This window comes from Paraburkholderia sp. J41, from assembly GCF_905220235.1.
In the GTDB taxonomy this organism is placed as follows: Bacteria; Pseudomonadota; Gammaproteobacteria; order Burkholderiales; family Burkholderiaceae; genus Paraburkholderia.
In genome coordinates this window covers 1-57,671 of record NZ_CAJMZE010000020.1, presented here as the reverse complement: position 1 = coordinate 57,671, position 57,671 = coordinate 1, and the positions used below count along the sequence as shown (strand labels likewise).

Genomic DNA, 57,671 nt, shown 5'->3' with positions numbered 1-57,671 from the left:
GACGGCCATCGACGACGTCATCTACGGCTGCGCGAACCAGGCTGGCGAGGACAACCGCAACGTGGCGCGCATGTCGTCGCTGCTCGCGGGGCTGCCGCAAGGCGTGCCCGGCTCGACCGTCAACCGCCTGTGCGGCTCGGGCATGGACGCCGTGGGCATTGCCGCGCGTGCGCTCAAGTCGGGCGAAACCGGGCTGATGATCGCGGGCGGCGTGGAGAGCATGAGCCGCGCGCCGTTCGTCATGGGCAAGTCGGCGAGCGCTTTCGCACGCGACGCCGCGATTTACGACACGACCATTGGCTGGCGCTTCGTCAATCCGCTGATGAAGCAGCAATATGGCGTGGATTCGATGCCGGAAACGGCGGAGAACGTGGCCGTCGATTACAACGTGAGCCGCGCCGATCAGGACGCGTTCGCGATGCGCAGCCAGCAGAAGGCGTCGCGCGCGCAAGCCGACGGCACACTCGCGCAGGAAATCGTCGCGGTGACGATCGCGCAGAAGAAGGGCGACCCGCTCGTGGTGTCGCGCGACGAACACCCGCGCGAAACCAGCCTCGAAGCGCTGGCGAAGCTCAAGGGCGTCGTGCGCGCCGACGGCTCGGTAACGGCGGGCAATGCCTCGGGCGTGAACGACGGCGCATGCGCGCTGCTGCTCGCGAACGAAGAGAGCGCGAAGCGCTTCGGCCTCACGCCGCGCGCGCGCATCATCGGCATGGCGACTGCGGGCGTTGCGCCGCGCGTGATGGGTATCGGCCCGGCACCCGCAACGCAAAAGCTGCTCGCGCGTCTGAACATGACGATCGATCAGTTCGACGTGATCGAGCTGAACGAGGCGTTTGCTTCGCAAGGTCTCGCAGTGCTGCGCATGCTGGGTATCGCCGACGACGACGCGCGTGTGAACCCGAATGGCGGCGCGATTGCGTTGGGGCATCCGTTGGGCATGAGCGGCGCGCGCCTGGTGACAACGGCCATGTACCAGTTGCATCGCACGAAGGGCCGCTTCGCGCTGTGTACGATGTGCATTGGCGTGGGGCAGGGAATTGCCATGGCGATCGAGCGGGTTTGATCGCCGGTTGGTAGTATGTCGATGGGAAAGCCGCGGACCTTCGGGTTCGCGGCTTTTTGCTTTTGCGGACCATCGTTGCATCGACCGAAAAAATCCGGCGGATCGTTGCAGATTCAGTTAGCACACCGTAAAAACATAAAAAATCGGCAACACCTAAAATCAAACGGCGCAGATAAAGAAGCGCCCTACGCCCAGGAGAACCGTAAATGAGAATAGCCCCCATTCTGGCAACCGCAATCACGCTGAGCGCACTTGTCACCTTTCCCGCGCTCGCGCAAACCGATCCATCCGCATCGGAACCGCAAGGCCAATCCGATCTTTCGAGCGCCGCCCAGGCGGTGATCGCGAACGTGCCGCCTATTCACGTTCAGGCGAAAATCGTCGGCATTGACCGCGCCTCGCGCATCGTCACCTTGCGCGGCCCGCGCAGCAACGATCTCGACATCGCGCTCAGCCGGCAAGTCGGCAATTTCGATCAACTCAACGTTGGAGACACCGTCGACGTGCTCTATAAGAATGCGCTGCTCGTCACCGCCGAAAAAGTCACCGGCAAGGACAAGGGCATTCGCAAGCGCGTCGATACCAACGTCTATGTTCCGGCGTCGTCGGGCTACGATGCCGCGCGTCAGGTCGAAGTGCAGGCCACCGTGCTGCGCATCAACGCGAAGAAGCGCGAAGTCACGTTGCGCGGCGCGTATCAAACCGTCACGGTCGACGCCACGCCCGACGTCGATCTCAAGACGCTCAAGGTCGGCGATACGATCCACGCCGTTTTCATTTCGGCTTACGCAACGCAAGTCACGCCGGTCGGCGCCGCGCAATAAGCAAAAAAAAACGCGCCGCGAACGCACGCGGCGCGTCAATCTCCCAGACCGAAAAGCGCTTTACAACCCCATGCAGAGATACTTGATCACGACATAATCGTCGATGCCGTAATGCGAGCCTTCGCGGCCGAGGCCCGACTGCTTCACGCCGCCGAATGGCGCGACTTCGTTCGAGATCAAGCCCGTATTGATGCCGACCATGCCGTATTCGAGCGCTTCCGCCACGCGCCATACGCGGCCGATGTCGCGGCTGTAGAAGTAGGCGGCAAGACCGAACTCGGTATCGTTAGCCATCCTGATGACTTCGTCATCCGAAGAAAAGCGGAACAGCGGCGCAAGCGGGCCGAAGGTCTCGTCGCGCGCGACCTTCATCGCGGGCGTCACGTTGGTGAGAATCGTCGGCTCGAAAAAGCCGTGGCCGAGCGCGTGGCGCTTGCCGCCGGTGATGACTTGCGCGCCCTTCGCGAGCGCGTCTTCGATATGCGATTCCACCTTGAGCACGGCCGCTTCGTTGATGAGCGGACCTTGCGTCACGCCTGCTTCGGTGCCAAAGCCGACCTTCAGCTTTTCGACGGCCTCGCGCAGTTTCGCGGCGAACGCGTCATACACGGCGTCGTGTACATAGAAGCGGTTCGTACACACGCACGTCTGGCCGCTATTGCGATACTTCGAGGCGATCGCGCCCGCCACGGCCGCGTCGAGGTCGGCGTCGTCGAACACGATGAACGGCGCATTGCCGCCCAGTTCCAGCGAGACTTTCTTGACCGTCGAGGCGCACTGGCTCATCAGCAAACGGCCCACCGGCGTCGATCCCGTGAACGAAAGCTTGCGCACGGTCGGGTTGGACGTCAGTTCGCCGCCGATCGCCTTCGGGTCGCCCGTCACCACGCTGAACACGCCGCGCGGCACGCCCGCGCGCTCGGCCAGCACGGCGAGCGCGAGCGCCGAAAACGGCGTGGCTTCGGCGGGCTTGAGCACGATCGGGCAGCCTGCTGCGAGCGCGGGGCCCACCTTGCGCGTGATCATCGCAGCGGGAAAATTCCACGGCGTGATGGCGGCGCACACGCCCACGGCTTCCTTCGTCACCACAATGCGCTTGTCGCCGGCGGGCGTCGGGATGGTGTCGCCGTACACGCGCTTGCCTTCTTCGGCGAACCATTCGAGGAACGACGCCGCGTAGCCGATCTCGCCCTTCGCCTCGGCGAGCGGCTTGCCCTGCTCGGTCGTGAGAATGAGCGCGAGATCGTCGGCGTTTTCCATCATCAGGTCGTGCCACTTGCGCAAAATGACGCTGCGCTCCTTGGCCGTTTTCGCGCGCCATGCGGGCCACGCGGCGTTCGCGGCGGCAATCGCGCGGCGCGTTTCGGCGGCGCCCATGCGCGGCACGGTGCCGATCAGCGCGCCGGTGGCGGGATTTTTCACGTCGAAGGTGGCGCCGTCTTCCGCGCCTTGCCATTCGCCGTCGATAAAGGCGCTGTTTTGCAGCAGCGATGCGTCCTTGAGATTCATGCTTGTGCTCCGACTGGCTTGAATAGTTTTCGAAATAAAAAACGGCACAGCGGCAAGCGCCGGTGTGCCGTTTCGCGGACGTTGCGCGCGCTTACGCGGGCACGCCCACGGCTTCCTTGACCGACTCTTCGAGAATCGCGAGCGCTTCGTCGAACACGTTGTCCTGGATCGTGAGCGGGAACAGGAAGCGCACGACGTTCGAGTACACGCCGCACACGAGCAGCAGCAGGCCGCGGTTGAGCGCGGCGGTTTGCACGCGCTTCGTGAAGTCGGCGTCGGCTTCGCTCGTGCCCGGCTTGCAGAATTCCACGGCGTTCATCGCGCCCGGCCCGCGAATATCGGCGATCTGCGGCACTTCGGCCTTGAGCGATTCGAGTCTGGCCTTGAGCTTGTCGCCGAGCTTGGTGGCGCGCTCGCAGAGCTTTTCTTCGTCGATGATGTCGAGCACCGCATGCGCCGATGCCACGGCGAGCGGGTTGCCCGCATACGTGCCGCCGAGGCCGCCGGGCGCCGCCGCGTCCATCGTTTCCGCGCGGCCCACGACGCCCGACAGCGGCATGCCGCCCGCGAGGCTCTTGGCGATCGTCATGAGATCGGGCGCGACGTCGTAGTGTTCCATCGCGAACAGCTTGCCGGTGCGCGCGAAGCCGGTTTGCACTTCGTCGGCGATCAGCAGAATGCCGTGCGTGTCGCAAATCTTGCGCAGCGCGCGCACGAAGTCCGCCGGCGCCTGATAGAAACCGCCTTCGCCCTGAACCGGTTCGAAGATGATCGCGGCCACGCGCTTCGGGTCGATGTCGGCCTTGAACAGCATTTCGATGTGCTTGAGCGAATCCGCGGTGCTGATGCCGTGTACCGGATTCGGATACGGCGCGTGGTAGACGTCGGCCGGGAACGGGCCGAACGCGAGCTTGTACGGCGCGACCTTGCCGGTGAGCGCCATGCCCATCATCGTGCGGCCGTGAAAGCCGCCCGCGAACGCGATCACGCCCGCGCGGCCGGTGGCGGCGCGCGCGATTTTCACGGCGTTTTCGACGGCTTCGGCGCCCGTCGTGAAGAACGCGGCTTTCTTCGCAAAGCTGCCCGGTGCGCGCTTGACGATTTTTTCGGCGAGCGAGACGTACGACTCGTACGGCACGATCTGGTAAGCGGTGTGCGTGAAGCGGTCGAGTTGCGCCTTGATCGCGGCCACGATCTTGGGGTGACGATGGCCCGTGTTGCAAACGGCGATACCGGCTGCAAAGTCGATGAAGCGGCGGCCTTCGACGTCCCACAACTCCGCGTTTTCGGCGCGCTCGGCGTAGAAGTCGCACATCACGCCCACGCCGCGCGGCGTGATGGCGTTCTTGCGGCTTTGCAGATCGGCGTTGTTCGACACGTTCATCTCCTTGAGGGTCATATGCGGATGGTCGGCGGACCGGCATGCGGTCCATGTCGCGACTATACTCACGTTTGGCTCTAAATTTCAGAGCCATTCGTTGCAATCTTTAGGAGCCAATTTCGATGCGTGCGAGCGTGCTTTCCGACTGGCTGGCCCAGCGGCTCGACCGTGGCAGCGGGCAACCGGTCTATCGGCAACTGCATCGGCTGCTGCAACAGGCGATTCTTTCCCGCGAATTGCCGGCGGGAACGCGCGTGCCGTCCTCGCGGTTGCTGGCGGCGGAATTGGGCATTGCGCGCAACACGGTCACGCAGGTGTACGAGCAACTCGTGCTGGAAGGCTATGTGACGTCGGCGACGGGGCGCGGCACCTATGTCGCCGATACCTCGCCGGACGAGATCGTGGGCGCGGCGGATTCGGCACCGGGGCATTCGGCACCCAACGGGGCGAAACCGCGTAAAGGATTAGAAGCGCAACTAACTGCCGATTCGGGCCGGCGCGCCGGAATCATGGGCGTGGAGGCAGGCGCCAGCCCGGTCGCAAGCGACGATGCGTCAGGCACCACCGTTACACCGCGCGCGCTGTCCGCTCGCGGCACGCGGCTGGTGTCGGGCGCGGGCGTGTCGAAGCGCCAGGGCGGCGCGTTCATGCCCGGCGTGCCCGACGTCTCGCGCTTTCCCGCGCGCGTCTGGACGCGTCTGCACAACAAATACTGGCGCAGCCTGCGCCCCGACTTGCTGACCTACGCGCCGGGCGGCGGGCTTTCGCTGCTGCGCCACGTTCTCGCCGACTATCTGCGCACGTCGCGCTCGGTGCGATGCGCGCCGGAGCAGATCATCATCACGACCGGCATTCACCAATCCGTCGATCTCGCGGTGCGCCTGCTCTCCGATTCCGGCGACACCATCTGGACCGAAGACCCGTGCTACTGGGGCGTGCGCAGCGTACTGCATGTTTCGGGGCTCAACACGCGGCCCATCGCCGTGGACAGCGAAGGCCTCAACCCTTGCGCCGCCGATTTCGCCGCGCCGCCGCCCAGACTCATGCTCGTGACGCCTTCGCATCAATATCCGCTCGGCATGGTGATGAGTCTCGCGCGCCGCCGCATGTTGCTCGAATACGCGCGCCAGCATCAGTGCTGGATCATCGAGGACGACTACGACAGCGAGTTCCGTTACGGCAGCCGGCCGCTCGCTTCGCTGCAAGGGCTCGATACGGCGGGGCAGGTGATTTACGTGGGCAGTTTCGGCAAGACGCTGTTTCCGGGCTTGCGCGTGGGTTATCTCGTTGCGCCGGAAGCGCTCGCGGAAAGCTTCGCGACCGCCAGCGCCGAGCTTTATCGCGAAGGGCAATTGCTGCAACAAGCCGTGCTTGCGGAATTCATCGCCGAAGGGCATTTCACTTCGCATATCCGCAAGATGCGCGCGTTGTACGGCCAGCGGCGTCAGGCGTTGTTCGACGCGGCCGCGCGCCGGTACGGCGACGCCTTGCCCGCTTTGGGCGGCGATGCCGGCCTGCATGTGGTGATGCAATTACCCGAGGGCGCCGACGACCGCGCCGTGGCCGAAGCGGCGCTTGCACGCAATATCGTGGTGCGGCCGCTTTCGGGTTATTACGCTTCGCGCGAGCGCGCGGCCTCGGGTTTGCTGATCGGCTATGCATGCGTGCCCGACGATGAAATCGCGCCGGCGTTCGACGCGCTCGCCGACGCCATCGACGCGACCGTGCCTGAACTTGCTTAGGTTAGCTAACGATATTAAAGGCGAATCAGCACCGCGCCGCATGTCACGAGCGCGCACGCGATCATGCGGCGCGCCGTGAGTTTTTCGTGCATGAACAGCCAGCCGATCAGCACCGCGAAGATCGAGGAGAGTTCGCGCAACGCGGAAACCATCGCGATCGGCAAATAGCGGAACGCCTCGATCACGAGGCAATAAGCGCTCAATGCGAGCAACCCGGCGACCATGCCGCGCGCCGCGTTGGCCTTCCGCGCGAACATCGTCGCCACGCCGCCGCGCAGTGTGCAAACCAGGACGAATTGCGGCACGTTCCAGAGCAGATACACCCACATGATGTAGCCGAGCGCGTTGCCCGCGAGGCGCGCACCAAGCCCGTCGATCACGGAATACACGGCGATGAGCAGACCCGTGAGCAGCGCATACGGCACGCTTTCGCCCGAAAAGCGCATGCCGCGCCGGAACGCCAGCGACATGATGCCGACTGAAACGAGCGCGACGCCCGTCGCCGCGAGCGCATGCAACGCCTCATGCGCGAACACGAGCGCGCCCGCGAACACGAGCAGCGGCGAAAGTCCGCGCGCGATGGGATAGATTTGCCCGAAATCGCCGCTGCGATAAGCGCGAATCAGCGTGAAGCAATACGCGAATTCGAGTGCCGCCGAAGCCGCGATATACGGCCAGCTCGCCTGCGCGGGCAAGGGCAGCACGCACACGCCGATCGCGCTCACGACGATATACGGAATCGAGAACATGCCGAGCAGCCAGAGGCGGTCGCCCGAAAGATGCAGAAAGGCGTTCCAGCTCGCGTGCATGAGCGCCGAAAGCAGGACCAGCGAAACGACGAAGCTTGCCATCGGGATTGCTGACGTTCGGGATGGAAAGCGTTCGATTATTCCAGCGAATGCGTGGCGAAGCGATGATTTTCGCGCGAGCCGGACGATTGTTTTTCGACCCGCCCGCGCGAAACGAAGGCAAGCTAGATGACGCGCGCGCGCAGCCGCGCGGAGATGAGGTCGATGGCCGTGACCACGGCGATCACCATGATCAGCACCGCACTGGTCTGCTGATAATCGAACGAGCGAATCTCTTCGTAGAGCACCACGCCAATGCCGCCCGCGCCCACCATGCCCACGACCATCGCGGAACGCACGTTCGACTCGAAGCGATAAAGCGCATACGAGATCCACAGCGGCATGACTTGCGGCAGCACGCCGTAAATGATTTCGTCGAGCGGCGAAGCGCCGGTCGCGCGCACGCCTTCCACGGGACGCGGATCGATCGCTTCCACGGCCTCCGCGAAGAGTTTCGCGAGCACGCCCGTCGTGTGGACCCAGAGCGCGAGCACGCCCGCGAACGGCCCGAGCCCCACGGCGACGATGAACAGCATCGCGAACACCATTTCGTTGATGGCGCGGCACGTATCCATCAAGCGCCGCACAGGATGCAGCACCCAGGCGGGCGCGAGATTGTGCGCCGACATCAAGCCGAACGGCACCGCGCAGACGATGGCGAGCGCCGTTCCCCAAAGCGCGACCGCGAGCGTCACCCACATTTCGTGCACGTAGGTGCGCCACTCGGTGAAGTCGGGCGGAAAGAAGCCGCGCGCGAAGGTGCCCATGTTCGCCGAATCGGAGAACAGATCGAGCGGCCGCATGTCCGCGCCTTGCCACGCAACGCCGAGCAGCACGAACACGATCGCCCACAGCGCGAGCGACGACCAGCTACGCTTGCTCGCAACGGACGCGGCCTTCGACGCCGCGGCGGGCGCGGCAGCCGCGACGGACGAAGGCGGCCCCGAGCCTTCGTGCGCCGCGACGCGCGTGCTGTCGAGATTCACCGCGTCCATTACGGCTTCGCTGCGGCGAGCGCGCCGATCTTGGCGTCGATGGCCGCGATCTGGCTCTTGCGGTCGTCGTCGGAGAGATGCGTGTCCGCGGCGATCTTTTCTTTTTGCTGGAACAGCGCGACCTGGCGAATCGGCAGCAACTGCGCGTCGCTGGAGGGCGCGAAGCCCGCATAGCCCGTGATATTCGCCATCACCGCCTTTTCCTTCGGATCGGTTTTGGCATAGTGCGTGAAGAAGTCGCGCAGCTTCTGCTTCGTCGCTTCGGGCAAGTCCTTGCGCCACACGAGCGGATCGGACGCAATGAGCGGCGACGTCCACAGCACGCGCACTTGCGCGAACTTGTCCGGATGTTTCTGTTGCAGCGTGGCAAGCTCGATGGTGTTGTTCGTGGCGATATCGACCTTGTTGTTGACCACGGCCAGCAGATTCGCTTCATGGCTCGAAGGCAGCACGGTCTTGAACGTCGACGCGTTCACCGTCACGCCGCGTTGCGCGAACAGGTAGTAGCCGGGAATCAGCGTGCCCGAGGTCGAGTTCGGGTCGCCCCAGCCCAGCGTCAGATCCTTAGGATTCTTGAATACGTCGTCGAGCGTTTTCACGCGGCTGTTGACGTTGGTGATGAGCACCGACTTGTAGCCGGAGTCGCCGTTTGCGTAGAGCACCTTCGCGAACACTTCGCCGTTCGAGCGGTCCACGGCTTCCATGGCCGAGGCATTGCCGAAGTAGCCGATCTGCACCTTGTTGAAGCGCATGGCTTCGATGATGCCGGCGTAGTCGGTCGCGAAGAACGCTTTCACGCTCAGGCCGGTTTGACGGTTCATGTCGTCGATGAACGGTTGCCAGCGTTGCTTGAGCACCGCGGAGGAGTCCGTCGAAATAATGCCGAAATTGATGTCTTCCGCGTGGGCGGCCGTCGTGCCGAGCGCAGCGAACGCGACGGTGCCGGCGGCGCACCAGGCGAGCATGGAACGAAGCAGTTTCATGTGAGGCGGTCCGTGGTGAGGGAAACGTTAGTAGTCCGGAATCAATCAGGCCGCGCGCGGCTGTGCGCCGAAGCGCTGTGCCGATGCGGCCCTGGCGTTCGGTTCGAGCAATTCGCGCGCGGCCGTGCCGTAAAGCTGTTGCAGCAGCGCGGGCGTGAGCGCGGAAGAAGCGCCGTCGTACACCACGCGCCCGTCGCGCAACGCGACCGTGCGCGGGCAATATTGCATGGCGATATCCACTTGATGCAGCGAAACGAGCACGGTGAGGCCGTGCTCGCGATTGAGCATTTGCAGCATGTCCATCACGCGGCGCGACGACTCGGGGTCGAGCGAAGCGATCGGTTCGTCGGCGAGGATCAGGCGCGCACGCTGCACGAGCGCGCGGGCAAGCGCCGCGCGTTGCTGCTGTCCGCCTGAAAGATTGGCCGCGCGCTGCGCCGCCTTGTGCGCGATACCCACCTCGCCCAGCGCCGCAAGGGCAAGTTCGCGTTCGGCGCGCGTGAAGCGGCCCGTCAAACGGCGCCACAACGGCATGCGCGAAAGCGCGCCGATCAGCACGTTGGTTTCCACCGTGAGCCGGTGTACCAGATTGAACTGCTGGAACACGAAGCCGATGTCGCGGCGAATGCGGCGCACTTCGCGCACCACGCGGCCGTCCTGCTGGATCGGGCGGCCGAGGATGTCGATGCGCGACGGTTGCGGGTCGGAAGCCGTGAAGCCCGCGATGTGGCGCAACAGCGTCGATTTTCCCGAGCCCGATGCGCCGATCAGCGCAACCATCTCGCCCGCGCCCACGCGCAGGTCGATTTCATCGAGCGCCTTGCGGCCCCCGTCGAAACTTTTCGAGAGCCGCTCGATGCGAATGGCGTCCATGGCAGCGTTCATAACAATCCGTCGCGTTGAAGTCGAAGCCATTCTAGGAAGCGACTGTGACGGTTGAGTGAAGGTGTCGCGACGTCTAGACGACTACACGTTTGAAATGGCTGTGAGGCACGGCCGGGCGGCCGCGATGTGACAGTCGCGTGACGCCAAAAACGTGTCACGCGCAAATCCGTGCGAAGCGGATATATTGATGAATTGCGCGTGCTGTCCCTGGTTCCGCTGACTTATTGCCGACACACGCGCCCGCGAAACGCCGACACTCGTCACAATGAGCCGCATGCGCCAGGCACTGAGCTTTCTGCCCGACAGCTTCGCCGAATACGAGGATCTCAAGTCGATCCTCGACGCCGGCGCGCGCTGGTTCGACATACGCAGCGCGGGCGAAGTGGAAGTGCGCGGGCGCGCGTTCTCGCTCTACACGGCGTCGATCGGCTCGCGCGATCCGGCTGCGCCCGCGATCGGGTTTTTCGGCGGCATACATGGCCTCGAACGCATCGGCTCGCAACTGGTGCTCGACTACATGCGCGCACTCGTGGGCCGCCTCGCGTGGGACGAGTTGTTAATGCAACAGCTCGAAAAAGTGCGTATCGTGCTCGCGCCCATTCTGAACCCCGGCGGCATGTGGCTTGCCACGCGCGCGAATCCGAACGGCGTCGACCTCATGCGCAACGCGCCGCAAGACGCCGACGCGCGCGTACCGTTTCTCGCGGGCGGTCAGCGCCTGGGGTCGTGGCTGCCGTGGTATCGCGGCCGGCGCGGCGGCCCGATGGAAGTGGAGGCGAACGCGCTCCTCAAGATCGTTGCCGAAGAACTGGCTCCGCGCCCGCTTTCGTTTGCGCTCGACTGTCATTCCGGTTACGGCTGGAGCGACAGCATCTGGTTTCCCTACGCGCGCACGCGCCGCCTGATGCGTCATCTGCCGGAAATGTTCGTACTCAAGACCATGTTCGAGCGTGCGCATCCGCATCATGGCTACACGTTCGAGCCGCAAAGCCATCAATATCTGCTGCACGGCGATCTCTGGGATTGCGCGTACGATCGGGCGCCCGCGAGTCATGTTTTTCTGCCGCTCACGCTCGAACTCGGTTCGTGGCTGTGGATCAAGAAAAACCCGCGGCAGCTTTTTTCGCGCCAGGGCATGTTCAATCCGGTCATGCAGCATCGCACCGCGCGCGTGTTGCGGCGTCACGCGAATCTGTTCGACTTTCTCACGCGCGCCGCGTATTCCGCGCCGCGCTGGTTGCCCGAGGGCGTGACGCGAGAGCAGGTGCTGCAAAGCGCGATCGGTCACTGGTATCAGAAGCCGGGCGCGTAATGGCCGGCATGAACACGCCGTGGATTTTGCTGCGCGGACTCACGCGCGAATCGCGCCACTGGGGCGAATTCCCCGCTTGGCTTGAGGAGCGCGGCGGTGCATCGGTGATCGACCTGCCCGGCAACGGTGCGTATGCACACATCGCATCGCCGCTGAACGTGGAGACTTATGTCGATGCCGTGAGAGCCGCGACGCAGCGGCAGGGCGCAAAGCCGCCGTATCGCGTGCTGGCGATGTCGCTCGGCGGCATGGTGGCCACCGCGTGGGCGTTGCGTTATCCGCATGAAATCGCGCAACTGGTGCTCGTGAATACGAGCATGCGACCCTATAGCCGCGCGCCCGAGCGTTTGCGTCCTTCGGCGTGGGGCACGCTGCTGCGCGTGGCGCGCCATTGGGGCGGCGCCGACCGAGACGACGCTGCGGAAACGCTGATCCACCGTTTGACGTGCGCGCGCAGCGACACGCTGTCCGCCGATCTTGCCGCCTGGCGCGCGATTCGCGGGAGCGCGCGCGTGAGCCGCGCGAACGCGCTGCGGCAGCTCGCGGCGGCGGCGCACTACGTGGTGCGGGGCGTTCCGGCATGCAGCGTGCTGATCGTTTCTTCCCGCGCCGATCGTCTTGTGAACCCCGTGTGTTCGCTGCGGCTTGCGCGCGCGTGGCACGCGCCGCACGTCGAGCATCCGGGGGCCGGCCACGATCTGCCGCACGACGACCCCGCCTGGCTCGCCGCCGCGCTCGACAGTACGCTCGACGTTGCGCTCGACAGTGCGCTCGACAGTGCGCCGCCCGCGCCGTTCGCGCCGCCCGGCACGCGTTGATCGCCGCGCGGGCGATTGCCCCATAATAGGCAGATTCATCTGGCACTTTCAGGACGATTTCCGACATGAACGACATTCCCGCCATCGGCGCCGCGGTGCCGCGCCTCACGAGCCTTTCGCACGGCGGCGGCTGCGGCTGCAAGATCGCGCCGGGCGTGCTTTCCGCACTGCTCGCGCGCGCCACGCCGCTCACCGCCACGTTCCCGAATCTGCTGGTCGGCACCGAAACCGCCGACGACGCCGCCGTCTACAAACTCAACGACGAGCAGGCCATCGTCGCGACCACCGACTTCTTCATGCCGATCGTCGACGACCCGTACGACTTCGGCCGCATCGCCGCGACCAACGCGCTTTCCGACGTCTATGCGATGGGCGGCAAGCCGATTCTCGCGCTCGCGCTCGTGGGCATGCCGATCAACGTATTGCCGCACGACGTGATCGCGCAAGTGCTGCGCGGCGGCGAGGACGTGTGCGCGGCGGCCGGCATTCCCGTTGCGGGCGGCCATTCGATCGACTCGGTGGAGCCGATCTACGGCCTGGCGGCGCTCGGCATCGTGCATCCCGAGCGTGTGAAGCGCAATGCGTCGGCGCGCGCGGGCGACGTGCTCGTGCTCGGCAAGCCGCTCGGCGTGGGCGTGCTTTCGGCGGCGCTCAAGAAGGAAGTGCTCGGCGACGAAGGCTACAAGGCGATGGTTGCGGCCGCAACGATGCTCAACAAGCCAGGCGCGGCGCTCGGCGAATTGCCCGGCGTGCATGCGATGACCGACGTGACCGGTTTCGGCCTGCTCGGCCATACGCTGGAAATCGCGCGCGGCGCGAATCTCACGGCGCGCGTGCATTACGCGGAATTGCCGTGGCTGCCGGGCGTGCAGAAGTTCGTGGACGACGGCGTGTTGACGGGCGCCTCGGGCCGCAACTGGACCTCCTACGGCGACGCCGTCACGCTCGCACCCGCGTTGCCGGAGCGCGCGCGCGCGTTGCTGACCGATCCGCAAACCTCGGGCGGCTTGCTCGTGGCGTGCGCACCGGAAAGCGTGAACGACGTGCTCGCGATTTTCCACGCCGACGGGTTCGCTCAAGCGTGCGTGATTGGAGCGTTGAGCGAAGGCGCGGCGCGCGTCGAGGTCGTATGAGCGGAGAGTCGCCGAAAGCTATTTTCTACGCGCTCGCCGCCAACCTCGGCATTGCCGTTTGCAAGTACGCGGCCGCGGCGTTCACCGGCTCGGGGTCGATGTTCGCCGAAGCGATTCACTCCACGGCCGATTGCGGCAACCAACTGCTGTTGCTGCTCGGCTTGCGCCAGTCGCGCGAACCGCCTTCGCCGCTGCACCCGATGGGCACCGGCCGCGCGATCAACTTCTACTCGCTGCTCGTGGCGTTGCTGCTGTTTTTCGTGGGCGGCGCGTTTTCCGTCTACGAAGGCATTCATCGGCTGATCGCGCGCGAACCGCTGCAATACGTGTATGTGGCGCTGGGCGTGCTCGGCATTTCGGTCGTGCTGGAGGCGCTTTCGCTTTACGGCGCGATACGCGAGATACGCAAGGGCACGCCGGACAAATCGCTATGGCGATGGTTTCGCGAAACGCGCGACTCCGATTTGCTCGTCGTGGCCGGCGAAGATATCGCCGCGCTCGCGGGTCTCGCGATTGCGTTTGTCGCCGTGCTGCTTACGGTCATTACCGGCAATCCGGTATGGGACGCGTGCGGCTCCATCGCGATCGGCGTGTTGCTCATGCTGATTGCGCTGGCGGTGGCGCGCGAAGTGAAGTCGATGATCGTCGGCGAATCGGCCAGCCCGGAAATGCGCCGCGATATCGAAGCGTTCCTGCGCGCGCGTCCCGAGATTCGCGCCATCATCAGCCTGATTACGCTGCAATGGGGCAAGGAAGTGATGGTGGCCGTGCAGTGCGAGATGATCGACTACGACCACAGCCGCACGATGGTCGAAGCCATCAACGAGATCGAGGCCGCCTTGCAGGCGCACTTTCCCGTGGTGCGATGGGTGTTTTTCGAACCGGATTTCGTGAAGCGATAAATTCGGCGGCGAATCGAAAACCCGGCGGTATTCAAACCGCCGGGTTTTTTTATTTCGGCAGACCGCTATCAATGCCGAAACGGTGTCCACACGGGCGTGGTGTTGTCCCAGTGATCGAGTTCGGAAGGTTTCATGACGGACTCCTAACTGTTGTCGAAGCACGGAAAGATCCGGGCGGCGAAATTAGTCGCCGGCGCGCGCCACGCTGGTCGCTTGCGCGCGTTGCTCCTGGCGTGCGATGCGTTGCGCCTGCGTGCGGCCGATCAGGCTTTGCTCGGGATAACTGGTCTTGTTGAGCGAAGGCAGCGTACCGTCACGGTAAGCGGCGACCACTTCGGCCTTCACTTCGGCACGCGTTTTCGGCGCGTTCGTGTCGGTCGATTGGGCGAACGCCGAAGCGCTGGCGGAGAGAGAGAAAACCAGCGTGGCGCCGATTGCGGTTGCGAGAGTGCGTTTCATGATTTGCTCCTGTATGAGGCGCGGCGCGTGGTGTGCCGCGCTGCGACAGGTGCAAATGTAGGCTTCCGTGAGTTCGCGATAAACCGCTCAATCGCGAAAGGAATTGTCGAAATTCCAAAACAATCGAAGTGTGAATTCCGCTGAAAGCCCTTGCCGAAGGGCCTTTCAGCGAATTCAAACGCTCGGGGCGCGCGGCGCTTTCAGGCGGCCCATTCGGAAATAACCGGTGTTTCGAGCGCGGGCGCCGATTCGCGTTCTTCGAGCGTGCGCAGCGTGCAGGCTTTGTCGAGCGAGGCGCGGCCGCTCAGCAGCGGACAGCGGTCGAACACTTCGGCAATCCAGTCCACGAATACACGCACTTTCGGTGACAGATGACGGCTGTGCGGGTACACGGCCGAAATCGGCATGGGCAGCGGCTTGATGTCGGGCAGCACTTCCACGAGCTGGCCCGAACGCAGATGCGGCAGCACCATGTAGCGCGGCGCCTGAATCAGGCCGAAGCCTTCGAGCCCGCACGTCACGTACGCGTCGGCATCGTTCACCGAAACGACGCTCTTGAGCTTGACCTCGACTTCCTTGTTGTCGACCAGAAACGCCCAGTCGATGATGCGGCCCGTGCGGCTCGAAAAATAATTCACGGCGCGGTGATTTTCGAGTTCCTCGAGCGTGCGCGGCGTGCCGTGCTTCTCCAGATACGCGGGCGCGGCGCACGAAACCCCTTCGAACAAGCCGATTCTGCGCGCCACGAGCGACGAATCCTGCAACGCGCCCACACGCACCACGCAATCCACGCCTTCCTGAAGCAGATCGACCGGACGGTCAGTCAAGCCGAGTTGCAGGTCGATGTCGGGGTAGCGCTCGTGGAATTCGCACAACGAAGGAATCACGATGAGCCGCCCGATCGAGCCCGGCATGTCGATGCGCAACTTGCCGTGCGGCTTGCGGTTGCGGTCCTGGAACGTCTGTTCGGTTTCGTCGACGTCGGCGAGAATGCGCACGCAACGCTCGTAATACGCCGCGCCGTCGGGCGTGAGCGAGAGGCGGCGCGTCGTGCGATGCATGAGGCGCACGCCGAGAAACGCTTCGAGGTTCTGAATGATCGTCGTGACCGAAGCGCGCGGCATGTCGAGCGTTTCCGCTGCGCGCGTGAAGCTGTTGGTATCGACGACGCGGGTGAACACCTGCATGGCCTGAAGGCGATCCATTGCCACTCTCCGAAAAGAATTCGGCGCCTGGCGCATACGCGAAAGCCCGGCGTGCGCGCGAATAGAGACAGATTGTTCAGGTGCGCCGAATTGTGTTGCCGGATTATAGGCATTTATTTGCAAGTCTGCCGAACCCACAATTCGCACCATTCGAATCTACTCTCGCGCATTGCGCCGATTTGACATGGATGTCTTTAAACGCCCGCTGTCGTCGATTTCCGTCGAAGAGACGGCCCGCACGGCGGGGCAAGCCCCGGCTCCCGCCGCGCACGGCCTCGTCGCCACCGACGTGCTGATCGAAGGTCATGCGCGGCAAATTCAGTTGCGCGTGTATCGGCCCGAAGGCGCGAGCGGCTTGCCGGTGTTGCTGTATTTCCACGGCGGCGGCTTCGTGCGCGGCTCGATCGAGGAAGCGGAGCCGGCCGCGCGGTTTTTCGCAGAGCGCTTACCGGCGCTCGTGGTGAGCGTGGGATATTCGCTCGCGCCGCAGTATCCGTTTCCGGCCGCGCCCGAGGACGCGCATCGCGCGGCGCTCTGGGCGATCACGCGGGCGCGCGCCTTCGGCGGCAATGCGAAGCGCCTGCTCGCGGCCGGCCACGACGCGGGCGGCCAGATCGCCAACGTGCTCGCGTTCATGGGTCGCGATCGCGGCGACGTGAAGCTCGCGGCGCAAGCGCTGTTTGCGCCCATGCTCGATCCGAGCCTCACGCGGCTCGGCGACGAAGCGCGGCTCGGTTCCGACATCACCGCGAGCGAATGCGCGGCGTGCTATCGCGCGTATCTGCCCGAAGCGGCGCAGCGCATGCACCCGTATGCCGCTCCGCTCGAATCGCGGCGGCTCGCGGGTTTGCCGCCCACGCTGATCGTCACCGCGCAGAACGACGTGTTGCATATCGAGGCGGAGAAGTACGCGAGCCGCCTCATCGATGCCGGCGTGCGCACCCAAGTGGTGCGTTATCCGAGCGTTTCGCACGCGAATCTCGCCGCGCACACGAACGCGCTGAGCGAAGCGGTGCGCTTTTTCCAATGTTGCTTCGACGCCAGCGCGCAATGCTGACGCCGTAGCGCGACCGAACCAGTCAAGAACAATCAACCACTATTTTCTGGAGTCCGACATGTCACTTCTTTCGCAAAACCGCTCACGTATCGCGCTCGCGGTGCTCGGCGTGCTCGTGGTCGCGGGTCTCGGCACGTTTGGCGCGATCCGCCTCGACTCGCATCCGGCCGTGGCCGCCGAAGCACCGCCCGCGCCCGAAGTCGATGTTGCCGCCGTGGTCAATCGCACGGTCACGGACTGGCAAAACTACTCGGGCCGCATGGCCGCCGTCGAGAAAGTGGACATACGTCCGCAGGTTTCGGGCACCATCGTCTCGGTCAACTTCCGCGACGGCGCACTCGTGAAGAAGGGCGACACGCTTTTCGTGATCGACCCGCGCCCGTATCAGGCCGCCGTCGATCAGGCCGCCGCGCAAGTGGCCGCCGCGCAGGCGCGCTCGGGTTACGCGCAAAGCGACTGGGAACGCGCGCAGCGCCTGATTGGTGACAACGCCATCGCCAAACGCGACTACGACGAGAAGCAGAACGGCGCGCGCGAAGCCGCCGCGAACCTGAAGGCCGCCCAGGCCGCGCTCGAAACCGCGCAGATCAATCTCGGCTACACGCGCGTCGTGGCGCCGGTGGCGGGCCGCGTGTCGCGCGCGGAAATCACGGTGGGCAACGTGGTGAGCGCGGGCGCGAGTTCGGCGCCGCTCACGACGCTGGTTTCCGTTTCGCCGATCTATGCGGAATTCGACGCCGACGAGCAAACCTATCTCGACTACATCAGCCGCATGAAAGTGGGCTCGAAGGTGCCGGTCGAACTGGGGCTCGCGAACGAAAGCGGCTATTCGCGCACGGGCACGATCGAGTCGGTGGACAACCGTCTCGACACGGCCTCGGGCACGATCCGCGTGCGCGCCCGCTTCGACAACGCCGACGGCGCGCTGGTGCCGGGCCTCTACGCGCGCATCAAGGTGAGCGGCAGCGCCCCGCATCCGGCGCTGCTCGTGGACGAAGCCGCCATCGGCACCGACCAGGACAAGAAGTTCGTCTATGTCGTGGACGGCAGCGGCAAGATCGCGTACCGCATCGTGCAGACGGGCGGCCAGCAAGGCAATCTGCGCGTGATCGTGGGCGGCCTGAAGGCGGGCGACAACATCGTCGTCAACGGCACGCAGCGCGTGCGTCCGGGCGAAACGGTGCGCTCCCACATGGTGCCGATGAACGGCGACCCCGATGCCGATGCGGCCGCCGACGCCAATGCGGCGGCGAAGAACAACGCAGGCACGAAGACGTCCTGACGAAATGAGGGCGCGCGCCGCTACCGCGTGCGCCTTGCCGTCACTAAGGAACCCTAAGTGTTAAAGCCTACGAGCAACCCATGAACATTTCGAAATTCTTCATCGACCGGCCGATCTTCGCGGGCGTGCTGTCCGTGTTGATCCTGCTGGCCGGCGTGATCGCGCTGTTCCAGTTGCCGATCTCCGAGTACCCGGAAGTCGTGCCGCCTTCGGTGGTGGTCCACGCGCAGTTTCCCGGCGCGAACCCGAAGGTGATCGCCGAAACGGTGGCGGCGCCGCTAGAAGAACAGATCAACGGCGTCGAGAACATGCTGTACATGCAGTCGCAGGCGAATAGCGACGGCAACCTCACGCTCACGGTCACGTTCCGCCTCGGCACCGATCCGGACAAGGCCACGCAGCTCGTGCAAAACCGCGTGAATCAGGCGCTGCCGCGTCTGCCCGAAGACGTGCAGCGCCTCGGCATCACGACGATCAAAAGCTCGCCCACGCTCACGATGGTGGTGCATCTGATTTCGCCGAACAACCAGTACGACATGACGTACTTGCGCAACTACGCGTTGCTCAACGTGAAGGACCGTCTGTCGAACATTCAGGGCGTGGGCGAAGTGCAGTTGTGGGGCTCGGGCGACTACGCCATGCGTATCTGGCTCGACCCGCAGAAAGTCGCGCAACGCAATCTCACCGCGCAGGACGTGGTCAACGCCATTCGCGAGCAGAACGTGCAGGTGGCGGCGGGCGTGATCGGCGCTTCGCCGAGTGTGCCGGGCACGCCGTTGCAGTTGAACGTGAACGCGCGCGGCCGCTTGCGCACGGAAAGCGAGTTCGGCAACATCATCGTCAAGACGAATCCCGACGGCGGCGTGACGTATCTGCGCGACATTGCGCGCATCGAACTCTCGGCCTCGGAATACGGCCTGCGTTCGCTGCTCGACAACAAGCCCGCCGTCGCGCTCGCGATCAACCAGGCGCCGGGTGCGAATTCGCTCGCGATTTCCGATCAGGTGCGCGCGGCGATGAAGGACCTGAAAGCGGACATGCCCGCGGGCGTGGACTACAAGATCGTCTATGACCCGACGCAGTTCGTGCGTTCGAGTATCGAAGCGGTGATCCACACGCTGCTCGAAGCCATCGCGCTGGTCGTGATCGTGGTGATCGTGTTCCTGCAAACGTGGCGCGCGTCGATCATTCCGCTGATCGCGGTGCCGGTTTCCATCGTCGGCACGTTCTCGCTGCTGCTGGCGTTCGGGTTCTCGATCAATGCGTTGTCGTTGTTCGGGATGGTGCTCGCCATCGGCATCGTGGTCGACGACGCGATCGTGGTGGTGGAGAACGTCGAGCGCAACATCGAAAGCGGCTTATCCGCGCGTGACGCCACCTATAAAGCCATGCAGGAAGTGAGCGGGCCGATTATCGCCATCGCGCTCACGCTCGTGGCCGTGTTCGTGCCGCTCGCTTTCATGAGCGGCCTCACGGGGCAGTTCTACAAGCAGTTCGCGATGACCATCGCCATTTCCACGGTGATCTCGGCGTTCAATTCGCTCACGCTTTCGCCCGCGCTTTCGGCGTTGCTGTTGCGCGGTCACGACGCGAAGGAGGACTGGCTCACGCGTGCGATGAACCGCGTGCTGGGCGGCTTTTTCAGGCGCTTCAACAAGGTGTTTCATCGCGGCTCGGAAAGCTACGGCCGGGGCGTGAACGGCGTGCTGCGCCGCAAGGGCGTGATGCTCGGCGTGTATGTCGTGCTCGTGGCCGCGACGGTATTGATGGCGCGCATCGTGCCGGGCGGTTTCGTGCCCGCGCAGGACAAGGAGTATTTGATCGCATTCGCCCAGTTGCCGAACGGCGCTTCGCTGGACCGCACGGAAAACGTGATTCGCGACATGAGCGCGATTGCGTTGAAGCAGCCCGGCGTGGAAAGCGCCGTGGCGTTCCCGGGCCTTTCGGTGAACGGCTTCACGAACAGTTCGAGCGCGGGCATTGTGTTCGTCACGCTCAAGCCGTTCAAGGAGCGCAAGGGCAAGGCGCTTTCGGCGGGTGCGATTGCGGGCGCGCTGAATCAGCAATACGCCGGCATCAAGGACTCGTTCGTCGCCGTGTTCCCGCCGCCGCCGGTGCTCGGGCTCGGCACGCTCGGCGGCTTCAAGATGCAACTGGAGGATCATGGTGCATTGGGTTACGAGGCGCTCAATCGCGCGACCCAGGACTTCGTCAAGCGCGCGTCGCAAACGCCGGAGCTGGGCCCCACGTTCACGAACTATCAGATCAACGTTCCGCAACTGAATGTCGATCTCGACCGCACCAAGGCGAAGCAGCTTGGCGTGCCGGTGACGGACGTGTTCGAAACGATGCAGATTTATCTCGGCTCGCTCTACGTGAACGACTTCAACCGCTTCGGGCGCGTGTATCAAGTGCGCGTGCAGGCCGATGCGCCGTTCCGCCAGAAGGCCGACGACATCCTGCAACTGAAGACGCGTAACGCCGCCGGCGACATGGTGCCGCTCTCGTCGCTCGTCACGGTTTCGCCCACGTATGGCCCCGAAATGGTGGTGCGCTACAACGGCTACACCTCGGCGGACATCAACGGCGGCCCGGCGCCGGGATTCTCGTCGGGTCAGGCGCAGGCCGCGGCCGAACGCATCGCGGCGGAAGTGCTGCCGCGCGGCATGAAGTTCGAATGGACCGACCTCACGTATCAGCAGGTGCTGGCCGGCAATGCGGGCTTGTGGGTGTTCCCGATCAGCGTGCTGCTCGTGTTCCTCGTGCTGGCCGCGTTGTACGAAAGCCTCACGCTGCCGCTGGCCGTGATCCTGATCGTGCCGATGAGCGTGCTGTGCGCGTTGACCGGCGTGTGGCTCACGCAAGGCGACAACAACATCTTCACGCAGATCGGTTTGATGGTGCTCGTGGGGCTGGCCTCGAAGAACGCGATTCTGATCGTGGAGTTCGCGCGCGAACTGGAGCATGACGGCCATACGCCGCTTTCCGCCGCGATTGAAGCGAGCCGCCTGCGTCTGCGTCCGATCCTGATGACGTCCATCGCGTTCATCATGGGCGTGGTGCCGCTCGTGCTCTCGACGGGCGCGGGCGCGGAAATGCGTCATGCCATGGGTATCGCCGTGTTCTTCGGCATGCTCGGCGTGACCGCGTTCGGCCTGTTGCTCACGCCGGTGTTCTACGTGGTGCTGCGCACGCTGGCGGGCGGCAAGATTCACGTCGCGCAGAAGGACTCGGTGCGCGAACCGCGCTCGATGGCGGATGCATAAAGGATGATGAGCATGACTAACCAATCTGTTTCGATGGCGGTTCCCGCTGGCTGGCGACTCGCGCGCATTGCGGCGAGCGTGGCGCTGTTCGCGTGGCTCGCCGCCTGCTCGGTCGAGCCGACCTACAAGGTGCCTGACGCGGCGGTGCCCACGGCGTTCAAGGAAGCGCAGCGCACGTCCGCGGACCCGCACGACGTGGGCAACTGGACGACCGCGCAACCGGCCGACGACGCGCACCGCGGCGAATGGTGGACCGTGTTCGGCGACGCCACGCTCGACCAGCTCGAAGAACAGGCGCTGGCGGCCAATCAGGACTTGAAGGCGGCGGCGGCCCGCGTGCAGCAGGCGCGCGCCGTTACGCAGGCCGCGCGCGCTTCGTGGTTCCCGACGCTCGACGCCGGTTTCAGCCCGACCTACGAGCGTCCCTCGCCGGCCTCGCAATATCTGCCGCAGAACGCGCACGTGCCCACGCAAACGCTGTGGCGCGCGCAGGCGTCCACGAGTTATGAAGCCGACCTGTTCGGCCGCGTGAGTTCGAACGTGAATGCGGCGCGCGCCGACGCGCAGCAAAGCGAGGCGCTGTTCCGCTCCGTGCAACTGGCGCTGCAAGCCGATGTTGCGCAGAACTACTTCCAGTTGCGTCAATTCGACAGCGACGTCGATCTGTATCGCCGCACCGTGACGTTGCGCGAGGACGCGCTCAAGCTCGTGGAGCGCCGCTTCAAGGAAGGCGATATCAGCGAGCTGGACGTCGCGCAGGCGCGCAACGAACTCGCGAGCGCGCGCGCCGACGCCGTGGGCGTGGCGCGTCAGCGCGCGGCTTCGGAGCACAGTCTCGCGATCCTGCTCGGCAAGGCGCCGGCCGACTTCACGTTCCCGGAAACGCCGCTCGCGCCGGTGCTCGTGCAGGTGCCCGCGGGCTTGCCGTCCACGCTGCTCGAACGCCGGCCCGACATTGCCGCTGCCGAGCGCGCCATGGCCGCCGCGAACGCGCGCGTCGGTCTCGCCAAGTCGGCGTTCTTCCCGAAGCTCGACATCACGGGCTCGTTCGGTTACGAGTCGGCTTCGCTGGGCGATCTCTTCATGTGGTCGAGCCGCGCGTTCCTGCTCGGTCCGCTCGCGGGCACGGCGCTTTCGGTGCCGATCTTCGACGGCGGCCGCCGCAAGGCCAATCTCGCGCAGGCGCGCGGCAAGTATGACGAAGACGTGGCGCAGTATCGTCAGCAGGTGCTCGTGGCGTTCCGCGAGGTCGAGGACAATCTCTCCGACCTGCGTTTGCTCGACGACCAGATTCGCGAGCAGAACAACGCCGTGAACGCTTCGCAACGCTCGGCGCATCTCTCGCGCACGCAATATGACGAAGGCGAAGTGAGCTATCTGAACGTGATCGACAGCGAACGTTCGGTGCTGGTTTCGCAGTTGCAGGCGAGTCAGTTGCAAGGCTCGCAGGCGGTGGCGACCGTCAACCTGATTCGCGCGCTCGGCGGCGGCTGGGGCGACGCGAAGCCGGCCGGCGCAGCGCCTTCCGCGCCGCCGCCCGCACCGCTGGCGTCGCGCTAGGCGCTTCATGCACCGCTAGACGTACCTCGCGCGCCGGCTTCCTCAGCCGGCGCGCGCATATCGCACGCCGCGATTTCCTTTGCGCAATCCGTTCGTAGACCCCGCGCGAACACGCCTCTATCATCGTCTGACCCATCTGGAGCGCATGCGATGGCTGCGCGGCGCCGCCCGCGCGCCGACGCTCTCGTCGTTGGCACTGTCGCGCCGCTCCTCACCGTCATGCCATTCCATTCGGGGAAAGCGATGAATCGTGCCGTGCGCGCCGAGGGGCGCCGTTCTTTTATTCAGCGTGTGAGCGCGATCGCGGCGTTGGCCGTGGGTTGCGCGGCAGGCTCGCTCGCCGCGTATGCCGACACGCCGACGCTCAAAATCGGCATTGCCACCACGCCGCAAACCCCCGCGTTGCAAGAAGCCGCGCGCGAGGCGAAAGCGCAGGGCGTGGACGTGGAAATCATCGAATTCACCGACTGGAACACGCCGAACGCCGCGCTCGCGAATAAAGATATCGACGTCAATTATTTCCAGCACACGCCGTTTCTGGAAAACGCCGAAAAGCAGGGCGGCTACAAGTTCGTGGCGATCGCGCCGGGCACGATCATGAAGATCGGGCTTTATTCGAAGAAGGTCAAACGTTTCGAGGACCTGAAAGACGGCGCGACGGTGGCCATTGCCAACGACCCCGTGAACGGCGGCCGCGGGCTGTTGCTGCTGCAACGCGCGGGCCTCATCAAGCTCAAGCCGGGCGTGGATTATCGCGCCACCACGCTCGACATCGTGTCGAATCCCAAACACCTGAAGATCGTGCAACTGGAAGCGTCGCAACTCGCGCGCTCGCTCGACGACGTGGATCTCGCGCAAGGTTATCCGAGCTTCATCAAGCTTGCGGGCACGGCCGATCCGAATAGCGCGCTGCTGTTCGACGGCGTGGAAAACAAGGCGTTCGCGCTGCAATTCGTGGTGCGCCCCGAGAGCGTGAACGATCCGCGCATCCGCAAGTTCATCGACATTTACCAGCATTCGCCGGCCGTGCGGAAGGAACTGGACAAGGCGTTCGGCAATCTCTACGCGGTGGCGTGGTAAGCCGAAATAGTTGGTTATGCGAAGTATCACGAAGCGGATTCGTTGAACGGGCGAATCCGAGGAGCGGCGATGATGAAATGGTTCGGGGCGGCGCGCTTCATTGAGGCCAGTCCTTCGGCGGGCGAGGCGTCGCGCGGTGCGCAGGCGCCGGAGCATGCGGTGGTGTTCGACGGCATCGGCAAGGTGTTCGCGGGCAGCGCGCAAGCGGCGCTGGCGGGCGTGAATCTCGAAGTCAGGCGCGGCGAGGTGTTCGGCATCATCGGGCGCAGCGGGGCGGGCAAGTCCACGCTGCTGCGTCTCGTGAACGGCCTCGAAAAGCCGACCAGCGGCGCCGTGCGCGTGAATGGCGTCGACGTGGGCGCGCTCGACGAACGCGCGCTCGTGCCGTTGCGGCGGCGTATCGGCATGGTGTTTCAGCACTTCAATCTGCTTTCCGCCAAAACAGTGCGCGAGAATATCGCATTGCCGCTTAAGATAGCGGGCGTGCCGAAGGCGGCCGTCGAGGCGCGCGTGGATGCGCTGCTCGAACTGGTGGGCCTTGGCGCGCGTCGCGACGCGTGGCCCGCGCGGCTTTCCGGCGGGCAAAAGCAGCGCGTGGGCATTGCGCGCGCGCTCGTACACGAACCCGACATTCTGCTGTGCGACGAAGCGACTTCGGCGCTCGACCCCGAAACCACGCGCGCGATTCTTGCGTTGCTACGCGACATCAACGCACGTCTGGGCGTGACCATCGTGCTCATCACGCACGAAATGGAAGTGATACGCGACGTGTGCGACACGGTGGCCGTGATCGAGCGCGGCGAAGTGGTCGAGCAAGGGCCCGTATGGCGCGTGTTCGGCAATCCGCAGCACGACGCCACGCGCGCGCTGCTGCATACGCCGGGCCACGACTTGCCCGACGATCTGGCCGCGCGTTTGCGCGCCGTGCCCGAGGCCAATTCGCAGGCATTGTTCGACGTGCGCTTCACGGGCGAAAGCCACGAGGAGCCGGAACTCGCCGCGCTTGCCCGGGCGTTCGGCGCACACGGCGTGCGTTTCGTTCACGGCGGCATCGAGCGGATTCAAGGACACGCGCAAGGACGGCTCGTCGTGTCGGCGCCGGTGCAAAGCGCCGACCAGGCCGCGGCGCTCGCGCGCGATGCGCGCCGTCATGCGAGCCGCGTGGAGGTGCTCGGCTATGTCTGATATCTGGATCTCGGAGTTGATCGGCGGCATTCGCGACACATTGCTGATGGTCGGCGTTTCCGCATTCTTCGCACTCCTGATCGGCATTCCGCTGGCGTTGCTGCTCGTCACGACCGCGCGCGGCGGCATTTTCGAACGGCCCGCGCTCAATTCCACGGTGGGCGCGCTCGTCAACGCATTCCGCTCCACGCCCTTCATCATTTTGCTCGTGGCGCTGTTGCCGCTCACGCGCCTTCTCGTGGGCACGACGATCGGCGTGTGGGCCGCCGTGGTGCCGCTTTCCATCGCGGCCATTCCGTTTCTCGCGCGCGTGGCCGAAGTGAGCTTGCGCGAGGTGGATCGCGGGTTGATCGAGGCGGCGCAGGCCATGGGCGCGCGGCGCCGGCATATCATCTGGCATGTGCTGTTGCCCGAGGCGTTGCCCGGCATGCTGGGCGGCTTCACGATCACCGTGGTCGCCATGATCGGCTCGTCGGCAATGGCGGGCGCCGTGGGCGCGGGCGGTCTCGGCGATCTCGCGATACGCTATGGTTATCAGCGCTTCGACACGACGGTCATGGTGACGGTCATCGTGCTGCTGATCGCCATCGTCGCGGTCGTGCAATTCGTGGGCGATTGGCTCGTGCGGCGCTTGTTGCGGCGAACGTGAGCGCGTGCTTGCGGGCATGACGCGCGGCGGCGATATCAGGCTTTTTATGCGGGAAATACAGGTATGAACGAAGCTCTCGGCACGCTGCTCGACGCGCTGCGCGCGAATGCCGCGCAACGCGATCTCGCGGGCGGCCACGCGGCGGCGGAAAAGCGTTTGATCGCCGATGCCGGTCTGCTCACGATCGCGGTGCCGCGCGAATTCGGCGGTCAGCGTAGTCAGCGGCGCGACGATGGCGCGCTGAAATGGCACGACGTCTACGCAATTATCCGCACAATCGCGCGCGTGGACAGCGCGCTTGCGCATCTGCTCGGCTTTCAATGTTTGCAGATCGCGAGCGTCGATTTGTGGGGCAATGCCGCGCAACGCGCGAACTGGCTGCAAGGCACGGTCGAGCATCGCTGGTGGTGGGGCAACGCCGTGAATCCGCTCGATACGCGGCTGGTGGCTCAGGCGGATCGCGAGGAAGGCTGGCGTCTGCATGGCAAAAAAGGCTTTTGCTCGGGCACGTACGGCTCGCAGATGATGACGGTGAGCGCGCACGATCCGGTCTCGGGCAATCCGCTATTCGCCGTCGTGCCCACTACGCGCGCGGGCATTACCGTTCACGACGACTGGGACCCCATCGGCCAGCGTCAAACCGACAGCGGCACCGTTTCGTTCGACAACGTGCAGGTGCATGCGCGCGAAGTGCTCGAACGCCCCAACACGCCGCGCGCTTCGCTGCGCACGCTGGTTTCGCAGCTCGTGCTCACGAATCTGTTCGTCGGGTTGGCCGAAGGCGCGCTCGAAGAGGCGCGCGATTACGTGCTTGCGAACGGGCGGGCGTGGGTCAACTCGGGCGTGAAGCGGGCTATCGACGATCCTTATTTGCAGCAGCGTTTTGGCGAAATGCGCGTGCAGTCGCTCGCCGCCGCCGTGCTCGCCGATCGCGCGGCCGCGCAATTCGACGCCGCGTGGGACGCGGGCGAATCGCTCGCCGCCGGCACGCGCGCCGAAGTTTCGCTGGCGATTTCCGAAGCCAAGATCGTCGCGCATCGCGCCGCGCTCGAAACCGGCGAGCAACTCTTCGACGCTTGCGGCGCGCGTGCCACCAACGCCGGCCTCGCGCTCGACCGCTTCTGGCGCAACGCGCGCGTACACACGCTGCACGACCCGCTCGATTACCGGTTGCGCGACGTGGGCCGCCACGCGCTCACGCAAGAATTGCCGGAGCCGACGCTGTACACTTGAGGGCTCGAACGCGGCACGCGCCGCGTCGTTCAACCTTCGAGGATTCACGTTGGAGTTCCGACTACCGACCACGGCGACGGCGCCGTTTTGTCCGTCCGAAGTTCAAGGCAGCGTCGAAGTTTCGCCGCGCGCGCCGTTCTGGAAGAAGTTTCTGCAATTCGCCGGTCCCGGCCTGCTGATTTCGATCGGCTATATGGACCCCGGCAATTGGGCCACCGACATCGAAGCGGGCTCGCGCTACGGCTACAACCTGCTGTTCGTCGTGGTGCTGTCGAGTCTCGCGGCCATCGCGCTGCAATGTCTCGCCATGCGGCTCGGCATCGTCACGGGACGCCACCTCGCCGAACTTTCGCGCGAACGCTACACGAAGCCCGTCGCGCTCTTTCAGTGGGGGCTTGCGGAAATCTCGATCATCGCGTGCGATCTCGCCGAAGTGCTGGGCGGCGCGCTCGCGTTTCATTTGCTGCTGGGCTGTTCGCTGATGGTGGGCGTCGTGCTCACGGCGTTCGACACGATTCTCGTGCTCGGCCTCAAGGGCAAGAACTTTCGCACGCTCGAAGCGATCATGGCCGCGCTGATCGCAACCATCGGCATCGGCTACGTGATCGAACTCGCGCTCGTGAAGCCGCATTGGCCCGCGGTATTCGCGGGCGCGGTGCCGTCCTGGCACGCGATCGACGCGCGCGAGCCGTTGTATCTCGCCATCGGCATTCTGGGCGCGACGGTCATGCCTCATAACCTCTATCTGCATTCCTCGATCGTGCAGACGCGCGCCGTCAAGCGCGACCGCGCGGGCATTGCGCAGGCCATCGGGCTTTCACGGCTCGACACCATCGTTTCGCTCGTGCTCGCGCTGTTCATCAACGCCGCCATCCTGATTCTCGCGGCCGCCGCGTTTCATGCGACGGGACACAACCAGGTCACCGAAATCGAGGACGCCTACAAGCTGCTCGCGCCGATCGTGGGCACGGGCGCGGCGGCGGTGCTGTTCGCCGTCACGCTGCTCGCGTCGGGGCAAAGCTCCACGTTCACGGGAACCGTGGCGGGGCAAGTGGTGATGGAAGGCTTCCTGCGCATGAAGATTCCGTGCTACCAGCGGCGTCTCATCACGCGCGTGCTCGCGCTCATTCCGGCGTTCGCGGGCGTGGCGCTGCTCGGCAACGGCGCGGTCGGCAAGCTGCTCGTGTTGAGCCAGGTGGTGTTGAGCCTGCAATTGCCGTTCGCGCTCTGGCCGCTCATTCGCATGACGAACGATCGCGCGCTGATGGGCGAATTCGCGAACCGGCTCCTCACGCGCGTCGTTGCGTGGCTGTTGTTCGCCGTCATTACGGCCGCGAACTTGTGGCTCGTGTGGCAGACGTTTGCGGGAAACTGAAACGAAGCGGGAGCGGCAACGCACGACGGCCGCGCGGAGCAGTCCGGCGGCGATGCGGAAAAGCGGGAAGGAACCGAAAAAAAGCCGGAAGAAGCGGGAAAAAACGGGAATAAGGGCGCGGCGGAAAAGCGCTTCACCGTCCGGCGCCACAGGCACCGGACGGCTTTGCGTCTTGGTCTCGAGTCCGGTTGAACCGGATCTGCTCTCCTACGCTTACGCAGCCTCGGCAATGCCATCCGGCGTGACTTCCACCGGTTGGTCGCTCTCGGTCTGCTCGGCGCCCCGTCGCGCTGCAGCCGCCTTTTTCGTCTTGCCGGCCCGCGAAGGCGGTTGGCATGCACCGCACACGACGTTGTGCTGAAGGTCGTGGCGATGCGCGACGAATTTACCGCCGCAACGGCAGCAAGGCGTCAACTGCAGAATATCGGCATCGAAAAAACGCACCAGAGTCCAGGCACGCGTCAAGTCGAGCACCGGCTCGGCTCCGCTGTGCTTGCAGTGTTCCGTATACAGACGGAACCCCTTGGTGAGCGCGTCGAGATGCGAGCAACGCGCTTCGTTCTTGAGGAACAGGTACGTGTTATAGAACAGCGAGGCGTGGATGTTGGCCAGCCACGTCATGTACCAGTCCGCCGAGAACGGCAGCATACCTTTGGGCGGCGAAACGCCGCGAATCTCGCGATACAGGCGGATCATGCGGTCGCGCGACAGCGTTAGCTCGCTTTCGAGCACCTGCATGCGCGCGCCCAGCTCGATCAGTGCGATCGCGCGAAATACTTCCTGGGCGTCTTCGGTGAGGCTGCGCCGCGTAGTCATGGACGTCACCCTCAGGCGAATTGGCCAGCCGGCTGTCCTGCAAGCAGGATGGCCGCGTGGGTCGCCGCGACGTCGGCATGTTTGGTGGTCTGCGTAAGCGCGGACAACATCGCATGATCGTCGAAGCGGAAGAAACAAAGGAGCTGGTCGGAAGAGGCCAGCCTGACGATCTGCGCGAGCGACAGACCGCCAAGCAGTTCGGCCAATTCCGACGACAGTCCCAGTCGGAACATCCCAACTGGCTTGTCCTCACGCAGCATGCGCTGCGCAAGCATGAGATACGACAAATTAATTTCGCGGATAGATTCCAGCGTCTCGCTGCTACGGTCCATTTCTCTATATTCCGAAGCCCCGAATTTAACCCCCCGGCGTTTTCGCCGTTGTATCTTTTCTGGTCTTTTGGCCGACCCTCGCTCGTTGGCGGGATCTGGCTCTTTGATACAAGGTGTTACATCTCGTAACAACCTTGAAGCGAATTGTATGAGGACTTATCTCAAAAATCAACACTTCCTATAAAAAATAAATCGGGTGTTGTAAATAAATTTCGGTAATTTTTGCTGCTATTTGCGGTCATACGCGTGACACCGAAATGTGGCGTTGCAACATTCCGAAGCGTGCGCCGCGAAGCCTTTATTCACAAGGGTTCTTCGATATAGCTCGTTGCTTGTGCAACGAATCGACCCTCGACGTCCGACGCGATTCCGGATAATAACGTTTTGAAAGACATTACGTTGACAGGTAAAAAATACGGAGTATTGGATTAATACGTATGAGGATTAATCTGTAACAGGTGTTTCGACCCCGAGTAACTGTAACGGCCGAATTTGTAACTGGAATTGTTGCCGTGGGCGTCGCGCCGAATCCGGCCGCATGATGCGGCCGATGCGTTTTGATTGGATGTGCGCAGATGCGGGGAAGAAAACGTTTGCGCGCGAGGGTTTCAGGCCGTTTGGGCCGGTGTGCGAGGGCCGCGCGGCATTGCGGCGGCATGTGCTCGTGCCTGTCTTTGCGCGCTTACCTGCCATATTGATATGAGGCGGAAACGATTATCCGCGGCGTGCGGCGTTTATATCACCTCATGATATAAGTGCGATAATGAAGCGGCGGTCGATTCGGTGCGGCGTAGGCGCGCACGGCGGCCCAAGCTCGGGGAGGAACATCATGGCCTCGTTCAGCCGTATTCTGCTGTGTTACGACGCGTCGCGCGAAGGGCGCCGCGCCTTGCGCGAGGGCGCCGACCTGGCGCACGAGTGCCGCGCGCAGACGCATTTGCTCGCGGTGCTCGATCAATCGCCGCTGCAATGGGGGACCGATATCGCTTCCGTCGTGCCGTTCGAAGCGGCTGAAGCGGCGGCGCGCGAGATTCTGCGCGACGGCGTGGCGTGTCTCGCGAAAAAGGGGCTGGCGGCCACCGGCCATTTCGTCGTCGGCGGCCCGATCGACGTGATCGCGCAGTATTGCGCCGAGTTGAAGCCCGACCTCGTGGTGTTGGGGCACCACAAGCGCGGGCCGTTCAAACGTTGGTGGGAAGGCCGCGACGACCGCCAACTGCTCGACCGCGTGTCGTGCAGCGTGCTGGTCGTGACCGCGCCCGAACCGGAAGGCGCGCTGGTGTGAAACGCGTCGTCCGGCTTGCGCGGCGTGCTTTGTCCGGTCTTGCTCTTGCCGGGATAACACAACGCATGCGAATTTCCATTACGGCGTTCGTGCGAAAACCGTTCGTGCGAAACCAAGCGCGCGCGTTTGAATTTGATGACGCACGCACGCAGCGGCACGGGCGAACGCAAACACGCGCGCACGCGGCGTGGCGGTTTCGCCGACAATACGGCACCGTTCGCCACTGGAGATGTTCCGATGCCGCGCTTCGCCGCCAATCTTTCGATGATGTACACCGAGCACGCGTTTCTCGACCGCTTCGCCGCCGCGGCGCAAGACGGCTTCGAAGGCGTGGAGTTTCTGTTCCCTTACGAACATGCCGCCGCCGACATCAAGGCGCGGCTCGACGACGCGGCGCTCGCGCAGGCGCTGTTCAACGCGCCGCCCGGCAACTGGGCGAACGGCGAGCGCGGCATCGCTTCATTGCCGGGGCGCGAGGACGAATTCCGCCGCGGCCTCGACATCGCGCTCGATTACGCGCGCGTGCTCGGCAACCGCAAGATTCACGTCATGGCCGGGCTCGTTGCGAGCGAGGCCACGCGCGAGACGCAGCGCGCGCTTTACGTCGAGCATCTCGCTTATGCGGCGCGCGCGGCGTCGGCGCACGGCATCGACATTTTGATCGAGCCGATCAACACGCGCGACATGCCGGGGTATCTGCTCAACCGCCAGGACGACGCGCAGGCGATCTGCGCGCAAGTGGGCGCGCCCAATCTGCAAGTGCAATTCGACTGCTATCACTGCCAGATCGTCGAAGGCGATCTCACGATAAAGCTCAAGCGCGACATCGCGCGCATCGGGCACATTCAGGTGGCGGGCGTGCCCGAGCGGCACGAACCCGATCGCGGCGAACTCGACTATCCGTGGCTTTTCGCGCTCATCGACGAACTGGGTTACGAAGGCTGGATTGGCTGCGAGTATCGCCCGCGCGCGGGCACCTCGGAGGGACTTGGCTGGGTGCGTCCGTGGCTCGCGAAACGCGCGTGATTCTGTAGACGAATCGCGCGGCGCTCCGCGTTTATAAGCGCAAACGAAAGAAGTCGCGCGATGGGTATCTGCGATACGGCTTAGTCATCGGCGAATGCATCATCTAAACTTAAAGGTCTCACGGTGCGGAGATCGCCATGCGGGAAACCATCGCCGCTTATCTACTCGGTCCGGGCGTCATGCTGCTCGTTTGCGCGGCCATGTGGGCCGTGTCGCGCCGCAGCAGAGGCGCGCTGGAAGCCCGCTTCACGCGCTGGCTGGACGCGCATCGGCCGCACGGCATGCGCCATAAGCATTGAATGTGCCGCGCGCGGCCAACGCGCCCGTCCGCGAGTTGCAATGCAGCACGACTAGTTAGCGATCCTGATTAATTGCCGCGGCTCGGGCGCGCATCGCCGATGCCGCCCGGCTGCGCTCGCGCGTTCGCGGCGCGAGGCGGCGCACAAAGCCGGAACCGGGGGGCGAACCGAGCGGCGAACGAGCGGGGAACTGAGCGCACGCTCAGCGGTCACTCCGACATTGCTTACCGGAGCCCTCCATGACCCGTCCCGCCGATTCCCTCATCGTATTCATCGCACGGCTTGCCCTGGCGATCCTGTTTTTGTGGGGCGGCGTCATGAAGCTGCTGGGTTACGCGGGTTTCGTCGGCTATCTGCACAACAAGGGCGTGCCGTACGCCGCCTATGCGGCGCCCGTGGCCGCCGCCGTCGAACTGCTCGGGGGCCTGGCGCTCGTGCTGGGCGTGCGCACCCGCGCGGTGGCTTTCCTGCTGGCCGTGTACGCTATCGTCACGGCAATACTCGGGCACGATTTCTGGAACATGACCCAGGCCTCGTTGCAGCAGGACGCGGTGGTCCACTTCTGGAAGAACGTGGCGATCGCGGGCGGTTTCCTCCTGCTGACGGTGACGGGCGCGGGACGTGCTTCTGTCGATGCGTTGCGCGCGCCGCGCGGCGGCGGGCAATTCGGCTGATTTGCGCCGATTTGCGTCGGTCGGTACGAACGGTAACGAACGCCCATCCGCACCGGCCGGCTGAAAGCCCGCCAGGCGGGCATTGAGCGCCGCCCGTAGCGTCCGAGCGCACACGAAACCACCGACTCACAAGGGAGCAGGCCTTGATTCAAAATTTCGATTTCAACGTCGCGGGGCAGACCGGCCAGTTTTGCGCGAGCCTCGCCGAAGACGGCACGCGGCGCGTGCTCATCAGTTACGCGGATACGGCGAAAACACTCGTGATCCTCGATGGCTCGGGCTTGCTGGGCGCGATCAAGGCGGAACTGGAAGAACCCGAGCAACTGATCGCGCATGCGATCAAGAAGGCGCAGAGCGAAGGGTTGATCGAGCGCGCGATCCAGTCGGGCGAAATTCAGGAGGCGTCGCTGTAACCCGCTGATTCGCCACGGAGAAAGCCGGTTCGCGGTGTTCTTTGCGGTCGCGCCCGGCGCGGCTTTCTCAGCGCGATGCTTTTCCCGCCGCCTGCGCGGTTTTTGCCGCCGCAGCCGTTCGGCCCTGCTTTGCGCGCGCCTTCGGGGGCGGTTGTTCGTTCGCGTGCGCCGCATCGGCCTTCACGAGCCAGGCGAGCGCCGCGGCGGCCAGCAGGATCGCCGTGGAAATCGACGCCTCGGCGCGCAGGCCGAACACGACCTGCGCCGCGCCGGCGCCGCCCGTGAGCGCGCCGAACGCCGCCACGCCCACCGCACCGCCCGCCTGACGCGCCGTGTTCAATAGCGCCGACGCCGTGCCCGCGCGCGCGGGTTCGGCCGTGGAAAGCACGGCCGTCGTCATCGCCGGCACGGCGAGGCCCATGCCCGAAGGGATCAGCAGGAAAGCGATCAGCACGAAGGCGAGCGGCGTCGTGGCGTTCACGGCGATCAGCGAGGCGTAGCCCGCGCCCGCGATCAGCGCGCCGGCGATCATCGGTGCGCGCGTGCCGTAACGCGCGACCACATGGCCGCTCGCGATATTCGAGAGCAGGAAGCCGCCCGTGAGCGGCACGAACGCGAGACCGGCCTGGAGCGGCGTTTGCCCGCGCGCGTGCTGAAGATAGAGCGCGAGCACGAACACGGTCCCGTAATACGTGAGATTCACGCAGATGCCGAACAGCACCGCCGCGCTGAACGTGCGGTTGCGCAGCATCGCGAGCGGCACCATCGGGTCGCGCGTGCGCGCTTCGGACGCAACGAACGCAAAACCGGCCACGGCCGCGAGCACGAACCCGCCCGCCACGGCCCAATGCGCGAAACCGAGCGGACGCCATTCGATCACCGCGCCCGTGAACGCCGTCAGCGCGACGACGGCGAGCCATTGTCCGCGCAGGTCGAGACTGCGCCTCGGGCGCGCAGCGGCGCGCGCCGTATCGGCGAGGTTCGCGGGAGAGGCGGCATTCGCGCTTGCGCCGACGGCACGGGTGGCGGCGGTATCGGCGGAGATATCGGCTTCGGCGCGGCGCGGCGCGGGAATCCAGGCGAGCGTGGCCGCGAATCCCGCCGCGCACAACGGCAGATTGACGAGGAAGATGCTGCGCCAGCCGAACGCGGCGATCAGCAAGCCGCCCGCAACCGGCCCGGCGGCAATCGAGATCGCGCCGGCGGCGGTCCAGAAGCCCACGGCGCGGGCCCGCAGCGCGCGGTCGTGGCGGCACGCCTCGTTGAGCAGCGCGAGCGAATTCGGCAGCATGGCGGCCGCGCCCGCGCCTTGCAGCGCGCGGGCGGCGATCAGCATGGCCGGATCGGCGGCCAGCCCGCAGGCGAGCGAAGCCAGCGCGAACACCACCAGCCCAAGCGCATAGATGCGCCGCGCGCCGTAGCGGTCGCCGAGTATGCCGCCCGAGAGCATCAGCACCGCGAAGGCGAGCGTGTAGGCGTCGACGATCCATTGCAGCCGCGCCACGTTCGCGTGCAGATCGGCGGCGATGCGCGCGAGCGCGATGTTGACGATGGTGACGTCGAGCTGTGTGACGACGAAACCCACGCTCACGGTCGCGACGATGCGGGCGAGCGTGGGCGTGAACCGGACGGAGGGCGTAGGCGAGGAAGTCATGCGTCCCATGTTAGGACGACTGCCCGGCGCGACGTTTCAGCGCGAGGTGAAGCGTCGCGGCCCGCCGGGCGCAGGGGCGCCGGGTGTTCAGCCCTCGCGCGGCGGGTCTCTGAAGAACAGCGTCGTGAGCGCGCCCAGCACGCAGATCGCCGCGACGTAATACGCGGGCGCGAGCGGCGCGGACTTCATCATGAGCGCGACCACGATCGGCGTGAGGCCGCCGAACACGGCATACGCGACGTTGTACGAGAACGAGATGCCCGAGAAGCGCACGACCGCCGGGAACGCGTTGACCATCACGTAGGGCACCGCGCCGATGGTGCCCACGAGCAAGCCGGCAACCGCATAGAGCGGCACGAGCAGCGAGGTGTCGACGGCCATCTCGCGGAACAGCGCGTAGTAGGCGACGGCGAGCGCGATGCCGCCGACCGACAGCACGCGCCGCGCGCCGAAGCGGTCCGCGAGCGCGCCCGCGCTCACGCAGCCCACCGTGAGGAACAGCGTCGCGACGCAGTTGGCGAGCAGCGACGTGGTGGCGTCCAGATGGAACTGCTTCTGCATGAGCGGCGGCGTCATCAGGATCACGACGACGATGGCCGCCGAAAGCATCCACGTGAGCAGCATCGAGACGATCACGGCGCCGCCGTGGTCGCGCAGCACGGCTTTGAGCGGGATTTCGTCGGCGAGCGACTTGCGCGCCTGCATCTCCGCGAAAACCGGCGTTTCGTGCAGCCATTGGCGCAGATACACCGAAAAAAGGCCGAACACGCCGCCGATCAGGAACGGCACGCGCCACGCCCACGCCGAGATTTCCGCGGGCGCGAAATGGTGATTCACGGCGGCCGCGATCAGCGAGCCCAGCAATATGCCGAACGTGAGGCCCGCCGTGAGCGTGCCGCATGCATAGCCGGTATGGCGGCGCGGCACGTGCTCGGAGACGAACACCCACGCGCCCGGCACCTCGCCGCCCACGGCCGCGCCTTGCAGCACGCGCAGCGCGAGCAACAGCACGGGCGCCAGAACGCCGATGCTCGCGTAGGTCGGCAGACAGCCCATCGCGAGCGTGGGCAGCGCCATCATCAGCACGGAAAGCGTGAACATGCGCTTGCGGCCGAGCAGATCGCCGAAATGCGCCATGACGATGCCGCCGAGCGGCCGCGCGAGATAGCCCGCCGCGAAGATGCCGAACGTCTGGAGCTGGCGCAGCCAGTCGGGAATCGCCGCCGGAAAGAACAACTGGCCGATCGCGGGGGCGAAGAACACGAAGATGATGAAGTCGTAGAACTCGAGCGCGCCGCCGAGTGCGGCGAGCGCGAGCGTCTTGTAGTCGCTGCGGGTGAGCGCGCGCGCGGCGCCGGGCGCGCGTGTGCCGATTTCTGTTGCTTGCATTTCCGAAAACCCGGGTGTTGTTATGTGCGAGAGAGGTGCGATGCGTGCAAGACGCACGCGGGCGTGCGTTTGCAAGGGCCGGATCGCCTGATGCGCGCGTGGCGCGGGAGCGGCGGTCGTCGGAAGTGGGCGCGAGGGTGGGGCACGAAACGACGCGTCCGGGCGGATGGGCGGACGCGCCGACGACTTCAGGCCAGTCCGCGATTTTACAGGAACCGGCGGCGCGCCTCTTCCGCTACGGATTTCGGACTCGTCCGATGGGCAGGCTTTGCACATTTCAACAGAATTGCGCGGCTTTATAACAATCGACGAGGGGATCACCATGCGCATCGCGATTCTTCAGAGCGACACCGAACACCGCCAGCAAATCGAACGCATGCTGACGCAATGCGGTCACGCATGCCTTCCGTTCAGCGACGGTCTTGCGCTGGCCAAAACGCTTTCGGCCTCGACCGTCGACATGCTGGTGCTCGACTGGCAAGGCTCCCGGCTTTCGGGCGCGGAACTGCTGCGCACGCTGCGCGCCGTGAACGGCAATCAGATTCCGGTGCTGTTCGCCTCCGAGGACACTTCGGACGACAGCGTGGTGCGCGCGTTTTCCGTGGGCGCCGACGATTACGTGAATCTGCCCGTATGCCCTTCGGTCATGCGCGCGCGCGTGAACGCGTTGCTGCGCCGTGCCTATCCCGACCGTTACGACAACATGACGATCGACGCCGGGCCTTATCACTTCGACATGCGCCGCCAGTTGGTCACGGTACACGGCAAGCCGGTGCCGCTTTCGGGCACCCAGTACCGGCTCGCCTCGCTGTTCTTTTCCAACATCGGGCGCGTGCTTTCGCGCGACCATATTTACGCGATGGTGTGGGGCCGCGAGTTGCACACGCTCACGCGCACGATCGACAGCCATGTGTCGCGGTTGCGGCTGCTGCTCGACATCGAGGAACCGAACGGCTTCCGGCTCCAGCCCGTGTACAAGAGCGGCTACCGTTTGCTGCGTTTGCAGGACGACGCGCCCGCGGAACATGCCGACGCGCCTCTAGCCGGCGGCGAAGCGCTCGCGCTGGCGTAACAGCGAGGTTGCGCGAACGTAATGAGCGGATGCAAAAAGGCGGCGGCACGTTATGCGTGCCGCCGCCTTTTTCGTGACGCTTGGGACACTCGTAACGCGCCTAGCGCGCGAGCCCGAGTCCTTGCAGCACGGCGTTGCCTTCCGAAGTGAGGCGAATGCGCGGTGCGCCCGCGTCGTCGGAAACCTGCTCGACGAGACCGGCTTCCTGGAGCATCGGAATTTCGGGCTTGGCGCGCGCGTCGATGGGCGCGTGCAGCAGCAGCAACAGCGTGGCGAGTTCGTGGTGGCTCAGCAGCCGGCGCAGGATGGTGCGGCGTGCGGGCTTCGCGGCCGGCTCTGCGGCGCGCTCGGCGCGGTCTGCGTCGATCTGCGAAATGGGCGTGTTCACGGAACCTCCTGCGGCGTTTCTTTTCAGTGACGCGATGATGCGCACGAACACTTAAGCGATTCTTAAAACGCGCGTCGAAAATGTGTCGCCGCGCTACATGACGCTACCTTCGTTACGTCGCGTAAGAAGATGCAACGCCAAGAAGATGCGCCTGTAAGGCGCGCGGCGGACGAAGCATGCGCCGGGCGCCGGGCTTGGGGCCGACGCCGCGCTCGGTGCCGGCGCGCCGCCCGCGTCAGGGCGCGCAGGTCTTGCTCGCCCCTTCGATCCACATGTTCGACGGATGGCGCTTGCCGGCGTAATAGCGGTATTCGGTCGTGCCGTTGTCGTGGCGAATCTTGATGACGTTGTCGTCGGCGAATTCGAGCATTTGACCTTGGGGCAGCGGCGTCGTGGAGAAGCTGGCCTGATGGCGCTGCGCCTCGACGGTCAGGCACGAGACCACGTCCTGAACCGACCGGCTGGTCGTGGAATCGATCACCGGCTGGCCTGCATCCGGGTTGCTCTGGAACCACGCGCACGCGCCAAGCGTGAGCGAGAGGGCGAGGGGCACGGCGAGCTTCTTCATATTTCTCCTGGTAAGCCTGAAAGCAACGGCTTTCAATAGGTAAAAGCGCGGTAAGCGCGCGGTCGGACGGCGGCAGGTAGCCGGTCATTATATCGGCAGCATGTGCTGTGCCGGGCTCGGGCGGGCAACCACGCGCGCGGCGGCCCGGCCGGCATTCCCGGACGACGCGCGCGCCGCGCGCCGGTGTTGCGGCCTTACGACGCCGCTCCATCGCCCGTCATACACTCACGCAATTACTGACGGAGAGAGATAGACTGTCTGAGAGGTGCTGTTACGTAATCTGACGTTGACGTCAGGAGAATGCGTATGAACCGCCCGTCGGTACGTTTTCCTCTTCGCGCCGCAGGCGCCGGCTCGCTGCTGCGGTGGGTCAAGTGGGGGCTCCTCGTCGCGGTGCTGGCGGCGCTCGTCATCGCGGCGCGCATCGTCCAGATCGAAATCGACACCTCGCGTCTCCAGGCGCGCTATCTCTCCGAACTCACCCGCGACATCGGCTTCACCGTCGAAAACGGGCCGAGCCACAGCATCCGCTTTCCCACCACCAACGGTCCATACGACGTGCGGCTCGGCTACGCCCAACTGCCCGCGTTCGAGCAGCGGCTCGCGCAGCGCGGCTTCACGATCGCGGCGCAGGCGCGCGATTCGGACCGCATGATGAAACTGGCCGATCAGGGCCTCTTTCTGCCCTATGAAGAAAAGGATCAGGCGGGCGTCGTGCTGCGCGATTCGGCGGGCGCGACGCTCTTTCACACGCGCTATCCGCAGCGGGCCTACGAAAGTTTCGACGCGGTGCCGCCGCTCGTGCGCAACTCGCTGCTCTTTATCGAAGATAAATATTTGCTTGCCGCCGACCAGCCGAACCGTAATCCGGCGATCGACTGGGGCCGTTTCAGCCGCGCGCTGGCCGATCAAGGCTTGCGTCTCGTGAATCGCGGTCAGCAGACGCCCGGCGGCAGCACGCTTGCCACGCAGATCGAGAAATTCCGCCACTCGGCGGGCGGCCGCACCTCCACGCCGCCGGAGAAGCTGCGCCAGATCGCGTCGGCTTCGGTGCGCGCGTATCTCGACGGGCCGCAAACGATGCCCGCGCGCCAGCAGATTCTCGTGCATTACCTGAATTCCGTGCCGCTCGCGGCGAAACCCGGCCTGGGCGAAGTGAACGGCCTGGGCGACGGGCTGGCCGCGTGGTATGGCCGCGATTTCCGCGACGTGAACCGCATCCTGCGCGCGCCGCTTTCCACGGCGACGCTCGACGAACAGGCGCTCGCGTTTCGCCAGGTGCTCTCGCTGCTGATCGCGCAGCGCGCGCCGTCGTACTTCTTGCAGCGTAACAACGACGCGCTCGCCAGGCTCACCGACAGCTATCTGCGCCTGCTCGGCGCGAACGGCGTGATCGCGCCCGCGCTGCGCGACGCGGCGCTTTCGGCGCAGCTCGTGCTCGACCGCTCGAAGGCCGCGCCGGTTGCGCCGGCATCGTATGTCGAACGCAAGGCCGTGCTTACGTTGCGCACGCAACTGATGCAGGCGCTCGGCCTCAAGACGCTCTACGACCTCGATCGCCTCGACATGACCGCGACCGCCACGCTCGACGACAGCGTGCAGCAAGCCGTGAGCGACCGCCTCGCCGACGCCGCGACCAAAGACGGCGCGCGCGCGGCGGGTCTGGTGGGCTTCGAAATGCTCAAGCCCGCCGACGATCCTTCGAAGATCGCATACAGCTTCACGCTGTTCGAGCGCCGCAACGGCGAAAACCTCGTGCGCGTGCAGACCGACAGCGTGAATCAGCCGTTCGACATCAACTCGGGCGCGCGCTTGAATCTCGGCTCCACGGCGAAGCTGCGCACCATCGTGACGTATTTGCAGATCGTGAGCGCCTTGCACGCGAAGTACGCGAACGACGACACGAAAACGCTGCGTGCCGCGCTTGCGCAAACCGACCCGAGCGACGCGCTCTCGCGCTGGGCGCTCGACTACCTCGCCAAAACGCCCGACCGCTCGCTGCCCGCAATGCTCGAAGCGGCCGTGGAGCGCAAATATTCGGCGAGTCCCGGCGAAACGTTCTACACGGGCGGCGGCGCGCAGAGCTTCAATAATTTCGAATCGAGCGACAACGGACAGATCCTCACCGTGCGCCGCGCGTTCCAGCATTCGGTGAATCTCGAGTTCGTGCGCCTGATGCGCGATATCGTCCACTACGAAATGATTCGGACGTCAGGGCCGCCGCAGCAGTGGCTCGACGATCCCGCGGTACGCCAGCGTTTTCTCACGCAGTTCGCCGATGCGGAGAGCCAGGTTTATATGAAACGCTTTTACGCGCGTTATCGAGGCAAGAGCAACGACGAAGCGCTCGCCATACTGCTTGCGCACACGCGCAAGGGGCCGGCGCGCATTGCGACCGTGCTGCGCAGCGTGGACCCGAACGGCGCGCGCCCGTGGTTCGACGCGCAGATGCGCGCGCAGTTGAAGAACACGAAGTTCGAATGGCTCGACAGCGACGACCTGGCGAAGTATTACGACAAGTACGCCATCGGCAACTTCAATCTCAACGATCGCGGTTATATCGCGGGTGTGCATCCGCTCGAATTGTGGCTGCTCAATTACCTGCGGTCGCATCCCGACGCCACGCTCGACCAAGTGCGGCAGGCGAGCCGCGACACGCGCCTTTATACCTACAAGTGGCTGTTCAAGACGAAGTATCACGCCACTCAGGACCGGCGCATCCGGCATATGATCGAACTGCGCGCCTACGATGCGATCGGCCAGTCGTGGCGCGCGCTCGGCTATCCGTTCGACAGCATCACGCCTTCGTATGGCGCGGCGATCGGCGCGTCGGGCGACCGGCCGGCGGCGCTCGCGCAACTCATCGGCCTGATTTCGAGCGACGGCGAAAAGCTGCCGACGCATAGTTTCGAGTCGATCGACTTCGCGCGCGGCACGCCCTATGAAACGCGTTTCGTGCATGCGGCCACGCCGCCGCAAGCGCTCATTTCTCCGGAGATCGCGCGGGTTGCGCGCGAGCTGCTGACTTCGGTGGTGGAGGGCGGCACGGCCAAGCGTCTCGCCGACGGCATGACGTTCGCCGACGGCAAGTCGCTGCCCGTGTACGGCAAGACCGGCACCGGCGACCAGCGCTTCAACGTCTATGCGCCGGGCGCGCGCCTCATCGAATCGCGCAAGGTGAATCGCAGCGCAACCTTCGTGTTCGTGATCGGCGACCGCTTTTACGGCACGCTCACCGCGTGGGTACACGAGCCCTACGCCGCGCGCTATACGTTCACGAGCGCGCTTTCGGTGCAGTTGCTGAAGTCGATGGCGCCGGTGCTGCAACCGCTGCTCGAAGCGAAAGCGAAAAGCGGCGGCGCCGCGCCGCAAGTCACGTTGATCGACCCGGCCACGGGCGACGTGCGCCGCGTTTCGTTCGATTCGGATCACTAACCGATTGCGCCGATAAAAAACGAGGCGGGCATGCGTGCCCGCCTCGTTTGCCTTGGTGCGTTCGATCAATATGCGCCGGGAGGCGGCGGCGATCCCGGCGGAGGCGGCGGCAGATAGCGCTGTTGCTGCGGCGCGGTCTGATACGTCTGGTACGGCTGCTGGGTGGCCATGCGGCCCGGCGCCGGCACGCGGTTGCCGTTCGCGTACATGCACTGGAGATAGGCGTAGTCATAGCGGCGCTGCACGTCGTAGGCCGTGCCTTGCGCGTTGCCCATGCCGACCGCGCTGCCCGCGAGCAGACCCGCGCCCGCGCCGATGGCCGCGCCCTGGCCCCCGCCGAACGCCGCACCCGCGGCCGCACCCAGCGCCGTGCCGACCACCGCGCTGCCGACGCCCGCATTGGTGGCGGCCTGGTTGGCGTCCACGCCGCCGGTTTGCTGGAACGCGAACTGGCGGCAGTTGTAGTCGTCGTTGCGGAACTGGTCGAAGGTCTTGCCCGTGCCCGGCAGCGCCATCACGCTCGGACCTTGCGGAACGACCGCGCACGCGCTCAGGAGGCCCGCCGTGGCGAGCAGCGCGAGATAAGTGGATTTCATGTGCGACTCGATATCGTCAAGGTGTTCAGTTCGAAGGCGCTGCCTGGGCCGGCACCGCGCGCCAGCCCGACGAGCATTGCTTCACGTAGGGATAGTAAGTTTTGGAGGCGTTGCAGTAATACCAGGTGTCGCCGCTGTCGTTGCCGGGCGCGACGCCCGGCGGCGTATCGGATTGCTCTTGCGACTGTTCGTCCGGCGCGACGCCTTGCGGCTGGCCTTGCTCGATGTATTCGGGCTGCTCCGGCGGCGGCGCGACGATCACGGGCGGCGGCGCGTAGTAGTAAGGCACCGGCGCGACCGGATAGTAATACGGCACGCCGCCGCCGATGAAGACGCCGACGTGCGCCGCATGCGCCGCGCCGCTCGCACACACAATGGCGGCCGCAGCGGCCCCAAGGAAGAGTTTCGACCTTCTCACAACGATCTCCAGAGACGGAAAGACTGGCGGCGACGTCGCACGCCAGCGGATTCCCGAACGCTATGACATCGCGGGAATCATTGCAATTACGCGATTTCCACCGTTTTTTCGAGTTGTTACAGAAACGTTGCACATGCCGCGTGCCCGACGCGGCGCCAGTGCCTATCGGTCGTGAATAGCGCGCTTTCGGCGCGCATTCTCCGCGAACGCGCCCCAACGTGCTCGATTCATCCCCGCATCGCTTGTAACAATTGGACATTGAAGTCCGGCGCGCGGTTCGCCGCATCGCAACGCCGGGCATCCTCGAAAAGTCATTTCCACTTTGTCGCCGTAGGCCTTCCGCCAGCTTGAAATAGACTTTCAGCGCTATATCGCTGACGAGTCGTTGCTTGCCAGCCCTCAAAAATTAGTTAGGACTACAACATGAAGAAAAATCTTACGGGTGCGCTCGCTCTCGCGGTGCTGGCGGCGTCGCCGGCGTGGGCCGCGTTGGGCGGCGCGCCCACCTACCACGGCCTGCGTACCGTGCCGGACCAGCGCGTGATGGCGGCGGGCAAGGGCGCGGCGGCGGCCTACACGGTGAGCACGGCGACGCTCGCCAACGGAACCGTGGTCCGCGAATACCTCGATGCGAAGGGGGTTGTGTTCGGCGTGGCCTGGAACGGCCCGAGCATGGGCTCGCTTCAGTCGCTGCTGGGCAGCTATTTCCCCGCGTGGCAACAGGGACTCGCGAATGCGCGGGCGACGCGCGGCGGCGGCGCCGGGCCGGTTTCGATGCACGCGGACGATCTCGTCGTCGAATCGGGCGGTCACATGGGTGCGCTTGTGGGGCGCGCGTGGCTGCCGCGCGCGCTGCCGCAGGGCGTGAGTGCAGATCAGATCCGATAAGCGGGGAATGTCGATGAAGAAACTAACGGTGGTTTCCGCGCTCATGCTGAGCTTGGTGCTGGCGGCATGCGGCGGCGGTGGCGGCGACGATGGCGCGCCTGCGGCGTCGAACGGCGGGGCGAACGTACAGAACAACGGGGCGGGGAGCAAGGGCAGCGACGGCGGCGGCAGCTCGGGGAACGCGTCGAATGGTTCGGATGGCTCGAATGGCTCCGCGGCGGCGGCGGGCGGCGGCGGAACGGCGTCGTCCGGTTCGGGGGCGTCGGAATCGAGCGCGGCCGGATCGGGCAATTCAGGCGGCGGCGCGGCGACTTCCGGAGGCGCCGATTCGAGCGGGGCAGGCACTGGCGGCTCCGCTTCGAACGGCTCGAATTCGAACGGTGGCAATTCGAACGGCTCCAACACAAACGGCTCCGGTTCAAACGGCTCCGGTTCAAACGGCGCCAATGCCGGTTCGGGCGGCGCCTCCGGCTCGGGCACCTCGGGCGGTTCGAGCGCCGGAACGGGCGGTTCGGGTTCGAGCGGCTCCGGCTCGTCGGGGTCGACCAATTCCGGCAACGGTGCGAATACGGGCGGCGGCGCGTCGGCCGACCTTGGCAATACGGTGCCCGTGCTGGTTTCGCCGGCGTCGAGCGTAGTCAACTTCCCGCTGGTGAGCGTGACGATCTGCCAGCCGAACAGCGGCGCGCAAGCGAAATGTTCGACCATCGACAACGTGCTGCTCGACACCGGCTCGTTTGGCTTGCGCCTCTACGCCTCGGCGATTCCCCCCGCAACGCTCGCGGCGCTGCCCATTCAGACCGATGCCGCGAGCGGCAAGAACCTGGCCGTCTGCGCCAGCTTCGCCTCGGGGCACATATGGGGCAGCCTGCGCACCGCCGACGTCAAGCTCTCGCGCGAAGTGGCCGCCGCCGTGCCGATCCATGTGATGACGGACCCCGCCGTGGTGTCGGACAAGCCGCAAAGCTGCGCCTACAACGTGCCGCTCAGCTCGCCCTCCGTGCTTGGCGCGAATGGCATTCTCGGCATCGGCACCGCGCAATACGACTGCGGCACGTCCTGCGCGGCGGCGGCAATCGAAGGCGCTTATTACGTCGATGCGAAACCCGCCACGCCGGTGGCCGTTCCGCTCGTCAAGCAGGTGACGAATCCGGTCTCGCTTTTCCCGGTGGACAACAACGGCGTGATCGTGGAAATGCCGGCCATTTCCTCCAGCGGCGCGCGCACCGCAAGCGGCACGCTGACCTTCGGCGTGGGAACGCAGGCGAACAACTCGTTGAGCAGCGCGTCCACCACCCTACTCGCCACGGACCGCTGGGGCGATTTCCAGGGCAGCTACAACGGCGGCGCGTCGGTGTTGGCCTTCATCGACTCCGGTTCGAACTCCACGAACTTCGACGACCGCACGATCACACAGTGGGCCGGCTTTTACGCGCCGCCGGGCGAGTGGACGCGCGACATCACGATCAGCGATCTCGCGAACGCGAGCGCGAAGGTGACGGTGCGCTTTGCCAATGCCGTTTCGCTGATCAATTCCGGCAACCACGCGTTCAGCAACCTCGCGGGCTACATCGGCCAGATGGTCGATCTAGGCTTGCCGTTCTTCTACGGGCGGCGCGTGTATTACGGCATCGAGGGTGCGCAGTCGGCTGGCGGGCGAACCGGTCCATACGTCGCCTACACGAGCAATTAATCGGATAAAAACTGCTATTCCGCATAAAAGGCGCACTCAAAAGTGCGCTTTTTTTATGGCTTATGAATGAACGCCATTCATGCGCGGAAATGTTTGCATTGAACGCCATTTAATTAAATTAAATTGCCATGCAATGCTCATGACCCGCGGCAGGTCCGAATGAAAAAAATTGCGTAAGGGGAAACCCGCGCTAAAGTCGGCTGCCCCGCCGCCGTTATCACGCAAGTAGGACGCTTTCGAAAGACGCGCCAAAGCACGCAAAAGCAGGGCTTGCGGCGCTTTCGGCGCGGGCAGGACCGAGTACGAAGGCAGTCACGGAACGCCTCGAATAAATACCTGAGAGAACTGCCGGCGCATGGCCGGCGGCAAAGCCGGAAGCCGTAGCGATTTCGCACGCGCAACGAAAAGCGAGGGAAAGACAATGGAACATTCGACGCTGGTCAGTCCGCAAGACCTGGACGAATTGAGCGCCATTAGCGCGGCATTGCACCGTGTTCAGGCAGTAATCGAATTCGATCTCCAGGGCAATATTCTCAACGCCAACGAAAATTTTCTCGCCACGGTCGGTTATACGATCGAAGAAGTGCGCGGCAAGCATCATCGAATGTTTTGCGATCCCGATTACGCGCAGACCGACGCCTATCGCAACTTCTGGGAGCGTCTCGCGCGCGGCGAGTACGATCGCGGCGAATACCGGCGCCTCGGCCGCAACGGGCGCGAAATCTGGATCAACGCATCGTATAACCCCGTGCTGGGCGCGGACGGCCGTCCCTACAAGATCATCAAGTTCGCCACCGACGTCACCGCCATCAAGGCGCAGCACGCCGAATACGAAGGACGGTTGCGCGCCATCGACAAGGCGCAGGCCGTGATCGAATTCGATACGGCCGGCATCGTGCTGCACGCGAATCAAAACTTCCTCGACACGCTCGGTTATCGGCTCGAGGAAATTCTCGGCAAGCATCACCGCATGTTTTGCGAGGAAGCCTACACGGCAAGCCTCGAGTACCGCGAGTTTTGGGCCAAGCTCAATCGCGGCGAATTCGACGCGGGGCGTTACAAGCGCATCGGCAAGGGCGGGCGCGTGGTGTGGATTCAGGCGACGTACAACCCGATCTTCGACGTGAACGGGCGCCTCTATAAAGTCATCAAGTTCGCCAACGACGTCACCGCGCAAGTCGAACTCGAAGAAAGCGTGAAGCGTCGCGCCGCAGAGGATCAACGCAAGGTCGAAAAGCTGCTCGCGGTCGTCAATCGCGCGGCGGCCGGCGACCTCACTGGCGAAGTGGAGGCGAACGGCAGCGATCCTATCGACCAGCTCGCGGCCGGCATCAAGGGCATGATGAGCGATCTCGCGAGCGTGATCGGCAAAGTCGTGGACTCGGCGGGCACCTTCAAGGACTCCTCGCAAGACATTGCCGCGCGCGCCGATACGGTGGCGAGCGGCGCGCAGTTGCTGGGCGCGACCGTCGAGGAAATGAACGCGTCGATCGAGGAACTCACCGCTTCGATCAATTCGATCGCGGACAACTCGCGCGGCGCCGACCAACTCGCCAAAGATACGCAGGTGGAAGCGGAACGCGGCGCGAAAGCCGTGACGCGCTCGATCGAGTCGATGGAACTCATCAACCGTTCGTCGGAAGACATCGGCGAGATCATCAAGGTGATTGGCGAGATCGCGAGCCAGACGAATCTGCTCGCGTTCAACGCCGCGATCGAGGCGGCGCGCGCGGGCGAACACGGCCTTGGCTTCTCCGTGGTGGCCGACGAAGTGCGCAAGCTTGCCGAGCGTTCCTCGCAGGCCACCAAGGAAATTTCGAAGCTCATCAACGAGTCGGTCAAGCGCGTGGCGCAAGGCAGCGAAATTTCGAAGCAGGCAGGCGAGGCGTTCGAGCGCATTCTCGCAGGCGTGAGCCGCACGACGCAGGCAATCTCCGAGATTTCCTGCGGCGCCGACGAGCAACTGATTGCCGCCCGCGAAGTGAGCGCGGCAATCCAGCAAGTTGCTGAGGAGACCGAAAAATCGGCGGGCGCGTGCGATACCATCGCGCGCGCGGCGGCGGTCCTCAAGGGCGGCGCGGAAGGGCTCGACACCACGGTGGCGCGCTTCGTGGTGTGACGCTCGGAGAACCGCAGTGGATATCGACAACGACGCTGATTTGACGGTGCGCCGCGCGTTGTTCGAGCAGGTGCGCCGGCATACCGGCATTGCCATGAACGAGCGTAAATGGGTCATGCTCAAGGGCCGTTTGCGCCGCCGCATCATGACGCTGGGCCTGCCCGATTACGGCGATTACTTGCGCGTGCTCGCCACGAGCGCCGAAGAAGTGCGCGATTTCGTCGACCTGGTCACGACGAACGAAACTTCGTTCTTTCGCACGCCGCGCATCTGGGATTATCTCGCTCGCGATTTCTTGCCGCATTGGGCCGCCAATCGCGCGGGCGAAACCTTGCGCGTGTGGTCGGCGGCGGCGTCGAGCGGCGAGGAAGCGTGGAGCACGGCCATGCTCTGCGAAGAGTTTCGAGCGCGGCATCCCGCGATGCGTTACGCGATCGTCGGCACCGACATTTCAGACGGCATTCTCGCGAACGCGCGTGCCGGGCATTACGTTGGCCGCAGCATGGAAGGCTTGCGCCAGCAGCGGCCCGAACTGGTGCAGAAGTACTTTCGCAGCGACGCGAACGGTATCGCCGTAACCGAGCCATTGCGCGCGCACGTGAGCTTTCGCCGGCATAACCTCTATGACGTGCCGCGCGAACTCGGCCAGTTCGATCTGGTGCTGTTGCGCAACGTGCTGATCTATTTCGATCTGGAAGGCCAGAAGGCGGTGCTTGCCAACGTGCGCCGCGCGATGCGGCCGGGCGCGGTGCTGATCGTCGGCGAGTCGGAGTCGCTGAGCCGCGTGGCCGACGGATTCGCGTTCGAGCAGCCGCTCATCTATCGCAACCTGGAGCGGCAACCTGGAGCGCAAGCATGAGCTACCAGCGTGACGTGCAAGTGCGCATGTGCGAGCTTGCCGTGAGCAGCGGCGAAGAAGCGAAAATTCTTCGCGCGACATTGGGCTCGTGCGTCGGCATCGGCTTGCTGTGGCGCTCGCGCGCAACGTACGGCCTCGCGCATTGCCTGTTGCCCGGGCCGGCCGGAACGGCGCGGGCCGCGGGCGCTGCCGTGCAGCAGGCCGGCAACGGGGCGAAATATGTGGTCGAAGCGCTGCCCAAATTGCTCGCGATGATGCGTGCGAACGATGCGCCCGCGGGCGAGATCGAAGCGGTGCTCGCGGGCGGCGCGAACATGATGCATCACCGCACGAGCCTGCACGAACCCATCGGCGACTTGAACGTAAGGATGGCTAAGCAATTGCTCGCTGACGCGCGCCTGAAGGTCGTGCATGTCGACGTGGGCGGCGAATGCGGGCGCCAGCTGACCATCGACTGCGCGCAGCATCATTACGCCGTGCGCCATTTTTCGCGCCCGGCGCAGCAGCAGCGCGCCATGCCGCGTTCGTCCTGAAAGGAGCCACGAGATGAGCTTGCGTACTTCCGCAGCCGGCGCGAACGTCGAACTATACGGATCGTTTCATCTGGCCGGCTCGGAACTGGCGTTGCCGGTGGCCGCCCTTCAGGAAGTGGTGAATCACCCCGAAACGCTGACGCCCGTGCCGCTCGCGCCTGCGTACTTGCTCGGCCTGTTCAATCTGCGCGGAACGCTGATTCCGGTGGTCGATCTGCGTCAGCTACTGCGTCTCGACGCCCCCAGCGCCGCCACGGCGCGCAAGGTCGCGATCGTCGAAACGGGCGGCGCGCGCATTGGCTTGCAATTCGATGCAACGGGCGAAATTCTGCGCGTGCCGCGCGAGCAGATCGTCACGCTCGAAGTGCCGGAAGGCGGCGCGCCTTCCGCGATTGGCGCGGTGCTCAAGCTCGACGAGGGCCAGCGCATCCTGCAAGTGCTCGCGCCCGCCGTGCTGCTGAACTTGCGCGACATGCCGCAGCTTGCGCAGGCCGCGCCGCGCGTTGCCGCGCGCCGCACGCCAGGCGCGCAGCACAAGAACGTGTCGTTCAAGGTGGGCGCGACGGCGCTCGCATTGCCGATGGGCGCGATCCAGGAAATCATTCGCGTGCCGCCGTTGCAGCAGTCGCCGCTCGCCGACGACGTATGTATCGGCATGCTCAATCTGCGCGGCGTGACGGTGCCGGTGCTCGACTTCGGCGGGTTTCTGGGATTCACGCCTGCGGACGATCAGGAGACGCGCGCCGAGGATCGCCGCATCGTGATCCTGCACCGCGACGACCGGCATTTCGGCTTGCTCGTGGACGAGGTGGCGAGCATTGTGGCGTATCGCGACGAAGACCTGCTGCCCATGCCCACGTATGGCGGCAATGCGCAACGCACGCTGTTCTCGGGCTATCTCGCCTCCGCCACGCGCGCGGGCGTGCTGCTGCTGAATGCGGACGCGTTGTTCGGCAACGCGCGCATTGCGGCCGTTGCCGCCGGGCATCGCGAGTTGTATCGCAACGTGGCCGCGAAGGCGGACGCGGCGCAGCAGCGCGGCGCGCGCACGCGGCAAACGCTGGTGACGTTCCGGATCGGGCAATTGGTCGGCGTGCGTATCGCGCAGTTGCGCGAGGTGATCGAATACCGCGACGACATCGTGCCTACGCCCGGCTTGCCCGCATTCGTACGCGGCGTGCTGAACTTGCGCGGCACGCTGGTGACGGTGATCGACGTGCGCGCGATGTATGCGATGCCGCCTTACGACGATCTCGCGCGGGCAAAGATCCTGATCGTCGAGTACGAGAGCGAAAAGTACGGACTCCTTGTCGATTCAGTCGAGGATATCGTCACGCTCAATGGCGCGGCGCAGATGGCCGTGCCTTCCATGCTCACGCGCGGCGAGGGTTCGCATGTGCGCAACGACATGCGCGAAGCGGTGGAGTTGCCGGGACAAGGCACGGTGATGCTATTCGAGCCCGCGGCAATATGCGCGCGCGTGGCCGAGGAAGCCGCGATTTCCTGACGCTTTTTCCGCGCTTTTTCCGCGATTTCCTGAAGCTTTTTCCACGCTTTTTCTGCGATTTTTTAGCGTTTTTCCGGTGTCTTTGCCGCCGCGCCGCGCTCGCGTTCGAGCCGGCGCAGCGCTTCGCCCACGTCCTGGCTGAACTGCGCAAGCGCCGCAAGCTCGAGTTGCGGCGGCTGTAACGCCGACCACAGCGCGTCGGCCAGTCGCTCGGCGGTGGCGTCGATATCCGTGCGGCGATTTGCGAGCGTTGCGTCCCACAGCACGTGCTCCATCGGCCCGAACACGAGCGAGCGCAGCAGCCGCAGCGGCAGATCCTTGCGAATTTGCCCGTTCTCCTGACCGCGCGCGAGCACGCGCATGAGCGGCGCCGTATAGCGGCGCTGCATTTCGATGAGCGCCTCGCTCAATTCATGATGCCGCGTGCGCCCTTCCGACAGCACCAGTTCGCAAATGCCGGTGCCGCTTTCCAGCATCAGTTGCAGATGCATGCGCACGATGAAACCGAACTGCTGGCGCACCGTGCCGTCGCGCGGCAGACCGCCTTCGATCGCGGCAATGGATTCGTCATACCAGTCGCCGATCACGCGCGCGCACAACTCGCGCTTGCCCCGAAAGTAGCTGAACACCGTGGCTTCGGAAATGCCCAGGCGCTGCGCGATTTCGGCCGTGGTGGCGCGCGCGTAGCCCTTTTCGGAGAACACTTCGCGACCCGCTTCCAGAATTTCGCGCACGCGCTGCTGCGACTTGCGCCCGGCCGGCTGGCGGCGCGACGCGGGTAGAACGGCTTTCTGGGCGGGAAGGGTAGACATTTGAGTTCGATTCAACTTGCAGCGAGGTAAGCCGAATTATGCTTGCTGGAAGCGCGTAAATTCAAGGTTTTTTGCGTTATCAAGCCGATTTGAGCGTTACTCAGAAACGCCTATTGACGTTTACGTAAATGTGGCGTGAAATGGCGTTCATCGTGCGCCATGAGCGCGACAGATTCCATGGAGACAAGAATGAGCAACGCACCCGGTTTGCAGTTCCCGCTTGGCGAAGAAGTCGAAATGCTGCGCGACAGCATCGCGGGTTTCGCTGCCAGGGAAATCGCGCCGCGCGCGGCGGAAATCGACCGCACGGACCAGTTCCCCATGGACCTGTGGCGCAAGTTCGGCGAGCTGGGCGTGCTCGGCATGACCGTTTCCGAGGAATACGGCGGCGCGAACATGGGCTACACGGCGCACATGGTGGCGATGGAGGAAATCTCGCGCGCATCGGCTTCCGTGGGGCTTTCGTACGGCGCGCATTCGAATCTTTGCGTGAACCAGATTCACCGCAATGGTACGCAGGCACAGAAGCAGAAATATCTACCTAAACTCGTTTCCGGCGAGCACGTCGGCGCGCTTGCCATGAGCGAGCCGAATGCGGGTTCCGACGTCGTGAGCATGAAGCTGCGCGCCGAAAAGAAAGGCGATCGTTACGTGCTCAACGGCACGAAAATGTGGATCACCAACGGCCCCGACTGCGACACGCTCGTGGTCTACGCGAAAACCGATCCGCAGGCCGGCCCGCGCGGCATGACGGCGTTCATCGTCGAAAAGGGCATGAAGGGCTTTTCGGTGGCGCAAAAGCTGGACAAGCTCGGCATGCGCGGTTCGCATACGGGCGAGCTGGTGTTTCAGGACGTGGAAGTGCCGGAAGAAAACATTCTCGGCCAACTCAACGGTGGCGTGAAAGTGCTGATGAGCGGCCTCGACTACGAGCGCGCCGTGCTCGCGGGCGGCCCCACGGGCATCATGGCCGCCGTGATGGATAACGTCGTGCCTTATATTCACGACCGCAAGCAGTTCGGTCAGGCCATCGGCGAATTCCAGCTTATTCAAGGCAAGGTCGCCGACCTTTACACCACGTTCCAGGCGTGCCGCGCGTATCTCTACGCGGTGGGCCGTCAACTCGACACGCTCGGCGCGGAACACGTGCGCCAGGTGCGCAAGGATTGCGCCGGCGTGATTCTCTACACCGCTGAAAAAGCCACGTGGATGGCGGGCGAGGCGATTCAGATTCTGGGCGGCAACGGTTATATCAACGAGTATCCGGTGGGCCGTTTGTGGCGCGACGCGAAGCTCTATGAAATCGGCGCGGGCACGAGCGAGATTCGCCGCATGCTGATCGGCCGCGAGCTGTTCGCGGAAACGATGTAATCCTAACTATTTCCGCTTCAAGGGAGAAGGCAGGATGCCGATCATCGAATCGAAGCTCAATCCGCGCTCGGAAGAATTCAAGGCGAATGCCGCGGCGCTCGACGCACTGGTCGCGGATTTGCGCGAGAAGATCCAGAAGCTTTCGCTGGGCGGCGGCGAGGCGGCGCGCGGCAAGCATCTGGCGCGCGGCAAGCTGCTGCCGCGCGAGCGCATTGCACAATTGCTCGATCCGGGCACGCCGTTTCTGGAGTTTTCGCAACTCGCGGCCTACGGCATGTACAACGACGACGCGCCGGGCGCGGGCATTGTCACCGGCATTGGCCGCATTGCGGGCCAGGAGTGCGTGATCGTTTGCAACGACGCCACCGTGAAGGGCGGCACGTACTATCCCGTCACGGTGAAGAAACATGTGCGCGCGCAGGAAATCGCGCAGGAAAACCGCTTGCCTTGCGTGTACCTGGTCGATTCGGGCGGCGCGAATTTGCCGAATCAGGACGAGGTGTTTCCCGACCGCGATCACTTCGGCCGCATTTTCTACAACCAGGCAAATCTCTCCGCGCAAGGCATTCCGCAGATTGCCGTGGTGATGGGCTCGTGTACGGCGGGCGGCGCGTATGTGCCCGCCATGAGCGACGAATCCATCATCGTGAAGAATCAAGGCACGATCTTTCTCGGCGGCCCGCCGTTGGTGAAAGCGGCCACCGGCGAGGAAGTGAGCGCCGAAGACCTGGGCGGCGGCGACGTGCATACGCGTCTCTCGGGCGTGGTCGATCATCTCGCGCAAAACGACGCGCACGCGCTGGCCATTGCGCGTTCGATCGTCGGCAATCTCAATCGGGTCAAGACGCCGCCGCTCGCGTTGAAAGAACCGCTGCCGCCGCGTTATGACGCGCAAAGCCTGTACGGCGTGATTCCCGTGGATACGCGCAAGCCGTTCGACGTGCGCGAAGTGATCGCGCGCATTGTCGACGACTCGGCGTTCGACGAATTCAAGGCGCGTTACGGCACCACGCTGGTTACGGGTTTCGCGCATATCTGGGGCCATCCCGTCGGCATCGTCGCCAACAACGGCATTCTGTTTTCCGAATCGGCGTTGAAGGGCGCGCACTTCATCGAACTCTGCGCACAGCGCAAGATTCCCCTCGTGTTCTTGCAGAACATCACCGGTTTCATGGTGGGCCGCAAGTACGAAAACGAAGGCATCGCGCGCAACGGCGCGAAGATGGTCACGGCCGTGGCCACGGCCAAGGTGCCCAAGTTCACGGTCATCATCGGCGGGTCGTTTGGCGCGGGCAATTACGGCATGTGCGGGCGCGCGTATTCGCCGCGTTTCCTGTGGATGTGGCCCAACGCGCGCATTTCGGTGATGGGCGGCGAGCAGGCCGCTTCGGTGCTTGCCACGGTGCGCCGCGACGGCATCGAAGCGAAGGGCGGCGCCTGGAGCGCCGAGGAAGAAGACGCGTTCAAGCAGCCCATTCGCGATCAATACGAACGCCAGGGTCATCCGTACTACGCGAGCGCGCGCCTTTGGGACGACGGCGTGATCGACCCCGCGCAAACGCGCGACGTGCTCGGGCTCGGTTTGTCGGCCGCGATGAATGCGCCGATCGACGATACGCGCTTTGGCGTGTTCCGCATGTAAGCGCGAGGAAAAAGCGATGCACTACGAAACGCTCACTGTGGAAATCGCGGGACACGTGGCCACCGTTACGCTCGATCGGCCCGACGTGCGCAACGCGTTCAACGAAACGATGATCGCCGAATTGACGGCCGCGTTCACGTCGCTCGGCGCGCGCGACGACGTGCGTGCGATCGTGCTCGCGGGCAACGGCAAGGCTTTTTGCGCGGGCGCGGATTTGAACTGGATGCGCAAGATGGCCGGTTATTCGGACGACGAAAATCGCGCCGACGCCATGCGTCTCGCGCGTATGCTCGCCGCGATCCATCGCTGCCCGAAGCCGGTGATCGCGCGCGTGCATGGCGACGCTTACGCGGGCGGCATGGGCCTCGTGTGCGCCGCCGATATCGTCGTGGCCGCGGAAACGGTGAATTTTTGCCTTTCGGAAGCGCGCCTCGGTCTGATGCCCGCGACCATCGCGCCGTATGTGATTCGCGCATTGGGCGAGCAGGCGTCGCGCCGCTACTTCGTCACGGCCGAAGCGTTCGACTGCGCAACGGCATGGCGCCTGGGGCTCGTGAGCGAAGCGGTAAGCGCGCAGGCGCTGGACGCCACCGTGCAGCGCATTGCCGAAACGCTGTGCGCCAACAGCCCGAACGCAGTGCGCGAATGCAAGCAGCTCGTGCAAGACATCGCGAGCGAAACGATCGACGAAGCCCTGATTGAAGATACCGCCGCACGCATCGCACGCATTCGTGCCAGCGACGAAGGGCGCGAAGGCGTGTCGTCGTTCCTCGAAAAGCGCGCGCCGAACTGGCGCACGAATCACTAACGAGAGCGCTCATGTTCAACAAGATTCTCATCGCCAATCGCGGCGAAATCGCCTGCCGGGTTGCCGCTACGTGCCGTCGGCTCGGCATCGGGAGCGTGGCCGTTTATTCGGACGCCGACGCGAACGCCAAACACGTTGCCTATTGCGACGAAGCCGTGCGTATCGGCGAGGCGGCCGCCGCGCAAAGTTACTTGCGCATCGAACGCATCATCGAAGCCGCGCGCGCGACCGGGGCTCAGGCCATTCATCCGGGCTACGGCTTTCTTTCGGAGAACGAAGATTTCGCGCGCGCGTGCGAAGCGGCAGGCATCGTCTTTATCGGCCCGCCGGTGGACGCCATTGCCGCGATGGGATCGAAAGCCGCGGCGAAAGCGCTGATGCACGCGGCGGCGGTGCCGCTCGTGCCGGGCTATCACGGCGACGACCAGGACGCCGCGCTGCTGCAACGCGAAGCCGACGCCATGGGGTATCCCGTGCTGTTGAAGGCGAGCGCGGGCGGTGGCGGCAAGGGCATGCGCGTGGTGGAGCGCAGCGACGACTTCACGGCGGCGCTCGCGTCGTGCAAGCGCGAAGCGGCGAGCAGCTTCGGCAACGACCGCGTGCTGATCGAGAAGTACCTCGCGCGTCCGCGTCACGTCGAAGTGCAGGTGTTCGCCGACCGGCATGGCAACGCCGTGTACCTGTTCGATCGTGACTGCTCGGTGCAGCGCCGTCATCAGAAAGTGCTGGAAGAAGCGCCCGCGCCGGGGCTTGCCGACGACGTGCGCCGCGCGATGGGCGGGGCCGCCGTGGCCGCCGCGCGCGCCGTGCAGTACGTGGGCGCGGGCACCGTCGAATTCATCATGACGGGCACGGACTTCTACTTCATGGAGATGAATACGCGCTTGCAGGTCGAGCATCCGGTCACGGAAATGATCACGGGGCTGGATCTCGTCGAATGGCAGTTGCGCGTGGCGGCGGGCGAGCCGTTGCCGCTCGAACAGTCGCAACTGAGCGTAACGGGTCATGCGCTGGAAGCGCGCATTTACGCGGAAAATCCCGCGCGCGGGTTCCTGCCTTCCACGGGCACGCTCAAGCATTTGCGCATGCCCGAGGGCGTGGAGTTTCGCATCGGTGAAGGCGCGAATGCCGCGCAGCGCGCCACGGTGCGCATCGACAGCGGCGTGCGCGAAGGCGATACCATCACGCCGTTTTACGATCCGATGATCGCGAAGCTCATCGTGCATGGCGCTTCGCGCGAGGAAGCGCTCGCTCGCATGTCGCGCGCGCTCGAACAATGCGAGGTGGTCGGGCCGCATACGAACGTGGAGTTTTTGCATCGGCTCGTGAATGGCGAACCGTTTGCCCATGCCGATCTCGATACCGGTTTGATCGAGCGTCATCACGACGCGCTGTTCGCGCCGCGCAAGCAACCGGTTCGCGAAGCGCTTGCGCTCGCATGCGCCGCGCTGCTGGCGCGGGAAGGGGCCGCCACGGCCAGCGCTTCGCCGTGGCAGGCGTTGGCGCATTGGCGCCTGAATAGCGGCTTCGCGCAAACTTTTACGTGGCGCGACATGGCGACAGACGCCGCATTGACCTCGGTGTTCACGCACGATAAAGGCGAGCAAACGCTCGCGTTTTCGGGGCAGGCGGATCGTTATGCGTGGTGGCGCGGCGCGCGGGCGGGCGAATTCGGCGCGACCCTCGGCGAAACGCGCGTAACGGGCAACGTGTTCGCGGACGGCGACGTGTTCCATGTATTCTGCCTTGGCGCGGCCATGGCTTTCGAATGGCAGAACCTGCTCGCGCATGCCGCCGACGCCGAGCATGGCGAAGGCCGTCTGACCGCGCCGATGCCGGGCAAGGTGGTCGCCGTGCTGGTCGAGCCGGGCGCGGTCGTCGAAAAGGGCGCGCCGCTCATCGTCATGGAAGCGATGAAGATGGAGCATACGATCGGCGCGCCGACTGCGGGCAAAGTGACCGAAGTGCTTTACGCGGTAGGCGATCAAGTGGCGGACGGCGCGCAGCTTCTGGTGCTCGAAGCGGCGTAGCGATTGACGGCGGGCTGCGGATCATGGAGCGCTATAAAAATCTGGGCGGCGATTCGAATATCGTCGCGTATGAAATTAGCGAAGGCGCCATTGCCGTGCAGTACGGGGACGGCTCGATTTATTCGTACACGGCGGCAAGTCCAGGTGCGCGGTTCGTCTCCGAGATGCAACGCCTGGCAATCGCGGGGCAAGGATTGAATGGCTACATCAATCGCATGGTTCGAAAGCGCTATGCGGAGAAGTTGCGTTAATCGTCGCGCTGAAATAAAAAAGGCGTTCCTTCTCCGGAACGCCT

General features: G+C 64.7%; 51 protein-coding genes (1 of these 51 running past the window's edge). 34 read left to right on the top strand and 17 right to left on the bottom strand.

Features of this window, described 5'->3' with window-relative positions:
• Together pcaF and U5805_RS20685 are read left to right on the top strand one after the other, a co-directional pair.
• Positions 1–1,066, top strand: partial view of a 3-oxoadipyl-CoA thiolase gene (pcaF, locus tag U5805_RS20690; protein ID WP_322105362.1) — the 3' portion only. Its footprint begins 137 nt before the window's first position; only the last 1,066 of its 1,203 coding nucleotides appear in the window; the start codon falls outside the window, past its left edge; its stop codon occupies positions 1,064–1,066.
• A gap of 206 nt (positions 1,067–1,272) precedes the next feature.
• A complete protein-coding gene (locus U5805_RS20685; RefSeq protein WP_322105361.1) occupies positions 1,273–1,890 on the top strand; it encodes a hypothetical protein in 618 nt (205 codons plus the stop codon).
• Between the two features lie 60 nt (positions 1,891–1,950).
• On the opposite strand, the gene gabD is transcribed toward U5805_RS20685, so the two are convergent.
• Together gabD and U5805_RS20675 are read right to left on the bottom strand one after the other, a co-directional pair.
• The gene (gene gabD / locus U5805_RS20680) at positions 1,951–3,399 is read right to left on the bottom strand and encodes an NADP-dependent succinate-semialdehyde dehydrogenase (RefSeq protein WP_322105360.1); all 1,449 of its coding nucleotides are present in this window, start codon (positions 3,397–3,399) and stop codon (positions 1,951–1,953) included.
• A 91-nt stretch (positions 3,400–3,490) separates the two neighbouring features.
• Positions 3,491–4,783, bottom strand: a complete 1,293-nt coding sequence (locus tag U5805_RS20675) for a 4-aminobutyrate--2-oxoglutarate transaminase (protein WP_415914639.1) — start codon at positions 4,781–4,783, stop codon at positions 3,491–3,493.
• A 119-nt stretch (positions 4,784–4,902) separates the two neighbouring features.
• On the opposite strand from U5805_RS20675, the gene U5805_RS20670 reads away from it, so the two are divergent.
• A complete protein-coding gene (locus tag U5805_RS20670) occupies positions 4,903–6,522 on the top strand; it encodes a PLP-dependent aminotransferase family protein (protein ID WP_322105358.1) in 1,620 nt (539 codons plus the stop codon).
• Between the two features lie 14 nt (positions 6,523–6,536).
• Here the strand turns inward: U5805_RS20670 and U5805_RS20665 are convergent, their stop codons facing one another.
• The 4 genes from U5805_RS20665 to phnC form a co-directional block, all read right to left on the bottom strand.
• A complete protein-coding gene (locus U5805_RS20665; RefSeq protein WP_322105357.1) occupies positions 6,537–7,373 on the bottom strand; it encodes an EamA family transporter in 837 nt (278 codons plus the stop codon).
• A 122-nt stretch (positions 7,374–7,495) separates the two neighbouring features.
• A complete protein-coding gene (gene phnE / locus U5805_RS20660) occupies positions 7,496–8,365 on the bottom strand; it encodes a phosphonate ABC transporter, permease protein PhnE (RefSeq protein ID WP_322105356.1) in 870 nt (289 codons plus the stop codon).
• Positions 8,365–9,348 carry a phosphonate ABC transporter substrate-binding protein gene (gene phnD, locus U5805_RS20655; RefSeq protein ID WP_322105355.1) on the bottom strand — a complete coding sequence of 328 codons (984 nt, stop codon included), beginning with the start codon at positions 9,346–9,348 and terminating at the stop codon, positions 8,365–8,367. Before phnD ends, phnE begins: the two co-directional genes overlap by 1 nt.
• Before the next feature lie 45 nt (positions 9,349–9,393).
• A complete protein-coding gene (gene phnC, locus U5805_RS20650) occupies positions 9,394–10,233 on the bottom strand; it encodes a phosphonate ABC transporter ATP-binding protein (protein WP_322105354.1) in 840 nt (279 codons plus the stop codon).
• A gap of 274 nt (positions 10,234–10,507) precedes the next feature.
• Here phnC and U5805_RS20645 point away from each other — a divergent pair, with 274 nt between their 5' ends.
• The 4 genes from U5805_RS20645 (at position 10,508) to U5805_RS20630 (ending at position 14,398) form a co-directional block, all read left to right on the top strand.
• Positions 10,508–11,545, top strand: coding sequence for a M14 family zinc carboxypeptidase (locus U5805_RS20645; protein ID WP_322105353.1), 1,038 nt, complete (start codon positions 10,508–10,510; stop codon positions 11,543–11,545).
• Between the two features lie 8 nt (positions 11,546–11,553).
• A complete protein-coding gene (locus tag U5805_RS20640; RefSeq protein ID WP_322105420.1) occupies positions 11,554–12,363 on the top strand; it encodes an alpha/beta hydrolase in 810 nt (269 codons plus the stop codon).
• 65 nt (positions 12,364–12,428) lie between these two features.
• The gene (selD, locus tag U5805_RS20635) at positions 12,429–13,496 is read left to right on the top strand and encodes a selenide, water dikinase SelD (protein WP_322105352.1); all 1,068 of its coding nucleotides are present in this window, start codon (positions 12,429–12,431) and stop codon (positions 13,494–13,496) included.
• The gene (locus tag U5805_RS20630) at positions 13,493–14,398 is read left to right on the top strand and encodes a cation diffusion facilitator family transporter (RefSeq protein WP_322105351.1); all 906 of its coding nucleotides are present in this window, start codon (positions 13,493–13,495) and stop codon (positions 14,396–14,398) included. Before selD ends, U5805_RS20630 begins: the two co-directional genes overlap by 4 nt.
• A 183-nt stretch (positions 14,399–14,581) precedes the next feature.
• Here U5805_RS20630 and U5805_RS20625 read toward each other — a convergent pair whose 3' ends face one another.
• Positions 14,582–14,857 (bottom strand): DUF4148 domain-containing protein, encoded by a 276-nt coding sequence (locus tag U5805_RS20625; RefSeq protein WP_322105350.1) that lies wholly within the window; start codon positions 14,855–14,857, stop codon positions 14,582–14,584.
• Positions 14,858–15,057: 200 nt separating this feature from the next.
• On the bottom strand, positions 15,058–16,062 hold the full coding sequence (locus U5805_RS20620) for a LysR family transcriptional regulator (protein WP_322105349.1): 1,005 nt from the start codon (positions 16,060–16,062) through the stop codon (positions 15,058–15,060).
• Between the two features lie 184 nt (positions 16,063–16,246).
• Between U5805_RS20620 and U5805_RS20615 the strand changes: the two genes are divergently transcribed.
• From U5805_RS20615 to U5805_RS20575, 9 genes are all read left to right on the top strand, one after another.
• Complete coding sequence (locus U5805_RS20615; protein ID WP_322105348.1) at positions 16,247–17,119, top strand: alpha/beta hydrolase; 873 nt, start codon at positions 16,247–16,249, stop codon at positions 17,117–17,119.
• Positions 17,120–17,177: 58 nt separating this feature from the next.
• A complete protein-coding gene (locus tag U5805_RS20610) occupies positions 17,178–18,401 on the top strand; it encodes an efflux RND transporter periplasmic adaptor subunit (protein ID WP_322105347.1) in 1,224 nt (407 codons plus the stop codon).
• 80 nt (positions 18,402–18,481) lie between these two features.
• Positions 18,482–21,667, top strand: coding sequence for an efflux RND transporter permease subunit (locus U5805_RS20605; RefSeq protein ID WP_322105346.1), 3,186 nt, complete (start codon positions 18,482–18,484; stop codon positions 21,665–21,667).
• Positions 21,668–21,679: 12 nt separating this feature from the next.
• Complete coding sequence (locus U5805_RS20600) at positions 21,680–23,227, top strand: efflux transporter outer membrane subunit (protein WP_322105345.1); 1,548 nt, start codon at positions 21,680–21,682, stop codon at positions 23,225–23,227.
• A 243-nt stretch (positions 23,228–23,470) separates the two neighbouring features.
• On the top strand, positions 23,471–24,307 hold the full coding sequence (locus tag U5805_RS20595) for a MetQ/NlpA family ABC transporter substrate-binding protein (protein ID WP_415914636.1): 837 nt from the start codon (positions 23,471–23,473) through the stop codon (positions 24,305–24,307).
• A gap of 69 nt (positions 24,308–24,376) precedes the next feature.
• Positions 24,377–25,492, top strand: a complete 1,116-nt coding sequence (locus U5805_RS20590; RefSeq protein WP_322105343.1) for a methionine ABC transporter ATP-binding protein — start codon at positions 24,377–24,379, stop codon at positions 25,490–25,492.
• Positions 25,485–26,141, top strand: a complete 657-nt coding sequence (locus tag U5805_RS20585) for a methionine ABC transporter permease (protein WP_322105342.1) — start codon at positions 25,485–25,487, stop codon at positions 26,139–26,141. Before U5805_RS20590 ends, U5805_RS20585 begins: the two co-directional genes overlap by 8 nt.
• A gap of 63 nt (positions 26,142–26,204) precedes the next feature.
• Positions 26,205–27,374 carry an acyl-CoA dehydrogenase family protein gene (locus tag U5805_RS20580; RefSeq protein ID WP_322105341.1) on the top strand — a complete coding sequence of 390 codons (1,170 nt, stop codon included), beginning with the start codon at positions 26,205–26,207 and terminating at the stop codon, positions 27,372–27,374.
• 49 nt (positions 27,375–27,423) lie between these two features.
• On the top strand, positions 27,424–28,749 hold the full coding sequence (locus tag U5805_RS20575; protein ID WP_322105340.1) for an Nramp family divalent metal transporter: 1,326 nt from the start codon (positions 27,424–27,426) through the stop codon (positions 28,747–28,749).
• A 213-nt stretch (positions 28,750–28,962) separates the two neighbouring features.
• Here U5805_RS20575 and flhC read toward each other — a convergent pair whose 3' ends face one another.
• Positions 28,963–29,565, bottom strand: coding sequence for a flagellar transcriptional regulator FlhC (gene flhC / locus U5805_RS20570; protein ID WP_322105339.1), 603 nt, complete (start codon positions 29,563–29,565; stop codon positions 28,963–28,965).
• Positions 29,566–29,576: 11 nt separating this feature from the next.
• Positions 29,577–29,897 carry a flagellar transcriptional regulator FlhD gene (gene flhD / locus U5805_RS20565; RefSeq protein WP_322105338.1) on the bottom strand — a complete coding sequence of 107 codons (321 nt, stop codon included), beginning with the start codon at positions 29,895–29,897 and terminating at the stop codon, positions 29,577–29,579.
• Positions 29,898–30,726: 829 nt separating this feature from the next.
• On the opposite strand from flhD, the gene U5805_RS20560 reads away from it, so the two are divergent.
• From U5805_RS20560 to U5805_RS20540, 5 genes are all read left to right on the top strand, one after another.
• Positions 30,727–31,182: a universal stress protein gene (locus U5805_RS20560; protein ID WP_322105337.1), complete on the top strand. Its 456-nt coding sequence runs from the start codon at positions 30,727–30,729 to the stop codon at positions 31,180–31,182.
• A gap of 237 nt (positions 31,183–31,419) precedes the next feature.
• Positions 31,420–32,208, top strand: a complete 789-nt coding sequence (gene otnI, locus U5805_RS20555) for a 2-oxo-tetronate isomerase (RefSeq protein WP_322105336.1) — start codon at positions 31,420–31,422, stop codon at positions 32,206–32,208.
• 137 nt (positions 32,209–32,345) lie between these two features.
• On the top strand, positions 32,346–32,507 hold the full coding sequence (locus U5805_RS20550) for a hypothetical protein (protein ID WP_322105335.1): 162 nt from the start codon (positions 32,346–32,348) through the stop codon (positions 32,505–32,507).
• 239 nt (positions 32,508–32,746) lie between these two features.
• Positions 32,747–33,181 carry a DoxX family protein gene (locus U5805_RS20545; RefSeq protein ID WP_322105334.1) on the top strand — a complete coding sequence of 145 codons (435 nt, stop codon included), beginning with the start codon at positions 32,747–32,749 and terminating at the stop codon, positions 33,179–33,181.
• 143 nt (positions 33,182–33,324) lie between these two features.
• On the top strand, positions 33,325–33,594 hold the full coding sequence (locus U5805_RS20540; RefSeq protein WP_322105333.1) for a hypothetical protein: 270 nt from the start codon (positions 33,325–33,327) through the stop codon (positions 33,592–33,594).
• A 67-nt stretch (positions 33,595–33,661) separates the two neighbouring features.
• Here U5805_RS20540 and U5805_RS20535 read toward each other — a convergent pair whose 3' ends face one another.
• A complete protein-coding gene (locus U5805_RS20535) occupies positions 33,662–35,248 on the bottom strand; it encodes an MFS transporter (protein ID WP_322105332.1) in 1,587 nt (528 codons plus the stop codon).
• Between the two features lie 87 nt (positions 35,249–35,335).
• The gene (locus tag U5805_RS20530) at positions 35,336–36,637 is read right to left on the bottom strand and encodes an MFS transporter (RefSeq protein WP_322105331.1); all 1,302 of its coding nucleotides are present in this window, start codon (positions 36,635–36,637) and stop codon (positions 35,336–35,338) included.
• Between the two features lie 322 nt (positions 36,638–36,959).
• On the opposite strand from U5805_RS20530, the gene U5805_RS20525 reads away from it, so the two are divergent.
• Positions 36,960–37,709 carry a response regulator transcription factor gene (locus tag U5805_RS20525; protein ID WP_322105330.1) on the top strand — a complete coding sequence of 250 codons (750 nt, stop codon included), beginning with the start codon at positions 36,960–36,962 and terminating at the stop codon, positions 37,707–37,709.
• 100 nt (positions 37,710–37,809) lie between these two features.
• On the opposite strand, the gene U5805_RS20520 is transcribed toward U5805_RS20525, so the two are convergent.
• Entirely contained in the window at positions 37,810–38,085 is a 276-nt protein-coding gene (locus U5805_RS20520; RefSeq protein WP_322105419.1) for a hypothetical protein, read from the bottom strand.
• Positions 38,086–38,332: 247 nt separating this feature from the next.
• On the bottom strand, positions 38,333–38,665 hold the full coding sequence (locus tag U5805_RS20515) for a hypothetical protein (RefSeq protein WP_322105329.1): 333 nt from the start codon (positions 38,663–38,665) through the stop codon (positions 38,333–38,335).
• 306 nt (positions 38,666–38,971) lie between these two features.
• Between U5805_RS20515 and U5805_RS20510 the strand changes: the two genes are divergently transcribed.
• Positions 38,972–42,100, top strand: a complete 3,129-nt coding sequence (locus U5805_RS20510; protein ID WP_322105328.1) for a transglycosylase domain-containing protein — start codon at positions 38,972–38,974, stop codon at positions 42,098–42,100.
• Between the two features lie 65 nt (positions 42,101–42,165).
• On the opposite strand, the gene U5805_RS20505 is transcribed toward U5805_RS20510, so the two are convergent.
• Together U5805_RS20505 and U5805_RS20500 are read right to left on the bottom strand one after the other, a co-directional pair.
• The gene (locus tag U5805_RS20505; protein ID WP_322105327.1) at positions 42,166–42,696 is read right to left on the bottom strand and encodes a YMGG-like glycine zipper-containing protein; all 531 of its coding nucleotides are present in this window, start codon (positions 42,694–42,696) and stop codon (positions 42,166–42,168) included.
• 25 nt (positions 42,697–42,721) lie between these two features.
• On the bottom strand, positions 42,722–43,114 hold the full coding sequence (locus tag U5805_RS20500; RefSeq protein WP_322105326.1) for a hypothetical protein: 393 nt from the start codon (positions 43,112–43,114) through the stop codon (positions 42,722–42,724).
• A 423-nt stretch (positions 43,115–43,537) separates the two neighbouring features.
• Here U5805_RS20500 and U5805_RS20495 point away from each other — a divergent pair, with 423 nt between their 5' ends.
• The 6 genes from U5805_RS20495 (at position 43,538) to U5805_RS20470 (ending at position 50,713) form a co-directional block, all read left to right on the top strand.
• The gene (locus U5805_RS20495) at positions 43,538–44,002 is read left to right on the top strand and encodes a DUF2844 domain-containing protein (RefSeq protein WP_322105325.1); all 465 of its coding nucleotides are present in this window, start codon (positions 43,538–43,540) and stop codon (positions 44,000–44,002) included.
• Positions 44,003–44,015: 13 nt separating this feature from the next.
• Positions 44,016–45,695 carry a DUF3443 family protein gene (locus tag U5805_RS20490; protein WP_322105324.1) on the top strand — a complete coding sequence of 560 codons (1,680 nt, stop codon included), beginning with the start codon at positions 44,016–44,018 and terminating at the stop codon, positions 45,693–45,695.
• 421 nt (positions 45,696–46,116) lie between these two features.
• Positions 46,117–47,814 (top strand): methyl-accepting chemotaxis protein, encoded by a 1,698-nt coding sequence (locus U5805_RS20485; RefSeq protein WP_322105323.1) that lies wholly within the window; start codon positions 46,117–46,119, stop codon positions 47,812–47,814.
• A 16-nt stretch (positions 47,815–47,830) separates the two neighbouring features.
• Entirely contained in the window at positions 47,831–48,673 is an 843-nt protein-coding gene (locus U5805_RS20480) for a protein-glutamate O-methyltransferase CheR (RefSeq protein WP_322105322.1), read from the top strand.
• The gene (locus tag U5805_RS20475) at positions 48,670–49,206 is read left to right on the top strand and encodes a chemotaxis protein CheD (RefSeq protein WP_322105321.1); all 537 of its coding nucleotides are present in this window, start codon (positions 48,670–48,672) and stop codon (positions 49,204–49,206) included. The genes U5805_RS20480 and U5805_RS20475 overlap by 4 nt, the downstream gene beginning before the upstream one ends.
• 13 nt (positions 49,207–49,219) lie before the next feature.
• Positions 49,220–50,713, top strand: a complete 1,494-nt coding sequence (locus U5805_RS20470; protein WP_322105320.1) for a chemotaxis protein CheW — start codon at positions 49,220–49,222, stop codon at positions 50,711–50,713.
• A gap of 62 nt (positions 50,714–50,775) precedes the next feature.
• Here U5805_RS20470 and U5805_RS20465 read toward each other — a convergent pair whose 3' ends face one another.
• On the bottom strand, positions 50,776–51,525 hold the full coding sequence (locus U5805_RS20465) for a TetR/AcrR family transcriptional regulator (protein ID WP_322105319.1): 750 nt from the start codon (positions 51,523–51,525) through the stop codon (positions 50,776–50,778).
• Positions 51,526–51,714: 189 nt separating this feature from the next.
• On the opposite strand from U5805_RS20465, the gene U5805_RS20460 reads away from it, so the two are divergent.
• Genes U5805_RS20460 through U5805_RS20440 form a run of 5 tightly spaced genes read left to right on the top strand, consistent with a single transcriptional unit; the run spans position 51,715 to position 57,627 of the window.
• Positions 51,715–52,896: an isovaleryl-CoA dehydrogenase gene (locus U5805_RS20460; protein WP_322105318.1), complete on the top strand. Its 1,182-nt coding sequence runs from the start codon at positions 51,715–51,717 to the stop codon at positions 52,894–52,896.
• Positions 52,897–52,930: 34 nt separating this feature from the next.
• The gene (locus U5805_RS20455) at positions 52,931–54,538 is read left to right on the top strand and encodes a carboxyl transferase domain-containing protein (RefSeq protein ID WP_322105317.1); all 1,608 of its coding nucleotides are present in this window, start codon (positions 52,931–52,933) and stop codon (positions 54,536–54,538) included.
• 16 nt (positions 54,539–54,554) lie between these two features.
• Positions 54,555–55,346, top strand: coding sequence for an enoyl-CoA hydratase/isomerase family protein (locus U5805_RS20450; RefSeq protein ID WP_322105316.1), 792 nt, complete (start codon positions 54,555–54,557; stop codon positions 55,344–55,346).
• A gap of 11 nt (positions 55,347–55,357) precedes the next feature.
• A complete protein-coding gene (locus U5805_RS20445) occupies positions 55,358–57,376 on the top strand; it encodes an acetyl/propionyl/methylcrotonyl-CoA carboxylase subunit alpha (RefSeq protein ID WP_322105315.1) in 2,019 nt (672 codons plus the stop codon).
• Between the two features lie 23 nt (positions 57,377–57,399).
• Entirely contained in the window at positions 57,400–57,627 is a 228-nt protein-coding gene (locus U5805_RS20440) for a hypothetical protein (RefSeq protein ID WP_322105314.1), read from the top strand.
• Positions 57,628–57,671 lie beyond the last annotated feature (44 nt).

Coding starts and splice junctions, on each gene's coding strand:
- U5805_RS20605 (WP_322105346.1), top strand. CDS start 18,482: ATGAACATTTCGAAATTCTTCATCGACCGGCCGATCTTCGCGGGCGTG.
- U5805_RS20510 (WP_322105328.1), top strand. CDS start 38,972: ATGAACCGCCCGTCGGTACGTTTTCCTCTTCGCGCCGCAGGCGCCGGC.
- U5805_RS20505 (WP_322105327.1), bottom strand. CDS start 42,696: ATGAAATCCACTTATCTCGCGCTGCTCGCCACGGCGGGCCTCCTGAGC.
- gabD (WP_322105360.1), bottom strand. CDS start 3,399: ATGAATCTCAAGGACGCATCGCTGCTGCAAAACAGCGCCTTTATCGAC.
- U5805_RS20625 (WP_322105350.1), bottom strand. CDS start 14,857: ATGAAACGCACTCTCGCAACCGCAATCGGCGCCACGCTGGTTTTCTCT.
- U5805_RS20595 (WP_415914636.1), top strand. CDS start 23,471: ATGAATCGTGCCGTGCGCGCCGAGGGGCGCCGTTCTTTTATTCAGCGT.
- U5805_RS20485 (WP_322105323.1), top strand. CDS start 46,117: ATGGAACATTCGACGCTGGTCAGTCCGCAAGACCTGGACGAATTGAGC.
- U5805_RS20675 (WP_415914639.1), bottom strand. CDS start 4,783: ATGAACGTGTCGAACAACGCCGATCTGCAAAGCCGCAAGAACGCCATC.
- U5805_RS20465 (WP_322105319.1), bottom strand. CDS start 51,525: ATGTCTACCCTTCCCGCCCAGAAAGCCGTTCTACCCGCGTCGCGCCGC.
- U5805_RS20610 (WP_322105347.1), top strand. CDS start 17,178: ATGTCACTTCTTTCGCAAAACCGCTCACGTATCGCGCTCGCGGTGCTC.
- U5805_RS20585 (WP_322105342.1), top strand. CDS start 25,485: ATGTCTGATATCTGGATCTCGGAGTTGATCGGCGGCATTCGCGACACA.
- phnE (WP_322105356.1), bottom strand. CDS start 8,365: ATGGACGCGGTGAATCTCGACAGCACGCGCGTCGCGGCGCACGAAGGC.
- U5805_RS20550 (WP_322105335.1), top strand. CDS start 32,346: ATGCGGGAAACCATCGCCGCTTATCTACTCGGTCCGGGCGTCATGCTG.
- U5805_RS20670 (WP_322105358.1), top strand. CDS start 4,903: ATGCGTGCGAGCGTGCTTTCCGACTGGCTGGCCCAGCGGCTCGACCGT.
- U5805_RS20455 (WP_322105317.1), top strand. CDS start 52,931: ATGCCGATCATCGAATCGAAGCTCAATCCGCGCTCGGAAGAATTCAAG.
- U5805_RS20460 (WP_322105318.1), top strand. CDS start 51,715: ATGAGCAACGCACCCGGTTTGCAGTTCCCGCTTGGCGAAGAAGTCGAA.
- U5805_RS20475 (WP_322105321.1), top strand. CDS start 48,670: ATGAGCTACCAGCGTGACGTGCAAGTGCGCATGTGCGAGCTTGCCGTG.
- U5805_RS20545 (WP_322105334.1), top strand. CDS start 32,747: ATGACCCGTCCCGCCGATTCCCTCATCGTATTCATCGCACGGCTTGCC.
- U5805_RS20640 (WP_322105420.1), top strand. CDS start 11,554: ATGAACACGCCGTGGATTTTGCTGCGCGGACTCACGCGCGAATCGCGC.
- U5805_RS20535 (WP_322105332.1), bottom strand. CDS start 35,248: ATGACTTCCTCGCCTACGCCCTCCGTCCGGTTCACGCCCACGCTCGCC.
- U5805_RS20590 (WP_322105343.1), top strand. CDS start 24,377: ATGATGAAATGGTTCGGGGCGGCGCGCTTCATTGAGGCCAGTCCTTCG.
- U5805_RS20495 (WP_322105325.1), top strand. CDS start 43,538: ATGAAGAAAAATCTTACGGGTGCGCTCGCTCTCGCGGTGCTGGCGGCG.
- U5805_RS20645 (WP_322105353.1), top strand. CDS start 10,508: ATGCGCCAGGCACTGAGCTTTCTGCCCGACAGCTTCGCCGAATACGAG.
- U5805_RS20525 (WP_322105330.1), top strand. CDS start 36,960: ATGCGCATCGCGATTCTTCAGAGCGACACCGAACACCGCCAGCAAATC.
- U5805_RS20580 (WP_322105341.1), top strand. CDS start 26,205: ATGAACGAAGCTCTCGGCACGCTGCTCGACGCGCTGCGCGCGAATGCC.
- flhC (WP_322105339.1), bottom strand. CDS start 29,565: ATGACTACGCGGCGCAGCCTCACCGAAGACGCCCAGGAAGTATTTCGC.
- U5805_RS20685 (WP_322105361.1), top strand. CDS start 1,273: ATGAGAATAGCCCCCATTCTGGCAACCGCAATCACGCTGAGCGCACTT.
- U5805_RS20515 (WP_322105329.1), bottom strand. CDS start 38,665: ATGAAGAAGCTCGCCGTGCCCCTCGCCCTCTCGCTCACGCTTGGCGCG.
- U5805_RS20630 (WP_322105351.1), top strand. CDS start 13,493: ATGAGCGGAGAGTCGCCGAAAGCTATTTTCTACGCGCTCGCCGCCAAC.
- phnD (WP_322105355.1), bottom strand. CDS start 9,348: ATGAAACTGCTTCGTTCCATGCTCGCCTGGTGCGCCGCCGGCACCGTC.
- U5805_RS20490 (WP_322105324.1), top strand. CDS start 44,016: ATGAAGAAACTAACGGTGGTTTCCGCGCTCATGCTGAGCTTGGTGCTG.
- U5805_RS20530 (WP_322105331.1), bottom strand. CDS start 36,637: ATGCAAGCAACAGAAATCGGCACACGCGCGCCCGGCGCCGCGCGCGCG.
- U5805_RS20440 (WP_322105314.1), top strand. CDS start 57,400: ATGGAGCGCTATAAAAATCTGGGCGGCGATTCGAATATCGTCGCGTAT.
- U5805_RS20600 (WP_322105345.1), top strand. CDS start 21,680: ATGACTAACCAATCTGTTTCGATGGCGGTTCCCGCTGGCTGGCGACTC.
- selD (WP_322105352.1), top strand. CDS start 12,429: ATGAACGACATTCCCGCCATCGGCGCCGCGGTGCCGCGCCTCACGAGC.
- U5805_RS20615 (WP_322105348.1), top strand. CDS start 16,247: ATGGATGTCTTTAAACGCCCGCTGTCGTCGATTTCCGTCGAAGAGACG.
- U5805_RS20560 (WP_322105337.1), top strand. CDS start 30,727: ATGGCCTCGTTCAGCCGTATTCTGCTGTGTTACGACGCGTCGCGCGAA.
- phnC (WP_322105354.1), bottom strand. CDS start 10,233: ATGAACGCTGCCATGGACGCCATTCGCATCGAGCGGCTCTCGAAAAGT.
- U5805_RS20620 (WP_322105349.1), bottom strand. CDS start 16,062: ATGGATCGCCTTCAGGCCATGCAGGTGTTCACCCGCGTCGTCGATACC.
- U5805_RS20445 (WP_322105315.1), top strand. CDS start 55,358: ATGTTCAACAAGATTCTCATCGCCAATCGCGGCGAAATCGCCTGCCGG.
- U5805_RS20665 (WP_322105357.1), bottom strand. CDS start 7,373: ATGGCAAGCTTCGTCGTTTCGCTGGTCCTGCTTTCGGCGCTCATGCAC.
- flhD (WP_322105338.1), bottom strand. CDS start 29,897: ATGGACCGTAGCAGCGAGACGCTGGAATCTATCCGCGAAATTAATTTG.
- U5805_RS20470 (WP_322105320.1), top strand. CDS start 49,220: ATGAGCTTGCGTACTTCCGCAGCCGGCGCGAACGTCGAACTATACGGA.
- otnI (WP_322105336.1), top strand. CDS start 31,420: ATGCCGCGCTTCGCCGCCAATCTTTCGATGATGTACACCGAGCACGCG.
- U5805_RS20450 (WP_322105316.1), top strand. CDS start 54,555: ATGCACTACGAAACGCTCACTGTGGAAATCGCGGGACACGTGGCCACC.